Raw genomic sequence first — 56362 nt, 5'->3', positions numbered from 1 at the left:
CGGCGAGCATCCGCACGACGCGTTCCAGCGCGTCGGACGGGAGCTCGGATCGGTCGAGCGCGGCTGCGACGTCATCGACGGTTACGCTTCCGCGCTCCCTTCCCTTCGCGACGAGGTCCGCCACCTGGTCTACGGATGGCGGTCCACTTGACAGCACCGATGCACCCACGGGAGACAGTCTGCAGTATTGGTTCCATAAAATGGCAGACCCATTTTTGGCACTGAAGGTAAGGCCGTCACCCTTACGGAATTGAGATCCCTTCAATGTTTAGCCGGAGTTTGATCAGGAAAGTAAAGCCAATTACGCGTTACGGATTGCGTGCCCGGTGTCCCCCCAGGCCGGGCACCGTGGTCTGCCTGCCCGGACACCTCCGGGCGATTCCCACTCAACCACCCGGATTTACCGTGGTAAAAGGATCTTTCAACTTCCGGCGGCGCGATCACGCAGGACGCGGCGCTGCTGCTCCAAGGCGACCAGCTCGCCGAACAGCCGGTTGTACTCCTGCTGCTCGTCGACCGGATTGAGCCGCTGGATGCGCGACTTCACCTGAGCGATGGCGCGGTCGACCGCGGTGGCCTCGATGGCGGCCAGCATGGCGGCGGCGTAGCGCTCCTCGGCGTGGGAGTCGGCCTGGATCGCCTCCACCGCGAACCGGGTGACCAGCGCGCGGGCGCCCTCGGCGTGGGCGTGCTCCACCAGCCGGTCGACCCACGCGCGCCCGCCGGGCCCGGCCGCGGCCAGCCCGCCCGCCGCCACGATGACCTGGTGCAGCGCCAGGTGGTCGGGAGCGGTGAACGCCTGCTGGTCGAGCGCGTCGAAACGCGGCCCCAGCAGCGCGGGCCGCTGCACCGCCAGCTTGAGCAGCTCGGCCTCCACCCGCACGTGCGGGTCGACGGGCGCGGGCCTGGGGGCGCGCTGGGGGCGGCCCTGCTGCGTCTGGGCGGCGTCGGCGATGCGCTGGATGACGAACCGCTCGTCCATGAAGCCCAGCCACCGGTCGAGGTCGATCGCGTAGCGCTTGCGCAGCCCGGCGTCCTTGATCCCGGCCACGATGGGCGCCGCCGCGTCGAGCGCCGCGATCTTGCCCTCGTTGCTGCGCAGGTCGTAGCGGGAGATCGTGCTGCGGATGGCGAACTGGAACAGCGGCTCGCGCCCGGCGATCAGGTCGCGCACCGCCGCGTCGCCCTGCTTGATCCGCAGGTCGCACGGGTCGAGCCCGTCAGCCTGGACCGCCACGTACGTCTGGGTGACGAACTTCTGGTCGTCGGCGAACGCGCGCAGCGCCGCCTTCTGGCCCGCCGCGTCGCCGTCGAAGGTGAACACCACCTCGCCGCGGAACTCGGCCTGGTCGAGCAGGAACCGGCGCAGGATCTTGATGTGCTCCTCGCCGAACGAGGTGCCGCAGGTCGCCACCGCCGTCGGCACCCCGGCCAGATGGCAGGCCATCACGTCGGTGTAGCCCTCGACGATGACCGCCTGGGCGCGCTTGGAGATCTCGCGCTTGGCCAGGTCGAGGCCGTAGAGCACCTGGCTCTTCTTGTAGAGCGGCGAATCGGGGGTGTTGAGGTATTTGGGGCCGTCGTCGGCGTCGATCAGCTTGCGCGCGCCGAACCCGATCACGTCGCCGGTGGCGTCGCGGATCGGCCAGATCAGCCGCCCCCGGAACCGGTCGATCGGGCCGCGCCTGCCCTGCTTGGCCAGGCCGCCCTTGACGATCTCGTCGGCGCTGAAGCCGCGCGCCATCAGGTGGCGGGCCAGCGCCTCCCACTCGTTGGGCGCGTAGCCCACGCCGAACAGCTCGGCGTCGGCCCGCTCGAAGCCCCGCTCGGACAGGAACCGCCGCCCGGCGGCCGCGTCGGGGCCGAACAGCTTGTCGGCGTAGAACTCGGCGGCGACCTTGTGCGCCTCGATCAGCCGCGCTCGCTCCCCGTGGTCGCGGCGCGGCACATAGCCGCCCTGCTCGTACTGCAACTGGATGCCGGCGCGCTGCGCCAGCCGCTCGACGGCCTCGCCGAACGACAGGTGCTCGATCTTCTCGACGAACGTGATCACGTCGCCGCCCTCGGAGCAGCCGAAGCAGAAGAACATCCCGCGCTCGGGGGTGACGTTGAACGACGGGCTCTTCTCGTCGTGGAAGGGGCACAGGCCCTTGAGATTGCCCCCGCCGGCGTTGCGCAACTGGATGTGCTCGCCGATCACGTCGGCGATGGGGGAACGCTCGCGTACGAGCGCGATGTCGACATCACGGATCCGGCCAGCCACGCGGTGAGTCTATTCGGCTCCCCCGACAGACTCTCACCGACGGGCGACCCCACAGCGGGCACCTCCGGATGAACCTCCGGATGAGGGGACGGCATCCGTCACACTCTTCCCTCCGAGGGCAGACAGCATCCGATAGCGGAAAAGCTGTTATGGGAACGCCCCCCGTCGGCTACAAAGGTAAAGGCTGGGGTCGGATACGGTGACGCGGGTGGAGATCATGCGGAGCACACGGTGGGTGGCGGCGACGGCTGCCCTGCTCGCGGTCGCCGCGTGCAGCCCGGCGACCGGCGTCGCCGGGGTCAGCGCGCGGACGCCGGCCTCGCCCGGCACGTCCGGCGCGCCGAGCTCGCCGGGCACGGGCGGCTCGGCGGCCGTGACCGCGACGATCCCGCCGCCGACGCCCGAGCGGCAGGCGTCGGTGCGCGCCCCCGAGGGCGACGACCCGGTACGGGTGCCGCCGCCCAAGCTGTCGAAGTACACCTACACGTTCCCGGTCAGGGGCTGCCGGGTGAGCTACCAGCGCAGGCTCCTGGTGCTGCCCAAGACGACGATCTGGGCGGCCGAGGGGTGCGCGTTCGTGGCGCCGGTCGGCGGCGTCGTGGACGAGGTCAACACGCGCAACCGCTGGCTGCCGTCCACCGACGCGGGCGCGCACCGGGAGGGCCGCTTCGTCACGATCATCGGCGACGACGGCGTCCGCTACCTGGGCGGCCATCTCGACAGCGTCGCCGACGGGATCAGGCCGGGCGTCCGCGTCTCCGGCGGCCAGGTGCTGGGCACGGTGGGCAACTCGGGCAACGCCCGCACCACCGGGCCGAACCTCTACTTCGCGATCTCCTGGAAGACCGGGCCGTCGCTGTGGTGGGTGCGCCGGGGCATGGTCGAGCCGTGGGACTACCTGGACGCCTGGCTGTCGGGCAACCGCACGCTGTCGCCCCGGCAGGAGACGCTGGCGATGCGCGCCAGGCTGGGCGAGTCGCCGCGATGCACGGTCCTGTGTACGTCGAAGAAAACGCCGAAGACCACGAAGTCGCCCAAGCCGGACGACGACCCGTTCACGCTCAACCCGACGGGCAACCCGGCCACCATGCAGTGACGCGGGTCAGCGGCTGAGCCGCCGGTGCCAGCCGACGGCGGAGGTGTCGGTGAGCGAGGCGATCTGGTCGATGACGACCCTGACGCGGGCCTTGTCGTCGGGCGCCGCCAGGAAGGCGGGCCGGAAGGCGGGCTCCAGCGTGCCGGGGGCGCCTAGCGTGATCAGCGAGGCCAGCTCGGTGATCAGGTCGCGCTGCCTGGCCTGGGTGGCGTGGTGGTCGTCGGTGGTCATCACGTAGTGGGCGGTGATGCCCTTGAGCAGGGCGCACTCCAGCCGGGTGGTCTCCGGGACGAGCAGGTCGGCCCGGTGGCGGGGCCCGTACGCGCCGATGGTGGCGCTCTGCGCGGCGCGGCAGAAGCGGCCGATGAGGCCGCTGGTGAGGGCCTTGAGCCCGGCCAGGTCGGCGAACGTGGCCGCGAACCGGCGCGGCCACAGCGGCTCGGCCACCAGGGCGGCGAAGACCTCCTCCAGCTCGCCGAGGTCGGCGCCGGGCGCGTACCAGGTGCGGGTGATCTCGCACACCTGCCTGCGCTCGGCGGGCGAGCGGAGCGCCTCGGGGGTGACGTGGCCGGAGTGCAGCGCGTCCTCCAGGTCGTGCACCGAGTAGGCGACGTCGTCGGCCCAGTCCATGATCTGGGCCTCGAAGCTGACGCGGCCCTCGGGGGCGCCTTCCCTGATCCAGCGGAAGACGGGCAGGTCGTCGTCGTAGACGCCGAACTTGGCCGACCGGTCGCGGGTCCACGGGTATTTGACGGAGGCGTCGAGGGCGGCCCTGGTCAGGTTGAGCCCGGCGCTGGTGCCGTCGGCGGCGATCACCTTGGGCTCCAGGCGGGTGAGCAGGCGCAGGCTCTGCGCGTTGCCCTCGAACCCGCCGCAGCCCTCGGCCAGGGCGTTGAGCGCGACCTCGCCGTTGTGGCCGAACGGCGGGTGGCCCAGGTCGTGCGCGAGGCAGGCGGTCTCGACCAGGTCGGGGTCGACGCCGAGGGTGGCGCCCATCTCCCTGCCGACCTGGCCGCACTCCAGCGAGTGGGTCAGCCGGGTGCGCGGGACGTGCTGGCCGACGCCGAGCGTCTCGCCCGGCCCGACGACCTGGGTCTTGGCGGCCAGCCTGCGGAGCGCGGAGCTGTGCAGGATGCGGGCGCGGTCGCGCTCGAACGGGCTGCGCTCGGGGTTGCCGGGCGGCTCCGGGACCCATCGGGCCTGATCGTGCGTGTCGTAGGCGGCCATAAGTGCAGTGATTTTATCCAGATTCCGGACTCCGCTAGTGTCAAGCCTCGCGAGAACCCCCTTCCCCGGGAGCCCTCCCCTCATGACGACTGCGTTCCGGGCCGTGCTGGCCTTCACCCTGCTCGCCGGCTTCTACGTGCTGGTGGGCTCGGTCGTGACGGCGGCGCTGGTGTTCGACGTGCTGCTCGTCGTCGACTTCCACGCCAACGGGCTGCGCGCGGCGATCGTGCTGACGCTCGCCGCCGCCGCGCTCGTGCAGGCGCTGGTCATGGTAGGCCGGCGGCCGGGCGGTGAGGAGCCGGGCGTGGCGGTGTCGCGCGAGCACGAGCCGGTGCTGTGGCAGACGGTCGAGGACCTGGCGCGGCGGGTGCGCACCGCGCCGCCCGACGAGATCCGCCTGGTGCCGGAGGTGAACGCGGCCGTGGCGGAGGACACCCGCTTCCTCGGCCTGGTGGCGACGCGGCGGCGCATGTACGTCGGGCTGCCGCTGCTGCAGACGCTGACGGTCGACGAGATGCGCGCGGTGCTCGGGCACGAGCTGGGCCACTACAGCGGCTCCCACACCCGGCTGGGCGCGCCGGTCTACCGGGGGCGCGTCTCGCTCATCGCGACCGTGGGGCACCTGGGCCGCCATCCGATCATCCAGAAGGTGTTCGCCGCCTACGCCAAGCTCTACCTGCGCATCTCCCAGGCGGTCTCGCGCCGGCAGGAGCTGGAGGCCGACCAGCACGCGGTCGCGATCGGCGGCCGGCAGGCGATGGCGCAGGCGCTGCGCAAGATCCACCACACGGCGATCGCGTGGGACCTCTACACCGAGGGCTACCTGGCGCTGACGGGGGCGGGCGGGTGCCGGCCCGCGGCGGTGTTCGGCGGCTTCTACTCGCTGCTGAACGATCCGGCCAGGCAGGCCGAGCTGACGCGGCTGGGCGAGCGGCCTCAGGAGACGTCCCCGTACGACTCCCATCCGAGCCTGGCCGAGCGGCTGGCGGCGATCGAGCTGCTGCCGGAGCCCGAGCACGTGCCGGACCCGCGTTCGGCGCTGACGCTGCTGCGCGACGCCAACGTGGCCGCGCACGCCGTCGAGGAGTCGATGTGGACGCCGAAGGCGCTGGCGGAGCTGCGGCCGGCGTCGTGGGACGAGCTCGTCGCCGAGGGCATGTACGCGGTCCGCAACGCGGGCGCGCTGCACGACCTGGCGACGGCCGGCGGGCAGGTCATGGGGGCGAACCGGCCCTACCTGGACGCGGCGTTCGAGGCGATCGCGCGGGGCCGCCAGGCCGAGCTGGAGGAGCGGCTGCGCGCCTCCGGCTGGGAGTCCGAGGGGCCGGTGCTGGCCACCGTGCTGCGGCTGGCCCTGGAGGCGGTGCTCATCCAGCACGGCCAGGCTCGCTGGTCGCTGTCGTGGGCGGGCCCCGCCCGGCTCCTCTACGACGACGGCGAGGAGGCGGCGCTGGCCGAGTACGCGGCCCAGGTCGCCGCCAGCCCGGCCGCCGTCGCCGGGCTGCGCGCCTGGCTGGGCGACCAGGGCGTGCCCCACGACTACGTGCCGCCGGGCGCCGAGCAGCCGGCGCCCGTGGCGGCGGTATGAGGGCCCGCTAGCGCGAGTCGGAGTCGCTGCCGCTCAGCGCCGCGCGGCCCGCCTCCAGGCGGGCCACCGGGATGCGGAACGGCGAGCAGGAGACGTAGTCGAGCCCGGTGTCGTGGCAGAAGTGCACCGAGTCCGGGTCTCCCCCGTGCTCGCCGCAGATGCCGACCTTGAGCCCGGGCCGGGCCGCCCGCCCCTCCTGCACCGCCAGCGCCACCAGCCTGCCGACGCCGTCGCGGTCGAGCGTCTCGAACGGCGACACGCCGAAGATGCCCAGCTCCAGGTAGCGGGAGAAGAACGCGGCCTCCACGTCGTCGCGGGAGAACCCCCAGGTCATCTGGGTGAGGTCGTTGGTGCCGAAGGAGAAGAACTCGGCGGCCTCGGCCACCTGCCCGGCGGTGAGCGCGGCCCTCGGGGTCTCGACCATGGTGCCGATCAGGGCCTCCACGCCCGCCTCCGCGAGGATCGCTGCGGCCTCCTCACGGACGGCCTCCAGCTCCTGTACGGCGGCGACCAGCGGGATCATGATCTCCGGCCTGGCCCCCGGCACCTCGCGGGCCGCCTGGGCGATCGCCCGGACCTGCATGGCGAACAGCCCGGGGATGACCAGGCCGAGCCGTACGCCGCGCAGCCCGAGCATCGGGTTCTGCTCGTGCAGCCTCTTGACGGCGGCCAGCAGGGCGCGGTCCTTGTCCGTGGCCTGACCCGTGGCGTCCTTGACCGACAGCGCCACCATGTCGGGCAGGAACTCGTGCAGCGGCGGGTCGATGAGCCGGATCGTCACCGGCAGGCCGTCCATCGCCCGGAAGATCTCCGCGAAGTCGGCCTTCTGGAGCGGCTCCAGCGCGTCGAGCGCGGCCTTGCGCTCCTCGTCGCCGGAGGCGAGCACCAGGTCCTCCACGAGCTGCCTGCGCTCGCCCAGGAACATGTGCTCGGTGCGGCACAGCCCGACGCCCTCGGCGCCGAAGCGGCGGGCGCGGGCCGAGTCGTCCGGGGTGTCGGCGTTGGCCCGCACGCCGAGGCGGCGCACGGAGTCGGCGTGCCGCATGATCCGGTCGACGGCGCGGACGAGGTCGTCGTCGGACTGGTCCCCGCTGCCCGCCGAGCCCTCGAAGTACTCCACCACGGCCGAGTCGACGACGGGCACCTCGCCCAGGTAGACCTCGCCGCTGGTGCCGTCGATGGAGATCACGTCGCCCTCGGACACCACGACGCCGCCGGGGGCGGTGAAGCGGCGCTCGTCCACGGACACCTCCAGCTCCTCCGCGCCGCACACGCAGGTCTTGCCCATGCCGCGGGCCACCACGGCGGCGTGGGAGGTCTTGCCGCCGCGGCTGGTCAGGACGCCGCGGGCGGCGATCATGCCGGACAGGTCGTCGGGGTTGGTCTCGCGGCGGACCAGGATGACGTCCTCGCCCCGGGCGGCCAGCTCGACGGCGCGTTCGGAGGAGAAGACGGCCTGGCCGACGGCCGCGCCCGGCGAGGCGTTCATGCCTTTGGCGATCTTCTTCTTCTCGGCGCCGCCGTCGAAGCGCGGGAACATGAGCTGGGCGAGCTGGTCGCCGGTGACGCGGGTGACGGCCTCGTCCATCGTGATGAGGCCCTGGTCGACGAGCTGGGTGGCGATGCAGAACGCGGCGGCGGCGGTGCGCTTGCCGACCCGCGTCTGCAGCATCCACAGCTTGCCGCGCTCGATCGTGAACTCGATGTCGCACAGGTCCCGGTAGTGGTTCTCCAGCTTCTCCATGATCGCCAGCAGCTCGTCGTACGAGCGCTTGTCGAGGCGTTCGAGGTCCTGGAGCGGGATCGTGTTGCGGATGCCGGCGACCACGTCCTCGCCCTGGGCGTTCTGCAGGTAGTCGCCGTAGATGCCCTGTCTGCCGGTGCCCGGGTCGCGGGTGAACGCGACGCCCGTGCCGGAGTCGTCGCCGCAGTTGCCGAACACCATCGCCACGATGTTGACGGCGGTGCCGAGGTCGGCCGGGATGCGCTCCTGGCGGCGGTAGAGGATGGCGCGCGGCGCGTTCCAGGAGTCGAAGACGGCCATGACGGCCAGCCGCATCTGCTCGCGCGGGTCGGCCGGGAAGTCGCGGCCGGTCCGCTCGCGCACGATGCCCTTGTACGTCTCCACCAGGCCCTGGAGCTCGCCCGCGTTCAGGTCGGTGTCCTGGCGGTCGCCCTTGAGCGCGTCGAGCGCGTCCTCGAACAGCTCGCCGTCGATGCCGAGCACGGTCTTGCCGAACATCTGGATGAGCCGCCGGTAGGAGTCCCAGGCGAAGCGCTCGTTGCCGCCCGACTGCTTGGCCAGGCCGTGCACGGACTCGTCGTTGAGCCCGATGTTGAGCACCGTCTCCATCATGCCGGGCATCGAGAACTTGGCCCCGGAGCGGACGCTCACCAGCAGCGGGTCGTCGGCCTGGCCGAGCTTGCGGCCCATGCCGGCCTCCAGCGCGCTCAGGTGCGCGGCGACCTCGTCCTCCAGGCCGTCGGGCAGGGCGCCCTCGGCGAGGTAGTGGCGGCACGCCTCCGAGGTGATCGTGAACCCCGGAGGGACGGGCAGCCCCAGGTTGGTCATCTCGGCGAGGTTGGCTCCCTTGCCGCCGAGGAGATCTTTGAGATTCCTGTTGCCCTCGGTGAAGTCGTAAACGTACTTGGCCACCACAGCTCCAATCAACGCTTCTGTCCGGGACTCTACCGGCGAAATAGATGATGAAACTGCACCCTTAGGATAAACCACTGTTTTGCCTGGTCAACACCGAAACAGAGGTCTAATCCACTCAATATTCAGCAAGCTTCGACAATTGGTTTATACCAATGGTTCAAACCAATTCCGAAGAGGTTTCCGCGTGCCCGAGCGGATTGGGGGGCGCGGAACCACGCCCTTTACAACCCGGCCTGACTGGAGCAGCGTGACTGTTCAGCCCCGTCCCCGCGATCCCACGGTGACCGGCGGCTGGGATCCTCGGCCCCGTGCTTTCCACGACACGCCGACTGACGGCCGCCGTCTGCCTGGCGGGAGCGGTCGCCTGCGCAGCTACGACCCCCCAGTCCGGGGAGCTCTTCCACATGACCGTGCTGCGTCCCGGCGACTGCATCGCCGAGATCTACGGCGACCTGACGGCGACGCTCGTGCCGTGCGGGCTGCCGCACGCCGCCGAGTTCTCTTCCATGTACGTGCTCCCCGAAGGCCCGTGGCCCGGCGAGACCGAGGCGATGCGCAAGTCCAGGGCCTGGTGCGCCGACAAGATGCGGGTCCTCCCGGACAAGCGGCACCTCGTGGAGGCCACCGCCGTACTCCCGCTGGAGCACGAGTGGCCGCGCCACCGCACCGCCTACTGCATCGCCGTGCCGCGCAAGGGCGAGCTGGTCGGGCGGGTGCTCAAATGAGCGGGTCCGCCTCCGGCGCCGGGCCCGGCGCGCCGTCCCGCGCCGGCAGCCACAGCACGAACGTCGACCCCCGGCCCACCTGCGAGAACACCGCCACCCTGCCGCCGTGCGACTCCACGATCTGCCGGACGATCGCCAGGCCCAGGCCGGTGTGGCGGTCCCTGCGGCTCGCCTCGCCGCGCCAGAACCGGTCGAACACCCGGGCCTGGTCGGCCGCCTCCAGCCCGGGCCCGTCGTCGCGCACCGCCACCCACAGCCACCCGCCGTCCGCCCCGGAGCCCCGCCGCTCCCTCCCGTGGCCGGCCTCCCGCCCCCGTGCCGACGGGGGCCCGGCGGAGGTGGAAAGGGTTTCGGCGGCCGTCCACGGGGCGCCCCAGCGGCCGGCGGCGACGCGGACCCGGCCGCCCGGCGGGGAGAGGCGCACCGCGTTGGACAGCAGGTTGGCCACCGCGCGCCGCAGCGCGTCCTGGTCGCCGGTCATCTCCAGCCCCGGCGTCAGCTCGCGGGTGATGGTGAGCGAGCGGGCCGAGGCCAGCGCCGCGTACTCCTCGCACGCCTCCCCCGCCACCCGCGCCAGGTCCAGGTCCGTGTCGGCGAAGGCGGTGCCCTGCCGCCTGGCGCTGGCCAGCAGGTCCTCCACCAGCCGCGTCATCCGGGTCGTCGCCCGGTCCACGACGGCGACCGCGCGGGCCCGCTCCTCGTCGCTGGCCTCCGGCGACAGCAGGACGGCGTCCACGTTCGCCCGGATGATCGTCAACGGGCTGCGCAGCTCGTGGGAGGCGTCGTCGATGAGCTGCCGCTGCGCCCGGAACGCCTCCTCCAGCCGGTCGAGCATGGTGTCGATGGTGTCGGCGAGGTCCTTCAGCTCGTCGTTCGGGCCGCCGAGCGTGATCCGCCGGGTCAGGTCGGTCGCCTGGATCTCCTCGGTCGTCCGGGTGATGGACCGGACCGGCCGCAGCACCCGCCCCGACAGCATCCAGCCGATGCCGAGACTGGCCAGGAACAGCGCGCCGAGCGTGTAGAGGGAGTAGTCGCGCAGCGTGTCCATCGTCCGCACGTTGATCGCGTTCTCCACCTCCTCCATGAGGACCACTTCCCGCTTGCCGATGTACTCGCCGTTGCGGAACGCCTTGGCGACCTCGGTCGCGTACCCCCGCTGCTCGGTCGTGCGCGAGACGGCGAGGTAGATGCCGCCGAGCACCAGCGCCGCCAGCAGGAACAGCAGCCCGGAGTAGAGCACGGTGAGCCGGAACCGGATGGTGTGGATCATGTGGGCTCCTTGAGCCGGTATCCCCGGCTGATCACCGTCTCGATGAGCCCGTCCGCCTGGAGCTTGCGGCGCAGGTTGCCGACGGTCACCCGCACGGTGTTGGTGAACGGGTCGGCGTGCTCGTCCCAGACGTGTTCGAGCAGTTCCTCGCTGGAGACGACGTGGCCGGGCCGCGTCATCAGGTAGTGCAGCACCCCGTACTCCTTGGGGGTGAGCGCCAGCGCCCGGCCGCCCAGCGACACCTCCATCCTCGCCGTGTCGATCCGCAGCAGCCCGACTTCGAGGACGGAGGTGCCGCCGGTGTCCCTGCGGAGCAGCGCCCGGACCCTGGCCAGCAGTTCGGGGAAGGCGAACGGCTTGACCAGGTAGTCGTCGGCGCCCTCGTCGAGCCCGCGCACGCGGTCGTCCAGCCGGTCGCGGGCGGTGACCATGATGATGCGCACGTCGTTGCCCGCCGCCCGCGCCGCCCGGCACAGCTGGAAGCCGTCGCCGCCGGGCAGGTTGAGGTCGAGCAGCACCAGGTCGTAGCCGTTCACCTGGAGCTTCTCCTGCGCCGCCGGGGCGTCGAAGGCGACGTCCACGGCGTATCCGGCCCGGACCAGGCCCACGCGCAGCGCGTCGACCAGGTCCTCCTCGTCCTCGACCACCAGCAATCGCATGCCTGGACCCTAATTTCGGATGATGCGTTCCGCGATGGGCGCGGCGCGGTCGATCGGGATGGCGAAGCCGATGCCGATGTTGCCGCCGCCCCGGTCCGCCGCGATGGCCGTGTTCACGCCGACGACCTCGCCCCGGGCGTTGACGAGCGGGCCGCCGGAGTTGCCGGGGTTGATGGAGGCGTCCGTCTGCACGGCGGTGCGGGCCGAGCCGCCCAGCCTGACCTCGCGGTCCAGGGCGCTGACGATGCCGGCGGTGACGGTGCCGGACAGGCCGAGCGGCGAGCCGATGGCGAGCACCTGCTCGCCGACGGCCAGGGCGGCGGAGCGGCCGAGCGTCGCGGGCGGCAGCCCGGCGGCGCCGTCGACGCGCAGCACGGCCAGGTCCTCGTCGTCGTCGGCGCCGAGCACCCGGGCCGCCAGCCTGCGGCCGTCGCCGAGCACCACGGTCACCTCGCTCTCACCGCGTACGACGTGCGCGTTGGTGAGGACGTGGCCCCGGCCGTCCACCACGAACCCGGAGCCGCCGCCGCGCCGCAGCTCGATCGAGACGACGCTGGGGAGCACGCGGGCGGCGGTGGCGCTCATCCCGGCCAGGCTGCCCGCCGGGGCCGGGGCGGCCCTGGGCAGCGCGGCCGCGGCGGGCGGCTCGCTCCCGGCGAACACCGCCGCGCCGGCCAGACCGGCCGCGCCGCCGGTGACCGCCGCGACGAGCACGGCGGCGAGCAGCAGACGACCGCCCCGAGGCGGCGCGGCCGGCCCGGCCATCGCCCGCACGCCCGGCGTGACCGCCGGGGCCGGGCGGGTCAGGGGCGGGGTGACGAACTCCGGCCCGCTGGGCCGGCCGAGCCCGATCACGGCAGCCTCGCGAACCAGAGCATCGAGGCCCCGGCGGCCAGCAGCCCCAGGACCAGGGCCGCCGCCACGAACCACTGCCAGATCTCCTGCCGTTCGGTCCGGTAGCCGACCGACGTGCCGATGTCCTCGTAGACCGCCTGGAGCTCGTCGCCGCTGGCCGCCTCGTAGAAGCCGCCCCCGGCGGTCTCGGCCAGCTCCCGCAGGGCGGGGCCGTCCACCGGGACCGGCACCTGGCGGCCCTGCAGCTCGATGACGCCGCCCTGGGTGCCGTAGGCGATGGTGGTGACGGGCACGCCGCGCGCGGCCGCCTCCCGCGCGGCCTCGGCGACCGTCCTGCCGGTGGTGCTGGAGCCGTCCGACAGCAGCACGATGTGCGCGGGCGGCGCCTCCTCCTGGCTGTCGAGGGCGGCGATCGCCTCCAGCGACGACAGGACGGCCTCGCCGATGGCGGTGCCGGCGGACGTGGACAGCCGGTCGAGCGCGGTCAGCACCGCCTGCCTGTCGGTGGTGGGCGGGACCGCCACCGACGCGTCCGACGAGAACGCGACCAGGCCCAGGTTGAACCGCTCCGGCAGCCCGTCCACGAACTGCCGGGCCGCCTGCCGGGCGGCGGTGAACCGGTCCGGCGACACGTCGGTGGCCTCCATGGACGCGGACACGTCGAACGCCACCATGATCGTCGCGCGTTCCCTGGGCACCCGGACCTCGGCCGTCGGCCTGGCGAACCCGACGACCAGCAGCGCGAACACGCCGAGCAGCAGCGCGGCCGGCACGTGCCGCCGCCATCCGGGCCCGCGCGGGGCCACCTTGTCGAGCAGGTCCAGGTTGGTGAACCGGACGGCGTACGCGCTGCGCCTCGCCTGCGTCACCACGTACGCGACCGCGAGCAGGGCGACGGGCGCCAGGAGCAGCAGCCACATCGGCGAGAGCAGCGTCACCGGCCCCCACCCCCCGGTGACAGCGCCCCGGCGACACCGGGGGCGGCGGGCGCGGTGGGGCCAGTGGGGGCGGCGGGGGCGGTGGGGGCGTGGGCGAGGCGGCGGTGGGTGAGGATGTGACGGGCGAGGTCGCGGAGCCAGTCGCCGTCGGTGCGCAGCCGCAGGTGGGCGGCGCCGGCGCGGCGCAGGGCGGCCGCGATGGCAGCGCGCTGGGCGGCGGCGGCCTCGGCGTAGCGCAGCCGCAGCCGGGCGCCCGCCGTGGAGACCTCGCGCCGCCGCCCGGTCTCGGGGTCGACGAGCGTGAGGACGCCGACGTCCGGGAGCGTCAGCTCGCGCGGATCGAGCACCTCCACCGCGAGCGCCTGGTGGCGGACGGCGAGGCGGCGCAGCGCCGGCTCCCAGGCCGCCGGCTCGTCCAGGAAGTCCGACACCACCACGACGAGGCCACGCCGCCGCACCGCCTTCCCGAATCGCTCGATCGCCGCGCCGAGCGGCGGCGGGGCGGCGCCCGGCGGGGTGCGGGGCAGCGCGGACACGGCCCGCAGCACCGCCATCAGGTGCGCCCGCCCGGTCCTGGCGGGCAGGACGCGGACGCCGTCGCCGTGCAGCAGGTGGGCGCCCATCCGGTTGCCGGTCCGCTGGGTGAGGAAGCCGACCGCCGCCACGGCGGCCAGCGCGAGGTCGCGTTTCTCCATCGTGGCGGTGCCGAAGTCCATGCTGGCCGTGGCGTCGAGCAGCGTCCACACCTCCAGCTCGCGGTCGGCGACCTGCTCGCGCACGTGCGGCTCGGCGGTGCGCGCGGTGACGTTCCAGTCCATCCGCCGCACGTCGTCGCCGGGCCGGTACGGCCGGGCCTCGGCGAGCTCGCTGCCCGGCCCGGGGAACAGGCCCAGGTGCTCGCCCTGGAGCAGCCCGTCGAGCCGCCTGGTGATGACCAGCTCCAGCCTGCGCAGCGCGGGCTCGGCCGCCAGGTGGGCGGTCATGCGGCCGCGTCCTGCTGCGGGGCGATGACCGGGAGTGGCACCGCCGACAGGACCTGGTCCACGATCGACCTCGGCGGCACGTCGTCGGCCAGCGCGTCGAACGACAGCACCAGCCGGTGCGCCATCACGTCGGGCGCGAGGTCGCGGATGTCGTCGGGCAGCACGTACGAGCGGCCGCGCATGAGGGCGAGCGCCCGTCCGGCGGCGAGCAGGCCGAGCGTGGCGCGCGGGCCGGCCCCGAAGGCGAGGTGGCGGCCCAGGCCGGGCAGCCCGTAGCGGTCGGGGGCGCGGGTGGCGTGGACGAGGCGGACGGCGTACTCGGCGACGGCGTGGTGGACGAACACCTGGTCGGCGCGGCGTTGCAGCTCGGTGAGCCGGTCGGGGTCGAGCACGCGCTGGGGCACGGGCGGGTCGACGCTCATCCGGTAGGCGATCGCCAGCTCCTCCGACTCGCTGGGATAGCCGACGTCCACCTTGAGCAGGAAGCGGTCGCGCTGGGCCTCCGGCAGGTGGTAGACGCCTTCGGACTCGATCGGGTTCTGCGTGGCCAGCACCAGGAACGGCGTCGGCACCTGGTGGGTGGCGCCGCCGATGCTCACCTGCCGCTCGGCCATGATCTCCAGGAGCGCCGACTGGACCTTGGCGGGCGCCCGGTTGATCTCGTCGGCGAGCAGCAGGTTGACCATGACCGGGCCGAGCTCGATGTCGAACGTCTCGGTCGACGGCCGGTAGATGCGGGTGCCGACGATGTCGGACGGCACCAGGTCGGGCGTGAACTGGATGCGGGCGAACGTGCCGCCCACCACGGTGGCCAGGGTGTGGGCCGCCAGCGTCTTGGCGATGCCCGGCACCCCTTCGAGCAGGCAGTGCCCCCTGGCCAGGACCGCGACCAGCAGCCGTTCGACCATGTGGTCCTGGCCGACGATCACCCTCTTGACCTCGAACAGCGCCCGTTCCAGCAGTTCGGCGTCGGTCATGGCCTGACCTCGGGGCAGTCGTCCACGACGAGCCGGAGCTCCAGCGCGGACGGCTCCGGCCCGGCGTAGGCGGCGCCGCCCGTCAGGAGCAGCGCGCCGCCGGCCAGGAGAAGGGCGGCGATACGTGTGGTGCGTGGCATGGATCCCCTGTCCCTTTCATCGGGTTCAGGGCCATGTCATCAAGCGGGCGCGAAAACGTAGGTAACTGCGGCCTTTATGCGATTTTTCGGTGGGTTGGTCAGGCGTCGCGCCGCAGCACCACGAGCGCGACGTCGTCCTCCCGCGTCCCGAAGGCCGCCAGCATCCCGTCGCAGAACGCCTCCAGGTCGTCCCCGACGGTCTCGGCCAGCGCCCTGGCCCGCTCCAGGCAGTCGTCCAGCAGCGTGTGCCGGTCCTCCACCAGCCCGTCGGTGAACAGCATGACCGTCCCGCCGGGCGGCAGCACGAGGTGGTCGACCTTGTACTCCTCGTCGGCCACGCCCAGCATGAGGTTGCCCATGCCGTGGTAGCGGGCGTCGGGCCCGGCCATCAGCGGCGGGATGTGCCCGGCGTTGGCCAGCGCGATCTCGCCCGTCGCCGGGGTCAGCAGCATCAGGCAGACGGTCGCCGTCATGCCCGGGTGGTAGCGCCGCAGCACCTTGTTGAGCAGGTCCATCGACGCCGACAGGTTCACCTCGTCCATGACGGAGGCGCGCAGCGCGTGACGCAGCTCGGCCATGACCGTCGCGGCGTGCAGCGAGTGGCCCATCACGTCGCCGACCGCCACGAGCATCCGCTCGCCCAGGCTCAGCACCTCGTAGAAGTCGCCGCCCACCTCGAGCCCGCCGCCGGCGGGCTCGTAGCGCAGGCCCAGCGTCACCCCGGCCACGTCCGGGACGTACGGGGGCAGCAGGCTGCGCTGCAGCATGATCGAGATCGCGTGCTCCTCGGTGTAGGCGCGCCGCGCGTCGACGGCCAGGGCCAGCTCCTGGGCGAGCTGGCGCAGCAGGTTGACCTCGTCGGCGTCCAGCTCCGGGTCGGCCTCGACGCCGAGGAAGATCGGCGGCCGGCCCTTCCTGGTCCGGCAGAGGACCCCGGTGACCGGCATGTCGATCTCGGAGTCCGGCACGAGCTCGCGCCACCGCTCGGGCGGCAGGGTGATCACCTCGGCGCCCGTCGCCGGGCCGAGCGCGATCGCGGTCAGGCGCTCCAGCAGGCTGGGGGCGACGCCCTTGCCGGCCGCCGCCTCGCCAGGGCGCGCCCGGTAGCGGCGCAGCCGCCCGTCGGCGGGCAGCGCCAGCGCGCCGGAGAAGCGGCCCATGATCTCGGCGGTGCCCGCCACCGCCACCGACAGCAGCCGCTCGAAGGAGTCGGCCCGGTTGATGCGCAGCGTCGTCTCGGCCAGCCTGGCCAGGCGCCAGGCCATCACCTCGGCCTGCCGCCGCGCCCGCGAGTAGCGCAGCGTGGCCACGACGGTCGCGGTGAACTCGTCCGGCTCGATGGGCTCCGACAGGTACGCGTCCGCGCCCCGCTCCAGCCCCTCGGCCCGGTCGGTCACCGAGACGGCGTGGGCCGACACCTGGATGACCGGGATCGAGGCGGTCGCCGGGTCGGCCTTGATGCGCTCGCACACCGCGTAGCCGTCGAGGCCGGGCAGCCGCACGTCCAGCACCACCAGGTCGACGCCGCCCCGGGCGAGCACCTCCAGGGCCTCCTCCCCGGTGCCGGCCTCGACGACCTGGTGGCCGGCCCGGCGCAGCCAGCTCGACAGGATGTAGCGCTTGGTGGGCGTGTCGTCCACCACGAGGACCGTCGCGGGCGGCTCAGCCACGGCTCGTCCCCGTTGCCTCGCGCACCGCGCGCAGCAGGTCCTCGCGGCGCAGCCGGTCCTTGGACAGCACCGGATGGCCCGCCACGGCCCTGCCCGGCGCCACGGTCACGACCACCACCGGTACCTCCCGCAGCTCCTCGTCCTCCGCCATGCGCTGGAGCAGCGCGTTGCCGTCGAGGCGCGGCATCAGCATGTCCAGCACGACGACGCCGGGCCGCCGCTCCTTCATCACGCCCAGCGCCTCGACGCCGTCGCCGGCCTCGTCCACGTGGACGGCGAAGCCGTGCAGCATCCTGCGGGCCAGGGCGCGGAACGCCTCGTCGTCGTCGGCGATCAGCAGCCGCTCGACCTCGGGCACCAGGTGGTGGCGCGGCAGCCGGACGGTGACCGTCGTCCCCTCGCCCGCCGCGCTCGCCAGCTCCAGGCTCCCGTCCAGCGCCTCCACCAGCCTGCGCGCGTACGGCAGGCCGATGCCGGTGCCCCTGGCCGTGGCCTGGAGGGGGCCCGGCACCTGGTAGAACTCCTCGAAGACGCGCTCCAGATCCTCCTGCGAGATGCCGATGCCGGTGTCGGCCACGGTGACGACCACCTCGTCGGCGGCCTCGTCGAGCTCCGCCCGCAGCCGCACCTCGCCGCTCCGGGTGAACTTCAGCGCGTTCGACAGCAGGTTGCGCAGCACCCGCGTGAGCATGACCGCGTCGGTGTAGATCTCGGCCGCCTCGGGGGCGACCGAGGTGCGCAGCTCCACCTCGCCGGTCGGCTGCATCGTGACCCGGAGCTGCTCCACGAGCCTGGCCAGGTCGCACAGGCCGAGCTCGGGCTGCAGCCGCCCCGATTCGGCCTTGGCCATGTCGAGCAGCTCGCCCACCAGCGCCAGCAGCGTCTCGGCCGAGCCGCCGATGAGCCGGATCTGGTGCGCCTGCTCCTCGGTGAGCGGCTCGCCGCCGGGGCCGACGAGCAGCCGGACCAGGCCGATGACCGAGTTGAGCGGGGTGCGCAGCTCGTGGCTGAGCGTGGTCCAGAACCGGTTCCTGGCCTCCGACGCCTCGCGGAGCTGGGTGGACTTCTCGTCGAGCTCGGCGTAGAGGGCGACGACGCCGCGGTTGGTCTCCTCCAGCTCGCTGGAGAGCTGGTTGTACAGCGCCAGGACGCCGGTGTTGGTCTCCTGCAGCTCGGTGTTGAGCCGCCGCACGTCCTCCAGGGCCGTGGCCAGCTCCTCGTTCTGCGCCCGCAGTTCCTCCAGCGCGGTGACCGGGGTCAAGCCTGCCAGGCTGTCGCGGATGCGCTCGGCGGGCGGGCCCTGGCGGCGCGGGGGCAGCCGCTTGACGATCGTGACCGGCCCGCCGGGCGTGGCGGTGACCTCGTCCACCAGGCGCCGGGCGAGCGCCAGGCCCTCCGATGAGCACAGCGCGTCGGGGGCGCGCTCGACGGTGATGAGCAGCCGATCGCTCTCCAGCGAGAACACGACCAGGGCGCCGGTGCCGGCCGTCTCCCGGCCGACCTCGCTGAGCGCGGTCGCCACGCGAACCTGGTCCTGCGTCTCCAGCCCGGACAGCCGCGCCACCGCGCGGCCGAGGCGGCGCAGCGAGAAGACGTCCTGGTCGCCGGTCAGCCGGAGCCGGGCCACCTCGGTCCCGCTCATGGCCGCGGCCTCACGATCACCACGCAGGCGTCGTCGCGGCGGCTGCCCGCCTCGCGCAGCAGCCCGGCCGCGATCACGGCCGGGGAGCAGGTGAACAGGCCCGGGACCGCGCCGGCGGACCAGCGCTCGGTCAGCCCGTCGGAGTGCAGCACCACGCTGGCATGCTCGCCCAGCTCGTACTCGTACTGGCGCAGCGTCCCGCCCTGATGACCGGCGATGCCCGGCACGGAGATCATGCCCTGGCGGCCGTCGGCGCGGGAGATCCAGCCGGAGACGTTGCCGAGCCCGGCGTAGCTGACGGCGGTGGAGGTGACGCGCGCCACCGCGACCGCGCCGCCCCGGGTGGAGTTCAGGCCGCGGTGGACGCGGGCGAGGATCTCGCGCGGCTCGTCGCGGGACGAGCGCAGGAACAGCGCCACCGCCTCGCGGGAGGCCTGCGCGGCGGCCGGGCCGTGCCCCAGCCCGTCGCACACCAGTACGGTCGTCACCGGCCCGTCGGTGACGATCGCGTACGAGTCGCCCGACACGCTCTCCTCGCCGATGGGCCGCACCAGGCCGCTGGCCGGCGGGAGGGTGTCCAGCTCCGCCCGGCCGAACTGGACGGCGAGCACGGTGCCCTTGCCCGGCAGCGAGTGGACGTCGTAGCGGGAGGCGATGCGGGCGATCGCGCCCAGGCCGATGCCGAGCGTGCCGGACGTGGAGTAGCCGTCACGCAGAGCGCGCGCCACGTCGGGCATGCCCGGCCCCCGGTCCAGCGTGATCAGCTCGACGACGTCCGGGGCGCCCGGGCAGAGCCGGACTAGCGCCATCCCCTGCTCGGCGTGCTTGACCAGGTTGGAGACGGCCTCGGTGGCCGCCACCGCGACCTGGCCGGTGCGCTCGTCGCCGAAACCGGCGGCCAGGGCGAGCCCGGTGGCGAGCCGGCGCACCGCGCCGACCGCGCTGGGCTCCTCGGCGCGTATCCAGGTGTCGTCGCCGAACTGCCTGATGCCGTCCACTGATCCAGCCACCTATCTGGCCCACTTCGTCACGGTCACCGTCGTCCCCTTCCCAGGGGCCGAGGTCAGCTCGAACTCGTCGACCAGCCGCCGGGAGCCGCCCAGGCCAAGGCCCAGGCCGCTGCCGGTGGTCCAGCCGTCGGTGAGCGCCTGCTCCACGTCCGGGATGCCGGGGCCCTCGTCGACGAAGGACAACCTGAGGCCCCGGCGCAGGCCGTTGTCGACGATCTCGACGCTGGCCCGGCCTCCTCCGGCGTAGACGAGCGCGTTGCGGGCGAGCTCGCTGGCCGCTGTGACGACCTTGGTCTGATCGACGAGGGAGAGCCCGACGTCCACGGCCAGGGTCCGGACCCGCTGGCGCACGGCCACGACGTCGGCGTTGCTCGTGATCGGCAGCTCGTGACCGCCTCCGGTCATCGTGACGTGCTCCGGGTGTGCTCCAGCAACGCGACGCCCTTCTCCAGGTCGAGGGCGGTGCGCACGCCGCCCAGGGACAGGCCGAGCTCGACCAGCGTGATGGCCACCGCCGGGCGCATGCCGACGACCACGGTCTCGGCGTCGAGCATCCGCGACATGGCGGCGATCGTGGCCAGCATGCGGCCGATGAACGAGTCGACGATCTCCACGGCGGTGATGTCGATGATGACGCCGCGCGCCCCGGTGGAGACCACCCTGTCGGCCAGGTCCTCCTGGAGGGCCAGCACGCTCTGGTCCTCCAGGTCCACCTGGATGGAGATGATGAGGATGTCGCCCAGCTTGAGAATGGGGACGCGCTCCATCAGACCTCCTCGGTCCGCACCGCGATGCGGGTGCGGCGGGGGGTGCTGATCTCGGTGCCGCTGCGGCTGAGCGCGTAGGCGAGGGCGTCGGCGAGCGAGGCCTTGGTGACGATGTCGCCGAACTCGATGCCGAGCGTGACGATGGTGTGCGCGATCTGCGGGCGGATGCCGGAGATGACGCATTCGGCGCCCATCAGGCGGGCGGCGAAGACGGTCTTGAGCAGGTGCTGGGCGACCTGGGTGTCGACGGCGGGGACGCCGGTGATGTCGATCACGGCGTGCTCGGAGCCGGTCTCGACCAGCGTCTGCAGCAGCTTCTCCATCACGACCTGGGTCCTGGCCGAGTCCAGGGTGCCGATCAGGGGCACCGCGACGATGCCCTCCCACAGCTTGACGACGGGCGTCGACAGCTCCAGGAGCTGTTCCGCCTGGTCCAGGATGATCGTCTCGCGGGCGGTGGCGTACACCTCGAACGTGTAGAGGCCGAGGTCGTCGATCAGCCGCGAGAACCAGATGAAGCCGCGCAGGGCGTCGGCGGAGCCGTCGCTCTCGACGGCCTCGTAGACGGCCTCCTTGAGGCCGTAGACCGCGCGCGCGGTGTCGGAGGGGGTGTGGCCCTGCCGGGCGCGCTCGCGCGACAGCTCGGCGAGCAGGCCGCGGACGTCGGTCAGGTCGTCACGGCCCTCGCCGATGGCGAGGCGCAGCGCCTGGTAGATGTCCCGCAGCTCCTCGCCGGACGTCTTGGCCAGGGCTGTCCAGCGCTGCAGCACCCGCTCTTCCTCAGTGGTGAGCAGGTCGTGGATGCGTTGCCTGCTGGCATCAGCGTGAGCGGTCAACGGTGACCTCCGGAGCAGATCGGGACAGGGGCAGTCCATGAATGCTACAAGCGAGAGATGTGGTGTTACGTCCAGGTATGCGAGGATCGGCGCGAACGGAACGCGAAAGGGCCGCACCGGAGTGCGGCCCTTTCGGTGAACGAGCGGTGCGTCAGTCGTTGAGGTGCTGGCGCAGGTAGGAGTCGACCTGGTCGAGGGCGATGCGCTCCTGGCTCATGGAGTCGCGCTCGCGCACGGTGACCGCCTGGTCGTCCAGGGTGTCGAAGTCGATCGTGATGCAGAACGGCGTGCCGATCTCGTCCTGGCGGCGGTAGCGGCGGCCGATCGCGCCCGCATCGTCGAACTCGACGTTCCACCGGCGGCGGAGCTGGGCGGCCAGGTCACGCGCCTTCGGCGACAGGTCGGCGTTGCGCGACAGCGGCAGCACCGCGGCCTTGACCGGGGCCAGGCGGTGGTCCAGGCGCATGACCGTGCGCTTCTCCATCACGCCCTTGGCGTTGGGCGCCTCGTCCTCGGTGTAGGCGTCGAGCAGGAACGTCAGCGTGGCCCGGTCGACGCCGGCGGCCGGCTCGATCACGTACGGGACGTAACGCTCGCCGGTGTCCTGCTCGAAGAAGCTGAGGTCGACGCCCGAAGCCTTGGAGTGGGCGGTCAGGTCGAAGTCGGTGCGGTTGGCGATGCCCTCCAGCTCACCCCACTCCGAGCCGGTGAAGTTGAAGCGGTACTCGACGTCCACGGTCCGCTTGGAGTAGTGGGACAGCTTCTCCTTGGGGTGCTCGTAGAGCCGGAGGTTGTCCTTGTTGATGCCCAGGTCGGAGTACCAGCGGAAGCGCTCGTCGATCCAGTACTGGTGCCATTCCTCGTCGGTGCCGGGCTTGACGAAGAACTCCATCTCCATCTGCTCGAACTCGCGCGTGCGGAAGATGAAGTTGCCCGGCGTGATCTCGTTGCGGAACGACTTGCCGATCTGGCCGATGCCGAACGGGATCTTGCGGCGGGCCGACTGCTGCACGTTCTGGTAGTTGATGAAGATGCCCTGGGCGGTCTCGGGCCGCAGGTAGGCCAGGCCGGACTCGTCCTCGACCGGGCCGAGGAAGGTCTTGAGCAGGCCGCTGAACTGCCGGGGCGCGGTGAAGGAGCCCTTGTTGCCGCAGTTGGGGCAGGTGATGTCGGCCAGGCCCCCGGCGGGCTCCTTGCCGTTCTTCTCCTCGTACGCCTCGAGCAGGTGGTCGGCGCGGAAGCGCTTGTGGCAGGACTGGCACTCGGTCAGCGGGTCGGTGAAGGTCTCGACGTGGCCGCTGGCCTGCCACACCTCGGGGGCGAGGATGACGCAGGAGTCGAGGCCGACGACGTCCTCGCGGGCCTGGACCATCGACAGCCACCACTGCCGCTTGACGTTGTTCTTCAGCTCGACGCCCAGCGGACCGTAGTCCCATGACGCGCGCAGTCCGCCGTAGATCTCGCTCGACGGGTAGACGAGCCCGCGGCGCTTGGCGAGGCTGACGATGGTGTCCATGACGTCGGTGCGTCGTGCCATGTTGGTCGGTTCTCTTTCCGGCTGGAGGTCGGCGAGGGAATTCTCAGTGGACTCTCAGTGAGGTCCCAGCTTAGGGGACGGGGCCGCGGCCCCGTGCGCGAGTGACGTTACGCGCCTTCGAGGAGGTAGACGTCCTCGAAGGCACTGGGTTCGTTGACCATGAGCGTCATGAGGGGATACATCGCCATCCGGGCGGCGGACAGCGCCCGGCGGTAGAACCCGGCGCCCTCCCATTCGCTGATCACGGCCCACAGGTTGGGCTCGTCGACGGACCGCGCCAGCCGGCCCCGGACGTAGCCGGGCTGTTCGGCGAGCAGGTCGAGGATGGCTTGGCCCTGCTTGGCGAAGTCTTGGGACTGGGACTCTGGAACGGTGTAGCGGATCACGGCGAGCACGCCCCCAGGATGTCAGACGGCGCGGAGCCTCCGGGCCGATTCGCGCGGCGCTAGGCTCGGCACCGTGGGCACAGACGACGACCGCCGCAGACACCCGCTCGCCCAGCCGCGTCCCGGGGCCAAGCGCCCGCTGCCGCCCGGCGAGCAGTTCTTCACGCCGGGGGCGACGGGCCTGCGCAAGTCGGTGGAGGAGCGCAGCGCCACGCCGATGGCGTTCCTGTTCACGCAGGTGCCCCGGTGGGTGACACCCGCGGTGATGGTGGTCCTGCTGCTGGCCGGGTTCGCGGTCACCAACTGGCTGGGGGGCGTGGCGGTGCTGCCCGTCCTCGTCTTCATCGGCTGGCTGGCCTACCTGTCGTGGCCGTCCCTGGGGGTGGGCGGGAAGCTGCTGCGGGTGGCGATGCTGACGTTCCTGGTGCTGCTGGCGGCGACCAGGTTCGGGGCGTTCTAGCCGGTCCGGTCGCCGGCGTCACGGCAGCAGCGTGTAGTGCGGGAAGTTGCCGGGCAGGCGCTCGCCCTCGGGGCCCTGGGTGGCGGCCCGGACGAGCAGCTCGCCGCCGACGAACGCGCCGCGCCAGGAGGCGCCGAGCCCGCCGAACAGCTCCTCCCGGTCGCCCCGGGAGCGCGGCCGGTTGTGGCCGACCTTGAAGGCCCGCACGTCGCGGGCGAGCCTGCCGTACGTGTCCTCCTCGTCGCAGGACAGGGTGGCGACCAGGGCTCCGTTGCTGGCGTTCATCGCGGCCAGCAGCTCGGCCTCGGTGTCCACCAGCACGATCGTGTCGACGGGGCCGAACGGCTCGGCGTGGAAGAGGGGCGAGGAGCGGGGCGGGCTGAGCAACGCCACCGGCGCGAAATACGCCGAAATATCCTGCCCTGGCAGGAAATGTCCGTCAGCCAGCGACGCCCGGTGCACCGGCACCCCGCCCCGTGCCACCGCCTCGTCCACCTGGTCGGCCAGCTCCTTGGCCTTCGAGGCGTTGATCAGCGGCCCGAAGTCCAGCTCCGGCAGCGGATCGCCGGGCTCGGCCACGGCCAGCGGATGCCCGAACCGCAGCGACCCGACCGCCGCCAGGTACGCCCGCAGGAACTCGGGGAACAGCGACCGCTGCACCACGAACCTCGGATAGGCGGTGCACCGCTGCTTGCCGTAGTCGAAGGAGGCCCGGATCTGCCGGGTGAGCGCGTCCCAGCCGGAGAACTCCCACACGCCCCAGCAGTTGAGCCCCTCCTGCTCCAGCACGTGCCGCCGCTCCGGGTCGGCCAGCGAGGTCGCCACGCTGGCGCCCGCGTCGCGCCCGCCGACGAACGACACGCAGCCGAGCGAGCGCCCGGCCACCAGCACCGGTGACAGCTCCGCCCCTCCCCCGCTGACCAGCGTGAAGGGCAGCCCCTCCCGCACGGCCAGCGCGCAGGCGAGCGTGAGGCAGCACAGCCCGCCGTCGGTCGGCGTCTTGGCGATCACCGCGTTGCCGGCCAGCGCCTGCACGAGCATCGCGTGCATGAGCACGCTCATCGGGTAGTTCCAGCTCGCGATGTTGCTCACCGGGCCGGGCAGCGGCGCCCGCCCGGCGACCATGCGGTCGATCTCCTCCAGATACCAGCGCACCCCGTCCAGGCACCGGTCCACGTCGGCGCGGGCGGTCTTCCACGGCTTGCCGATCTCCCACACGAGCATCAGGGCCAGCAGGTCGCGGTGCTCGGCCATGGCTTCCACGGCCGCCGCCACCCGGGCCCTGCGCTCGGCGAGCGGCAGGTGCCGCCACTGCCGGTGCTCGTCGACGGCGCCCGCCACGGCCCGGCCCGCGCCCGCCCGGTCCAGCCGGGGCGGCCCGGCGATGGCGGTGCCGTCCAGCGGCGAGAAGACGGGCGCGGGCCGCCCGTCACGCTGCCAGAACCCGCCCCAGTGGTTGAGCACCCGGTCCTCGTGGAACGCCTCGGGCGCCACCGCGTGACCGCGTGCGTAGGTGTCCTGCCAGGCCGTACCCGGTTTGAGCAGCATGGCGCCTCCTCAGTCGGACCAGTCGACGGCGATGAGCTCGGGCAGCGGCTCGAACTCCTTGATCTCCTTCAGCGACGGCCCCATCGCGGCGTTGGCCTCGCGCTCGACCATCACCTCCACCAGCACCGGGAGCCGTTCGCGGGCGGCCTCGGCGCTCGCCCAGGCCAGCGCGTCGCGGAGGTCGCCCGGCTCCTCCACCCGGCGCGCCGGGCAGCCGAACGCCTCCATGGCCTTCACGTGGTCGATCCCGCCCTCGCCGTAGTGCAGGTCCACGGCGAAGTTCATCTCGTACGGGATCTCCGCCTGCCTGATGAGGCCCAGGTACTCGTTGTTGATCATCACGATGACGAACGGGATGCGGTACTGGGCGGCGACCGCGACCTCCTCCATGAGGAACTGGAAGGAGTAGTCGCCGACCACCACCACGACCTGCCGTTCGGGGTGGGCGCACTTGACGCCCATCGCGGCCGGCACCTCCCAGCCCAGCGGCCCGGCCTGGCCGCAGACCAGGTAGCGGCGCGGCAGGTAGGTCGTCTGGAACTGGCCGGACCAGATCTGGTAGAGCCCGATCGCGGTGACGAACGTGGTGTCGCGGCCGTAGAACTCATTGAGCTCCCTGAAGACCCTGGGCGGCTTGATCGGCACGTCGTCGAAGTCGTCGCGGCGGGCCATCGTGGCGCGCAGCTCGCCGACCCGGCGCGGCCAGGCGCCCGGCTCGCGCGCCTCGCCCCGGCCGCGCGCCTCGTCGAGCAGCGCGGACAGCGCCGGCCTGGCGTGGCTCACGATGCCGAGGTCGGGCTCGAAGACCCGGCCGAGCTGGGTGGGCTCGATGTCCACGTGGATGAACGTGCGCCGGCCCCGGTAGACGTCCAGGTCGCCGGTGTGGCGGTCGCCGAACCGCGCGCCGACCGCCAGCACGAGGTCGCTCTCCAGGAACGCCGCGTTGCCCCACCGGGTCTGCGTCTGGATGCCGGCCATCCCGGCGAACAGCGGGTGGTCCTCCGGGAAGGCGCCCTTGCCCATGAGCGTGACCTGGACCGGCACCTGGAGGTGCTCGGCCAGCGCCAGCAGCTCCTCCGCCGCGTCGGCGATGATCACGCCGCCGCCCGCCAGGATGAGCGGCCTCCTGGCCTCGCCGATGAGGTCGACCGCCCGGCGCACCGCGCGGGGTAAGGGCCGCGGCACCTCGACGGGCAGTGGCGCGTCCACCGTCCTGTCGTACAGGCAGGTGCCGCGCTGCACGTCGATCGGCAGGTCGATGAGCACCGGCCCGGGCCTTCCGGAACGGGCGATCCGGAACGCCTCCCGGAACACCCACGGCGCCTGGGCGGGCTCCTTGAGCTGCACCGCCCATTTGGTGACGGGCCGGGCGACCTCCACGATGTCGACCGCCTGGAACGCCTCCTGGTGCAGCTTGGCGGTGGCCGCCTGCCCGGTGACGCAGATCATCGGGATCGAGTCGGCCATCGCGGTGTAGAGGCCGGTGATCATGTTGGTGCCGGCGGGGCCGGAGGTGCCGATGCAGACGCCGACGTTCCCGGTGACGCGCGCCCAGCCGTCGGCGGCGTGCGTGCCGCCCTCCTCGTGGCGGACCGTGATGTGCCGGATCGAGCTGTGCTGGAGCGCCGCGTACAGCGGCAGGATGGCCGCGCCCGGGATGCCGAAGACCGTGTCGACGCCCTCCGACTCCAGCACCGCGACCACGGCCTCCATGCAGGGGACTCGTGTCATGAATTGAGCCTTTCGATCACTTTGAGCAGCGCGGAGTGGTCGAGCGAGCCGTGGCCCTGCGCCCTGGCCGCCGCGACGAGCTGGGCGACCTGGCCGGTGAGCGGCAGGCTGACCCCGGCCTCGCGGGCCGCGGCGATCGCGATGCCCATGTCCTTGTGGTGCAGGTCGATGCGGAAGCCCGGGGCGAACTGCCGCCTGATCATCGTGTGCCGCTTGAGGTCGAGGACGCGCGAGCCGGCCAGGCCGCCGGCGAGCACGTCCAGCCCGGCGACGGGGTCGACGCCGGACGCCTCCAGCAGCACGATCGCCTCGGCGACCAGCCCGTAGATCCCCCCGACGACGAGCTGGTTGGCCGCCTTGACGGTCTGCCCCGCGCCGGCCGGGCCGACGTGCACGATCGTGGTGCCGAGCGCGCCGAGCACCGGCCGGGCCGCCTCCACGTCCTCGGCCGCGCCGCCCACCATGATCGACAGGGTGCCGTCGATCGCGCCGCGCTCGCCGCCGCTGACCGGCGCGTCCAGCGCCCGCACGCCCCTGGCCGCCGCCAGCCCGGCGACCCAGCGGGAGGTCTCGGGCCGGATCGTGCTCATGTCGAGGTAGAGCAGGCCGGGCGAGGCGTGCTCGACGACGTCCGGCGCCACCTGCTCGACCTGCGGCGAGTCGGGCAGCATGGTGATCACCACGGCCGCGCCGGTCACCGCCTCGGCCACGCTGGAGGCGCCCTTGCCGCCCCGCGCGACCAGCTCGTCCACCCGCTCCGCGCTGACGTCGTAGCCGGTCACGGCGTGCCCGGCGGCGACCAGGTTGGCGGCCATCGGGCTGCCCATGATCCCCAAGCCGACGAACGCGATCGTCATCCCTGCCTCCAAGCGAACGCACCCGGCCCCTCGTGCCGGTACTCCAGGCCGACGTGCCCCCGGTAGCCGGCCTCCGCCAGCCGCGCGAGGATCTCCGGGTACGGCATCCGCCCGCTCCCGGGCCGCCCCCGGCCGGGGTCGTCGGCGATCTGCACGTGACCGAACCTCGCCGCGTGCCCGCCGACGAGCGCGAGCACGTCCTCACCCATGCGGTGCAGGTGGTAGAGGTCGGCCAGGAAGGCCACGTTCTCGCGGCCCACCTCGCCGATCAGGTCGAACGCCTCCTGGGACGACGTGATCGGGTAGTGCGGGTTCTCGTGGGAGTTGAGAGCCTCGACCACGACGGTCGCGCCGATCTCCCCCGCCGCGTCGGCGGCCCTCCTCAGGTTCTCCACCGCCAGCGCGCGGTCCGTGCCGGGACCGTTGCCGTACAGGGCGTTGAGCACCCCGCACCCGAGCTCGCCGGCGAACGCGACCGCCACCGGGATGTTCGCCCGGAAGCGTGCGGAGCCGTCGGGCCGCGCCAGCAGGCCGCGCTCGCCGGCGGCCATGTCGCCGGCGTCGAAGTTGAGCCCCGACAGCCGCACGCCGGCGTCCTCGACGGCGGCGCGCAGCGCGGCCAGGTCCGCGGGGTCCGGCTCGGGCGTGGCGAACGGCCACCACAGCTCGACCGCGTCGAACCCGGCCTTGGCCGCCGCCGCGGGCCGCTCCAGCAGCGGCAGGTCCGTCAGCAGGATGGACAGGTTGACCGCGAACCTCATGCCGCCGCCCTGCCGAGCGCCGACCGCATGAGCCTGGCCGTCTCCGACGGCGTCCGCCCGACCCGCACGCCGACCGCCTCCAGCGCCTCCTTCTTGGCCTGGGCGGTGCCCGACGAGCCCGACACGATCGCGCCCGCGTGCCCCATCGTCCTGCCCTCGGGGGCGGTGAACCCGGCCACGTAGGCGACGACGGGCTTGGTGACGTGCGCGGCGATGTACGCGGCGGCCCGCTCCTCGGCGTCGCCGCCGATCTCGCCGATCATCACGATCGCGTCGGTGCCCGGGTCGTCCTGGAACTCCTGGAGGCAGTCGATGTGCGTGGTGCCGATCACCGGGTCGCCGCCGATGCCCACGGCGGTCGAGAACCCCAGGTCGCGCAGCTCGTACATGAGCTGGTACGTGAGCGTGCCCGACTTGGAGACCAGGCCGATCCGCCCCGAGGAGGTGATGTCGGCGGGGATGATCCCGGCGGAGGACTGGCCGGGACTGATCAGACCGGGGCAGTTCGGGCCGATGATCCTGGTCCGTCCCGCCGCCGCGGCGCGCAGCCGGATCGCGTCGCGTACGGGCACGCCCTCGGTGATGACCACGCACAGCGGCACCGCCGCCGAGACCGCCTCCTCCACGGCCGCGAGCGTGAAGCGCGGCGGCACGAACACCACCGACACGTCGGCGCCGGTCTCGGCCACGGCGTCGGCCACCGAGCCGAAGACCGGCACCGCGCGCTCGCCGAAGTCGACCGAGCGGCCGCCCTTGCCGGGGGTCACCCCGGCCACCACCTCGGTCCCGGCGGCCAGCATGCGGGCGGTGTGCCTGCTGCCCTCCGCGCCGGTCATGCCCTGGACCAGCACCCGGCTGTCCTTGGTCAGGAAGATCGCCATCACGCACCTGCCGCGAGTCTGGCCGCCATCTCGGCGGCGCCGTCCATGGTGGAGACCTGGCGGACCACCGGGTGCCGGGCGTCGCTCAGGATGCGCCGGCCCACCTCGGCGTTGTTGCCGTCCAGGCGTACGACGATGGGCCTGCTGTGGCCGCGTTCGCCGAGCAGTTCGAGCGCGGTGACGATGCCGTTGGCCACCGCGTCGCAGGCGGTGATGCCGCCGAAGACGTTGACCAGCACCGACCGGACGTCCGGGTCCGCCAGGATGATCTCCAGGCCGTCGGCCATGACCTGGGCGGACGCGCCGCCGCCGATGTCCAGGAAGTTCGCCGGATCGGCGCCCGCGCCCGCGACCACGTCGAGCGTGCTCATCACCAGCCCGGCGCCGTTGCCGATGACGCCGACGCTGCCGTCGAGCTTGACGTAGTTGAGGCCCTTGGCCCTGGCCCGGTCCTCCAGGCTGCCGGTGCGCTCCCCGGCCGGCCGCTCGTGGCGGAAGGCGGCGTTGTCGTCCAGGGTGACCTTGCCGTCGAGGGCGACGATCTGCTGGCCGGTGGTGCAGATGAGCGGGTTCACCTCGACGAGCAGGGCGTCCTCCTCGGCCATCACGGTCCACAGCCGCTCCAGGACCGGGGCCGCGGCCTGCGGCAGGCCCGCCTTGGCGGCCAGCAGCCGCGCCGTGCCGGCGTCCACGCCGGTCACCGGGTCGATCGGCAGCCGCACGATCGCGCCGGGGTCCGTCGCGGCCAGCTCCTCGATCTCCATGCCGCCCTGGGCGGACACCATGGCCAGGAAGCCGCCCTCGGCCCGGTCGACCAGGAAGGCCGCGTAGTACTCCTCGAAGGGCACGGTCGCGGCCTCGACCAGCACCCGTTTCGCGATATGTCCCTTGATGTCCATGCCGAGGACGCGGGCCGCCTCCTCCTCGGCCGCGGCCGGGCCCGCCGCCGCCCTGATGCCGCCCGCCTTGCCCCTGCCACCGGTCTTCACCTGGGCCTTGACCACGACGGGGGCGCCCAGCTCTGCCGCGATCGCGCGGGCCTGCCCAGGCGTTTCCGCGACCCTGCCCGGCGGGACCGGGATCCCGTGGCGCCCGAAGAGCTCCTTCGCCTGGTACTCGTACAGGTCCATTCGAGCCTCCTTTGTAGACGGTATACCGTATGGAATATCCGCCGTCTAGGTCTCGACAGAGGGCCGGTTACTGGATATTCCATACGGTATGGAGAATGCAGAAGTTGTCCGGGACTGGCGCGGGCGCTCCTACCTCGTCGGACCGGTCCCCGCCGACCGCACCCGCATGTTCCGGCTCGCCCTCGTGGCCATGGCCGCCATCAGCCCGCTGCAGTACGGCTTCGCCGCGCTGCTCGCCCGGGACGGCGCCGGGCTGCTGCTCCTGGCCGCCTGTCTCGTCTTCCAGGCCGCCGGGGCGCTCCCCGCCCTCCACCTCGTCCGCCGCGGCCGACTCCCGGTCCGCACCGCGCTCGCCGCGGGCGCCGCGCTGACCGCCACCGGCCTCCTCACCCTCGCCCTGACCTTCCCCGCCCCCACTACCGCCGCGGGGGGTGCGGGGCCGGCGGTGGCGTTGCTCGGGTACGCGGTGCTCGGGGGGCTCGGGGCGGGGGCCGTCTACGGCGTGTGCAGCGAGGTGGTCTCGGCCTGGTACCCCGACCGGGCCGCCTCCCGGGTGAGCCTGGTGACGGGGGCGTTCGGGTACGGGACGGTCCCGCTGCTGGTGTGGGCCGGGATCGCCCCGGCGACGACCCCGTGGGCCTTCGGGGCGGCGGCGCTCGCGGCGGCCGTGGCCATCGGCGTCGCGGCCCGGCGCCTGCGGCTGCCGCCGCGCCACTGGTGGCCCGCGGCCGTCGACCCCCGCGCGCACGCCCTGGACGCGGCCATCCTGCGCCGCACGCCCGGCGCGGTCCGCCAGTTCGGCCTGGCCCAGGCCCTGCGCACCCGGGCGCTCCCCGCGCTGGCCGCCATCCTCGCCTGCGCGGGCGCGGTGTCCGTCCTCGACGTGATCGTGGTCGCCGCCACCGGCTCCTGGGGCGCGCTGGCCGTGCTGGTGGCGCTGAACGGCGCGGGCCGGGCGGCCGCGATGCGCGCCTCGGAGGCCCTGGGCCGCCGGCGCGTCCTCGCCGCCGTGCTCGCGATCCTGGCCGCGGGCCAGCTCCTCCTCCTGGCCGCCCTCCACACCCCCGCGCCCGGCCCCGCAGCGGCTGTGGCACCGGCGGGCGGCCCGCTGCTGTGGCTCGGCGCGATCACCGCCGGGCTGGGCGGCGGCGCGTTCTATCCGCTGGTGGCGAGCCTCGTACGGGAGTTCTTCGGCGTCGAGAAGGTCGGCGAGATCCAGGCCGTCGTCTACAGCGCCAAGGCCGTGGCGGGCATCCTGGCCGCCTGCCTCGCGCTGGGGGCTCTGACCGCGCCGGGCCCGGCCCTGCTGGCCGCCGCCGCCCTCGCCGCCCTCCCGGCGCTGGCCACGCTCAGGTTGCGCACGCCGGGGCTCCCCGCGACCATCCCGCTGTGAATGCGGGGCGAAACGCTGTGTGAAACGCTGTGATGTAGCTCTCTGTGATGAGACTCACGGCGAGCCGTGCATCCTGCGCAGTATGCTGTAGGCAGTCGACCAAAACCATTTTGTTGCGCAGTCTCTGGAGTCGTCATGTTGCTGTCGGATCAGGCCGGTCAGGCGGCGGCCACCAAGATTCCCCGTCCTGCCACGCTCAGGGAGAGCGTGATCGAGGCCATTCAGGAGCTCATCGTCTCCGGCCAGCTCAAGCCCGGCCAGCACCTGGTCGAGAGCGAGCTGGCCGCCCTGCTCGGGGTGTCGCGGCAGCCGGTGCGCGAGGCGCTGCAGCAGCTCAGCGGCGAGGGCTGGGTCGACCTGCACCCCGGGCAGGGCGCGTTCGTGCACGTGCCGACGGTGGAGGAGGCCGACCAGCTCCTGGCGGTGCGCGCGCTGCTGGAGACGGAGTCGGCGCGGCTCGCGGCGCAGCACGCCGGCGAGGAGGGGGTGCGGCGGCTGCGTGCGCTGTGCGAGCGCGGCATGGCCGCCGTGCGTTCCGACGACGTCGACGGCGCCGTCGCCACCAACTCGGAGCTGCACGCGCTGGTGACGGCGCTGTCGGGCAACAAGGTGCTGGAGGAGCTGGCCAGCCAGGTGGCCCGGCGGGTGCGGTGGTATCACACGCCGGTGGCCCGCCAGCGGGGCATGGCCTCGTGGGAGGAGCACCGGTCGCTGATCGACGCGATCGAGGCCGGTGACGCCGACCGGGCCGCGTCGATCATGCGGGAGCACACCGGTCACACCCGCGCCTCGTACATGGAGCAGCGCGAGAACGAGCCGGTGGAGCCCGCGCCCAAGCCGGTGCGCCGCCGCCGCCCTCGCACGACCCCGGCGACGAACTAGCCGCCGCGGCCGGCACCCCGCCTTTCCGCCCGGAGACGGTCCGGGCGGCGGATTCCGCTTGCCCGGGGCCGTCCCGGGCAGCACATGGAGCAGAAACTGGGAGGTGTTCGAACGATGAAGAAGACGCTTGTCCGCTTCCTCCTTGGTGATCCCCTGGGTCAGGCCGCCGACGGCCGGGCCCTGGGCATCGGGCTGAGCGCGGCGCTCAGGAAGCACTACTCCGCCGACGACGCGGAGCTGCACCTGCGGGAGTGGGCCGCGGAGCACGACGTGCGCAAGAGCCCCAAGAGCTGAGCCGCACACCGGGGGACGGACGCCCCCGGCGCGCGGCGTGGTCAGCGCTCCACCGGTTCGGCGACCTCCTTCCGGGCGTCGCGCGACGACTTGACCAGGCTCAGCACCGTGGTGACCGCCAGGGTGCCGAGGATGACCCCGAGCGACACCAGGATCGGGATCTCCGGAGCCCACGACACGCCGTCGTGGTGCAGCGCCTCCAGGATGAGCTTGACGCCGATGAAGGCGAGCACCACCGACAGGCCCTTGCTCAGGTAGACGAGCCGGTCGAGCAGGCCGCCGATGAGGAAGAACAGCTGCCGCAGCCCCATGAGGGCGAAGGCGTTGGCGGTGAAGACGAGATACGGCTCCTTGGTGAGCCCGAAGATGGCCGGGATCGAGTCGAGCGCGAACAGCAGGTCGGTGGTGCCGATGGCGACCATGACGATCAGCATCGGCGTCACCATCCTGCGGCCCAGGTGCACGGTGAGGCGGGCGCCGTGGTAGGTGTCGGTGGTGGGCAGCACCCTGCGGACCGTGCGCAGGGCGAGGTTCTCGGAGAACTCGGCCTCGTCCTCCTCGTGCCCGACGAGCTTCCACGCGGTGTAGACGAGGAAGGCGCCGAAGACGTAGAAGAGCCAGTCGAACCTCGACACCGCCTCGGCGCCGGCGGCGATGAAGGCGCCCCGCATGAGCAGGGCCAGCACGATGCCGATGAGCAGCACCTTCTGGCGATACTGGCGGGGCACCTGGAAGCGGCTCATGATCAGCAGGAAGACGAACAGGTTGTCGACGCTGAGCGAGTACTCGGTGATCCAGCCGGCGAAGAACTCGCCGCCGTGGCCGGGGCCCGACACGACCAGCAGCCCGATCCCGAACAGGACGGCCAGGCCGACGTAGAACGACACCCAGCCCACGCACTCCTTGAAGGTGGGTTCGCGCGGGTTGCGTGCGACGAGGTAGAAGTCCAGCGCCAGGACGAGGGCGAAGCCGCCTATCGTGGCGAGCCACACCCAGGTGGGCAGGTTCATCGGCGGGCTCCCTTCCGCGCGCGCAGCGCCTCGGCGTGATGGACGTAGAGGCCGAGCAGCGCTTCGGCCTGCGGGTTGGCGGGGGCGACGCGGAGGAGCCAGTGCGGCATGAGCCGCTCGTGGATCCAGACGAAGCCGATGGCGAAGCCGAGCGAGACCATCGCCTGGTAGAGCAGGAAGCCTCCGGCCCCGCCGGCCAGACCACCGGTCCCGGCGACGCTCTCCTGGACGAGCCTGGACAGCGGGAAGGCCGCCATCCAGTACAGCCCGCACGGTCCGAAGGTGCCGGGCCGGAAGACGCCCCGGCCGAGCAGGACCCCGTACAGGCCGCCGAAGAGGCCGAGGGGCAGCGCGAGCATGAGGGCCGACAGGGCGGCCAGGCCGGTGGGGACCCCGGCGAACAGGGTCAGCCCACCGGCCATGGCGCCGGCGACGGCTCCGATCGACGCCCCTGGCAGGGCGAGTTCGAGGCTGTGCCGATCGATCATCAGCCCACGACCACGCCGAAGGCGAACAGGCTGTAGAACAGCATGCCGAGGTAGAAGACCGCGCCACACCCGATGATCACGTTCGACCACCACCTCGGCCTGATCGGCTTGGGCAGCATGCGGTTGTTGACCAGCAGCAGCGTCACGCAGTAGGCGCCCATCGCGAACGTCGACAGGAACGCCAGCGTGTCCAGGATCCCGGCCGGTCCGTCAGCGGGGCCGAACAGCAGGATCAGGATGCCGAAGATGATCACACCCCAGAGGAAGCCCGCGTACAGGTGTGACATGCGCAGCTTCTTCGCGCCCTTCACGAAGTTGTAGGTCATGTCGGCCTGGCCGCGGGAGAAGGAGTCGAACAGCCCGAGGGTGGCGTTGAGGCCGATCAGCGCGATGAACCCGAGGAAGATCACGCCGAGCACGGAGCTGCCCGCCGAGGAGACGGCGTCGGCCATCGCGGTGAGCGCGACCTCCCGCTCCTCGTTCTGGATGACGTCGCGGACGCCGGGGTTCTGCCGGACGGCCGCCTGGGCGATCACCGTGAAGGAGACCGTGACGAGCATGGTGATGCCCCAGAAGAGCAGTAAGGCGTCGAAGGTCACCCAGCGGCGCCAGCCCTTCCACTTGGCCATCTCGGCCGGGTCCTCGGTGTCGAACATGAAGCCGCGCGAGGGCATGGCCTCTTCCTCGCCGGCGTGCCGCAGCCCGTGGACCTTGGGGATGTGCGCGCCCATGCCGGCGCCGGAGGCCCGCAGGTGCAGCGTGTACCACATCTGCTGCATGCCGGACGGCCCGGCGAAGGCGCAGGCGCCGACGATGACGGGGAACCAGGCGGCCGTCATGGCCTCGGCCGGCAGGTAGCCGAAGGCGAACATGCCGGTGATCGTGGTGACGACGTCGTTCCAGGAGCCGACCATCGCGGCGACCACCGCGGTGCCGATCACGAGCGCGCCGATGAGCAGCGACAGCACGTTCTCCAGCAGGTTGTAGATGACCTTGGCGAAGCTGAAGATCACCCCGACCAGGATGAGCCCGGCGACGGCGGTGACCATCCAGGGGATGCCGGAGATCTGTTCCAGCGCCGCCGCCCCGGCGGACAGGTGCCCCGGCCAGATGTAGACGGCCATGGCGACGATGAAGAAGAACCACATGAGCGGCTTGAAGACGCGGGCGGCGCCGGAGAAGATGCTCTCCCCCGTCGCCATCGCGTAGCGGGCCATCTCCAGCATGACCACGGCCTGGAGGGTCACGCCGATCAGGAACAGCCACCTGATCTCCGGCCCGAACAGCAGCACGAGCCGGGGCCACATGTACGACTCGCCCATCCCCACGCCGAGGGCCACGAGGAAGACGGTGGGCCCGAGGATGTGCACCGAGGGAGGCGCGTCGGGGAGTTTCCTGATGGGCATCGGCTCCAGCCGGCCCGCTTTCCATACTCGTTCGTCCTCGACCGGCGGCGCAGACGTCGCCGGGGGTTTTGATGTGTCCACCTACGGACCTCCTGGGGGGATTTGTTGGTTCTCCTGCGCTGCCCCGAATGCGCCCCCTCGCCTGGCTCTGCTGCGGCTCGGCTCTTAGCCCAGCAGTCCGGCTGCCCTGGCCCAGCGGTACTTCGCGCCGAGCACCGCCACGGGCTTCTCGGTCGTGTACGGGTACGCGACCACTCCGTGCTCGAACAGGTACTCGCTGGCCTCCTCGACCTCGGTGTCCCCGGCCAGTGACGCGACGACCGGCTTGACGTTGCCCTTCGCGCGCTCCTCGGCGACCACGCGGGCGACGAGTTCGGCGAAGACCATCGGCGGCGTGACGATCGTGTGCCAGTAGCCCAGGACCAGCGCGTGGATCCGGTCGTCGGCGAGGCCGAGGCGGACCGTGTTCTCGTAGGTCGAGGGCGGCTCGCCGCCGGTGATGTCGATGGGGTTGCCCGCCGCGCCGAACGGGGGGATGTAGGCGCGGAAGGCCTCGTCCAGGTCGGGCGGGATGTCCATGAGCGTCAGGCCCGCGTCGACGCAGGCGTCCGACAGCAGCACGCCGGAGCCGCCCGCCCCGGTGATGATGACGACGTTCTCGCCCCGGGGCGTCGGCATGATCGGCAGCGATCTGGCGTACTCGAGCATGTCGTTGAGCCCGGGGGCGCGCACGACGCCGGCCTGCCGCAGGATGTCGTCGTAGACCTTGTCGTCGCCGGCGAGCGCGCCGGTGTGGGAGCCGGCGGCGCGGGCGCCCATCGCGGTGCGGCCAGCCTTGAGGACGATGACGGGCTTCTCCTTGACGACGCGGCGGGCGGCCTCGACGAAGCCGCGCCCGTCCTTGAGGTCCTCCAGGTGCATGGCGACGGCGCGGGTGTTGTCGTCCTGCTCGAAGAAGGTGAGCAGGTCGTCCTCGTCCACGTCGGCCTTGTTGCCGACGCCGACGATCGCCGACACGCCCATCTTGGTGGTGCGGCTGAAGCCGAGGATGGCCATGCCGATGCCGCCGCTCTGCGAGGTGAGGGCGACGCCGCCGCGCACGTCGTAGGGGGTGCAGAAGGTCGCGCAGAGGTTCTCGGGCGTGTAGTAGTAGCCGTAGATGTTGGGGCCGAGCATGCGCACGCCGTGCCTGCGGGCGATCTCGACGATCTCGCGCTGGCCCTCGACGTTGCCCGTCTCGGCGAACCCCGACGGGATCATGATGGCGCCGCCGACGCCCTTGCGCCCGGCCTCCTCCAGCGCGGCGGGCACGAACTTGGCGGGGATGGCGAACACGGCCACGTCCACGTCGTGCGGCACGTCGGAGATGCTCTTGTACGCGGGCAGCCCCATGATGTCGTCGGCCTTGGGGTTGATCGGGAAGATCTGGCCCCGGTAGCCGCCGTTGATGAGGTTGCGCATGACGGAGTTGCCGATCTTGCCGGTCTCGGCGGAGGCGCCGATGACGGCGACGGAGCGCGGCTTGAAGATCCGCGTCATCTGCTCCAGGATGCGCTCGCGGGGCAGCCGGCTGACCTCGGCGGGGGCCTCGCCGATGAGGATGCGCACGTCGGCGGCCACGGCGCCGCGGGCGTCGGCGAAGACGGGGTTGAGGTCGATCTCGGTGATCTCGGGGAAGTCGCTCACCAGCCTGCCGACGCGTTCGATCAGTGCCGCCAGGGCCTCCCGGTTCGCGGGCTCGGCACCACGGGCACCTTTCAGCACGTCCGCCGCTTTGATGTCGTCGAGCATCCCCAGGGCTTCTTCCGCCGAAACCGGGGCAAGCCGGAAAGTAACATCCTTGAGCACCTCAACCAGGACACCTCCCAGCCCGAACGCGATCACCTTGCCGAACGTCGGGTCGGTGACCGCGCCGACGATGACCTCGTGACCGCCGCCGACGAGCTGCTGCACCTGGACGCCGTCGACGCGGGCGCCCGGGTTGTGGGCCAGGGCGTTGGCCATGACGGTCTCGAAGCCGTCGCGTACCTCCTCGGCGGTCCTGAGGCCGACCAGCACGCCGCCCGCGTCGGTCTTGTGCAGGATGTCCGGCGAGACGATCTTCAGCACGACCGGGAGGCCGATGTCCTCCGCGATCGACACGGCCTCGGCCGCCGAGGTGGCCAGCCCTTCGCCCGGGGTGGCGATGCCGTACGCCTCGCAGATCCCGCGCCCCTCCGGGGCGGTCAGGGCCGTGCGGCCTTCGGCGAGCGCCTTGTCCAGGATGTCCCTGACTGCACTCACTAGATGACTCCGTTCGTCTTCAGCTCGGCCAGCTCCTCGGGGCTCACGCCGAGGGGGCCGTAGATCTCCTGGTTGTGCTCGCCCAGCAGCGGCGGCGTCCTGACGTCGACCGGCGAGTCCGACAGCTGGAGCGGGCTGCCGACGGTCACGAACTCGCCGCGTTCGGGATGGTCGACCGCGACGACGATGCCCTCCTCGCGCAGGCTCTCGTCCTCCACCAGCTCCCTGGTCGACAGGATCGGGCCGCACGGGATGTTCTCGGCGTTCAGCCGGTCCAGCACCGACCACTTGTCGTGCCGGATCGTCCACTCCTCGATGAGCTGGAACATCTTGTCCAGCTTCGGCAGCCGCGCCTCCGGCGTCGCCCACTCGGGGTCGTCGGCCAGCTCGGGGCGGCCGATGATGGCCGACAGCGGCTTCCAGCCGACCGGCTGCACGATCACGTAGATGTAGTCGTTCGGGCCGCCCGGCGCGCAGCGCACCGCCCAGCCGGGCTGGCCGCCGCCGCTGGCGTTGCCGGAGCGCGGCACCTCGTCGCCGAACGTCCTGTTCGGGTACTCGCGCAGCGGGCCGTGCGCCAGCCGCTGCTGGTCGCGCAGCTTGACCCGGCACAGGTTGAGCACCGCGTGCTGCATGGCGACCTGCACCCGCTGGCCGCGCCCGGTGCGCTCGCGCTGGTAGAGGGCCGCCAGGATGCCGGCCACCGCGTGGATGCCGGTGCCCGAGTCGCCGATCTGCGCGCCCGTGGCCAGCGGCGGGCCCTCCTCGAAGCCGGTCGTCGACATCGAGCCGCCCATCGCCTGGGCGATCACCTCGTACGCCTTGAACTTGGCGTAGCGGCCGGCGCCGAAGCCCTTGATCGAGGCGTAGACGAGGCGCGGGTTGAGCTCCTGGAGCCGGTCCCAGGTGAAGCCCATGCGGTCGACCGCGCCGGGGCCGAAGTTCTCCACCAGCACGTCGGCGCCCTTCACCAGCTCGGTGAACAGCTCCTTGCCGCGCTCGCTCTTCATGTTGAGCGTGATGCTGCGCTTGTTGCAGTTGAGCATCGTGAAGTAGAGGCTGTCGACGTCCGGCAGGTCGCGGAGCTGCTGCCGGGTGATGTCGCCGGCCGGCGACTCCAGCTTGACCACGTCGGCCCCCAGCCAGGCGAGCAACTGGGTGGCGGACGGGCCGGACTGGACGTGGGTCATGTCGAGGACGCGGACACCTTCGAGTGCCTTCATGTCGGGACCTGCCCTACTTGTACATGGTCTGGTTCATGGTGCCGGGCGCGTACACGTCGGGATCGACCCAGACGTTGATCAGCGACGGCTTGCCGGACTCGCGGGCCCGCTCCAGCGCGGGGCGGATCTCGGCCGGGTCGCGGACCTCCTCGCCGTAGCCGCCGAGCAGCTCGGCGAACTCGCCGTAGCGGATGTCGCCCAGCGTGTTGCCGACGCGGGCGCGGTCCTCGCCGTACTTGGCGGCCTGGCCGTAGCGGATCTGGTTCATCGAGGAGTTGTTGCCGATGACGCCGATGAACGGCAGGTCGAAGCGGACCATCGTCTCGAAGTCCCAGCCGGTGAGGCTGAAGGCGCCGTCGCCGAACAGGCACAGCACCTCCTTGTCGCGCCTGGCCTGCTTGGCGGCCATCGCGAACGCCATGCCGACGCCCAGCGTGCCGAGCGGGCCCGGGTCCATCCAGTGGCCGGGCGACTTGGGCTGGACGACCTGGCCGGAGAAGGTGACGATGTCGCCGCCGTCGCCGATGTAGATGGTGTCCTCGGTGAGGAACTCGTTGATCTCGTGGACCAGCCGGTACGGGTCGATCGGCTGGGCGGCGGAGAGCTGGCGCGGCAGCCGCTTGTCGTAGGCCGCGGCCTCGACCGCGCGCAGCTCCTCGATCCATTCCTTGCGCCTGGCCGCCGAGTCGGAGACCCGGCCGCTGGCCGCCTGCGCCGTGGCGGCCAGGATGAGCCCGGCGTCGCCGACGATGCCCAGGTCGATGTCCCGGTTCTTGCCGACGGTGCGGTAGTCGAGGTCGATCTGCACCACCGTCGCCGTCGGCGACAGCCGCTTGCCGTAGCCCATCCGGAAGTCGAACGGCGTCCCGACGATGATGATCAGGTCGGCCTCGGTGAAGGCGTAGCGGCGGCTGAGCTGGAAGTGGTGCGGGTCGCCGGGCGGCAGCGTGCCCCGGGCCGAGCCGTTCATGTAGGCGGGCACGTTGAGCTGGCGGACGAAGTCGATCGCCGCGTCCGTGGCCCGGCAGGTCCATACCTGGCTGCCGAGCAGGATGCACGGCTTGTCCGCGTGGGCCAGCAGGTCGGCCAGCTTCTCGACGGCCTCCGGGTCACCGGCCTGGCGGGTGGAGGCCCGGTAGTTCTTCGGGATGCGCGCCTTCTCCAGCGGCACCTTCGCGTCCAGCACGTCGCGCGGGATCTCCAGGAACGACGGGCCCGGCGCGCCGTGGTAGCACTCGCGGAAGGCCATCGACACGATGTCGGCCACCCGTTCCGTGCTCGGCACCGTCGCGGCGAACTTGGTGATCGGCGTCATCATGTCGACGTGCGGGAGGTCCTGCAGCGAGCCCATCTTGTGCTGGCTCAGCGCCCCCTGCCCGCCGATCAGCAACATCGGGCTCTCGGCGCGGAACGCGTTGGCCACGCCGGTGACCGCGTCCGTCGTGCCGGGGCCGGCGGTGACCACCGCGCAGCCGGGCTTGCCGGTGATGCGCGCGTAGCCGTCGGCCGCGTGCGCGGCCACCTGCTCGTGGCGCACGTCGATGACCTCGATGCCCTCATCGACGCAGCCGTCGTAGATGTCGATGATGTGGCCGCCGCAGAGCGTGTAGATCACGTCCACGCCCTCGGCCTTGAGCGCCTTGGCCACCAGATGACCGCCAGAGATCGTTTCCGACATCGATGCGTCCCTTTCCCAGCGACTGTCTCCCGCATACTGCATACCGTATGAACGCAATGGTTACCCTGCCGTCACCGGCCTGTCTAGCCCCCCTCGGGCAACTCGATCAGCTCGACCGGCTCCCCGGACCACCCCGCGGGCACCACGGCCAGGGCATCCGCCATCGCCGCGCCCCACAGAGATCCCGGCCGGTCGTGCCCGATCGGCACCGCCCCGCGGCCCGACCGGCGCACCGGCACCAGCCGCGTGTCCCTCGGATGCGTCCGCACCGTCCCCGCCAGCGCGCTCACCTCCGTACGCTCCTCCAGGCCGGACATCGCGCGCAGCATCGGCGCCAGCAGCGTCACCGCCGCCGCCAGCGCCGCGAACGGGTTCCCCGGCAGGCCGACGACCCACGTCCCGTGCGGCGTCCGCGCCAGCAACTGCGGGTGGCCGGGGCGTACCGCGACCCCGTCCACCAGCACCTCCGCGCCGAGGTCGGCGAGCACCCCGCGCAGGTGGTCGGCGGGCCCCTTCGAGGACGCCCCGCACCCGACCACGACCTCGGCGGGGACGGCGGGGGCCAGGGCGTCGCGCAGCGGGCCGGGGCCGTCGGGGAGGCGGACGCTCTCCGTGAGCCGGCCGCCCGCCCACGCCACCAGGCCCGGCAGGAAGGGGCCGATGGCGTCGCGGACCCGGCCCGGAGCAGGCAGACCGTGGCCGACGACCTCGTCACCGGTCACCAGGACCCGCACCCGGGGCCTGGGGCGGACCCGGAGCGTGTCATGGCCGAGCGCCGCGGCGAGCCCGAGCACCACGGGGCTCACCAGCGCGCCGGCCCCCAGCACGACGGCGCCCTCGGCGACGTCCTCGCCGCGCCGACGCACGTGGCGGCCGTCCTCCGCGTCGCCGCCGACCCACAGCGCGCCTCCCGATCCGCGCGCCCCGCCTGAGGGGCGGACGGACTGCTCGTACGGCAGGACCGCCGACGTGCCGGCCGGGACCGGGGCGCCGGTGGCGATCTCGACCGCCTCCCCCAGCGACAGCGCCCCGGCGTACGGCGCGCCGCCCGCGAGGACGTGGGCCACGACGCGCCAGGGCGGCGGCCCGCAGACCGCGTAGCCGTCCATGGCGGCCACGTCCACGCCGGGGACGGGCACCAGGGCCCGCAGCGGATCGGCGAGGCGGCGGCCGGCGGCGTCGGCGAGCGGCACCGGGACGGGATCGAGCGGACGGGCGCATCCGGCGGCCAGGTCTCTGGCGGCGGCCCAGGACAGGGCCTCCAGCACGGGTTCGTCACGGAGAACGGTCATGAAGCGGCTCCCTTGACCCCAAATTTTCCATACTGTATACCGAATGCACTGCGGGTCGCATCCACCGGCCCGCGGTGGGCCGGGGGGCCGGACATACGATCCGACGCGAGAACGGAGCGCAGCATGAAGGTCGCTGTTCTTGGCGCCGGCGCCATCGGCGCGTACGTGGGCGCCGCCCTCCACAGGGCGGGAGTCGAGGTGCACCTCATCGCCAGAGGTGAGCACCTGGACGCCATACGCAGATCCGGTGTGCGGGTGCTCAGCCCGAGGGGCGACTTCGTCGCCCGTCCCCACGCCACCGACGACCCCCACCAGGTCGGCCCGGTGGACCACGTCTTCCTGGGCCTCAAGGCGAACAGCTACGCCGCCGCGGGCCCCATGATCAAGCCACTGCTGCACGAGGCCACGAGCATCATCGCCGCGCAGAACGGCATCCCCTGGTGGTACTTCCACGGACTCAAGGGCCCGTACGAGGGCTACCGCATCCAGAGCGTCGACCCGGGAGGGGCGGTCAGCGCGGCGCTGCCCCTGGAACGGGCCATCGGCTGCGTCGTCTACGCCGCGACCGAGATCGAGGAGCCGGGCGTCATCCGGCACCTGGAGGGCACCCGGTTCTCCATCGGCGAGCCCGACGGCACGCTGACGCGCCGGTGCGCCGCGTTCAGCGACGCGGCGGTGGCCGGCGGGCTCAAGTGCCCGGTCGAGCGGGACCTGCGGCGCGACGTGTGGATCAAGCTGATGGGCAACATCGCCTTCAACCCGATCAGCGCGCTGGCCCGGGCGACCATGGCCGGGATCTGCCGCCACGACGGCACCAGGGAGCTGGTGCGGGCCATGATGCGCGAGACCGTGGAGGTGGCGGCCAACGTCGGCTGCGATCCCGGGATCTCCATCGAGCGCAGGCTGCGCGGGGCCGAGAAGGCGGGCGAGCACAAGACGTCCACGCTCCAGGACCTGGAGAAGGGCAAGCCGCTGGAGCTGGACGTGCTGCTCGCGGCGGTGGTCGAGCTGGCCGACCTGACCGGCGCGCAGGTGCCGACGCTGCGCGCGATCCACGCGGTGAGCGACCTCCTGGCGGAGAACCTTGTCCGAGCGGTCTAGCGAGGCATACCGTAGATTGTATACAGAATGGAGGGATCATGAGCTATGACCGCCTGACCCGTCCACTGGTGCGCGAGGACGGCGTGCTGCGCGAGGCCACCTGGGAAGAGGCGCTGACCCGCGCCGCCGAGGGGTTCCGGCGCAACGTCGACAAACACGGCCCCGACAGCTTCGCCATGCTGTCGTGCGCCCGTTCCACCAACGAGATGAACTACGTCGGGCAGAAGTTCACCCGCGTGGTGATCGGCACCAACAACGTGGACTCCTGCAACCGCACCTGCCACGCGCCCAGCGTGGCGGGGCTCTCGGCCGTGTTCGGCAGTGGTGGCGGCACCTCCTCCTACCAGGAGGTCGAGGACACCGACGTGATCGTGATGTGGGGCTCCGCGGCGCGGAACGCCCACCCGATCTTCTTCCAGCACGTGCTGAAAGGCATCCACAACGGGGCCCGGATGTTCGCCGTGGACCCGCGCCGCACCGGCACCGCCCAGTGGGCCGACCTGTGGCTGGGGCTGAACGTGGGCACCGACATCCCGCTCGCCCACGCCATCGCCCGCGAGATCATCCACGCCGGGCTGCAGAACCAGGAGTTCATCGACCGCGCCACGACCGGCTACGAGGAGTTCCGCGCGTGCGTCGAGCCGTGGACGCTGAGCGCCGCCGAGCAGGTCACCGGCGTGCCCGCGCACGCCATCCGCGAGCTGGCGCACGCCTACGCCCGCGCCGACCGCGCCCAGCTGTGCTGGACCCTCGGCATCACCGAGCACCACAACGCCACCGACAACGTCCGGGCGCTGATCAACCTGGCCCTGCTGACCGGCCACGTCGGCCGCTACGGCTCGGGCCTGTCGCCGCTGCGCGGCCAGAACAACGTGCAGGGCGGCGGCGACATGGGCGCCATCCCCAACCGGCTGCCCGGCTTCCAGGACCTCCTCGACCCGGCGATCAGGCGGAAGTTCGAGACGGCCTGGGGCGTCGGCATCCAGCCGCGCTACGGCCACAACCTGACCCAGATGCTGGAGGCGATGGCCGAGGGCGAGGTCACCACCTGCTACCTCATCGGCGAGAACCCGGTGCAGTCCGAGGCCGACTCGCTGGCCTGCATCAAGCGCCTGTCCATGCTCGACCACCTCGTCGTGCAGGACATCTTCCTCACCAAGACCGCCCAGATGGCCGACGTGGTGCTGCCCGCCAGCGCCGCGTGGTGCGAGGCCGACGGCACGTTCACCAACAGCGAGCGGCGGGTGCAGCGGGTGCGCAAGGCCCTCGACCCGCCGGGCGAGGCGCGCGACGACATCTGGATCATGTGCGAGCTGGCCCGCCGCCTGGGCCACGACTGGCACTACGACGGCGCCGAGGAGGTCTGGAACGAGCTGCGCGCCCTGTCCCCCGACCACAGCGGCATGACCTACCGGCGGCTGGAGGAGCTGCACGGCATCCAGTGGCCGTGCCCGTCGGAGGACGCCATCGAGCCGCCCTACCTGCACGGGCGGCTGTGGGAGAGCGACCCGGTCAAGCGGGGCACGCCCGCGCCGTTCGCGGTGCTGCGCCACTCGCCGCCGGTCGACCTGCTGGACGAGGAGTACCCGCTCCGGCTGACGACCGGGCGGCGGCTGGACTCGTACAACACCGGCGTGCAGTCGTCGGGGTTCGCCTCGCCGCTGCGGCGGGGCGAGACGGTCGAGATGTCGCCGGAGGACGCCGAGCGGCTGGAGCTGGTCGCCGGTGAAGAGGTGCGGATCAGCTCGCGGCGCGGCTCGGTGGTCGCGCCGGTGTTCATCGACCCCGGCCTGCGGCCCGGGCTGGTGTTCATGACGTTCCACTTCCCGGACGAGGTGGACACCAACGCCCTGACCATCGAGGCCACCTGCCCCATCGCGGGCACGGCCGAGTTCAAGGCGGCAGCCGTACGCGTCGAGAAGCTCGTCAAGGCCGGGTGAACAGATGGATCTGAGGTTCCGTGACGCGCAGCCGTCCGCCGAGGAGCGCGCCGCCGTCGACGCGCTGCTCGGCCCGCCGGCCACCGGCTGGGAGGGCGGCGCCAGGACGGAGGCGGAGCTGCGTTACGCGGCTCGCCCCGAACCGGCCCGCGACCTGCTGCTGCCCGCCCTGCACGCGGTCAACGACCGGGTCGGGTGGATCAGCGAGGGCGCGCTGGACTACATCTGCCGCCGCCTCACCGTCCCGCCCGCCGAGGCGTACGGGGTGGCGTCGTTCTACTCTCTGCTGTCGCTGAAGCCGCGTCCGGCGCGGGTGCTGCACCTCTGCACCGACCTGGCCTGCCAGGCGCGCGGCGCCGAGGACGTGCGCAAGCGCGTCGAGGCGCGGCTCGGCCCGGCGGGCTCCTCCTGGCAGCCCAGCCCGTGCCTGGGCCTGTGCGAGCGCGCCCCGGCCGCCCTGGCGATCGAGGCCGGCGAGACCCCGTCCACCCAGGTGTACGGGCCGGTTCAGGGGGACGAGGTCACCGTGCCGCACGGCTCCAACGGCCACGGGCCGGCCGGCTGGGAGCCGCCCGCCGAGGCGGCCGTGCCCCAGGCCGGGCGCGACGGCCTGGTGCTGCTGAAACGGATCGGCGTGGTCGACCCGGCCGGCCTGGACGCCTACCGGGCCACCGGGGGCTACGCGGCGCTGCGGCGGGCCTTCCAGCTCGGCCCGGCGGGCGTGATCCGGGAGGTGCTGGAGTCCGGCCTGGTCGGCAGGGGTGGCGCGGCCTTCCCGACGGGCCGGAAGTGGGACGCCACCGCCCGCCAGCCGGACCACCCGCACTACCTGGTGTGCAACGCCGACGAGAGCGAGCCGGGCACCTTCAAGGACCGCGTGATCATGGAGGGCGACCCGTACGCGCTCGTCGAGGCCATGACGATCGCCGCCTACGCCACCGGCTGCGCCAAGGGCTACCTCTACGTCCGGGGCGAGTACCCGCGGGCGGTGCGGCGGCTGGAGCACGCGATGGCCACGGCGCGCTCGCGCGGCCTGCTCGGCGCGGACATCCTGGGCCAGGGCTTCTCCTTCGACATCGAGCTGCGCCGGGGCGCGGGCGCGTACATCTGCGGCGAGGAGACCGCGATCTTCAACTCGATCGAGGGCTTCCGCGGCGAGCCGCGCAGCAAGCCGCCGTTCCCGGTGGAGAAGGGCCTGTTCGGCAAGCCGACCGTGGTCAACAACGTGGAGACGCTGGTCAACGTGCTGCCGATCCTGGAGCACGGCGCCCAGGCGTACGCGGCGGTCGGCACCGAGGGCTCGACCGGCACCAAGCTGTTCTGCGTGTCGGGCAGCGTGGACCGGCCCGGCATCTACGAGCTGCCGTTCGGCGCGACGCTGCGCGAGCTGCTCGACCTGGCCAGGCCCGCCGGGACGCTCAAGGCGGTGCTGCTCGGCGGCGCGGCCGGGGCGTTCGTGACGGACCTGGACGTGCCGCTCACGTTCGAGGGCACCCGGGCGGCGGGCGCCACGCTCGGCTCCGGCGTCGTCCTCGTGCTGGACGACACCGTCGATCTCAAACACATCCTGCTGCGCATCGCCGAGTTCTTCAGGGACGAGTCGTGCGGCCAGTGCGTGCCCTGCCGCGTGGGCACCGTACGGCAGGAGGAGGCCCTGCACCGGCTGTCGGAGCGCGTGGACGAGAGCGACCTGCTCCTGCTGCGCGAGGTCGGGCGGACCATGCGGGACGCCTCGATCTGCGGCCTCGGACAGACCGCATGGAACGCGGTGGAATCGGCCATCGACCGCTTGGGGGTATACAAGTGATCCCGCTCCAGCCGCCCCGGCGGCTCGTCGACGTGCAGATCGACGGCGAGACCGTCCGGGTGCCCGAGGGCTCGACGATCCTGGACGCCTGCCAGGCGGCGGGCAAGGACGTCCCGACGCTCTGCTACGGCGACACGCTCACCCCCAAGAACGCCTGCCGGGTGTGCGTCGTCGAGGTCGAGGGGTCGCGCACCCTGGCCCCGGCCTGCTCCAGGAAGGTCGAGGCCGGCATGACCGTCGGCACCGACACCGAGCGCGCCCGCCACAGCCGCAAGGTGGTGCTGGAGCTGCTCGGCTCGTCGGTGGACCTGTCGACCACCCCGCGGGCGGCCGGCTGGATCGAGGAGTACGGCGCCGAGCCCGGCAGGTTCGGCGACGACGCGGCCACGGTCGAGCAGCCCGCCAAGGTCGACAACGAGCTCTACGTGCGCGACTACAGCAAGTGCATCATGTGCTACAAGTGCGTCGACGCCTGCGGCGACCAGTGGCAGAACTCCTTCGCCATCGCCGTGGCCGGCCGCGGCTTCGACTCGCACATCTCCACCGAGTTCGACGCCCCGCTCACCGACTCGGCCTGTGTTTACTGCGGCAACTGCGTCGAGGTGTGCCCGACCGGGGCGCTGTCGTTCAAGTCGGAGTTCGACATGCGCGCCGCCGGGACCTGGGACGAGTCGCGGCAGACGCAGACCACGACGATCTGCAGCTACTGCGGCGTCGGCTGCAACCTGACGCTGCACGTACAGGACAACAAGATCGTGAAGGTCAGCTCGCCGCACGACAACCCCGTCACCAAGGGCAACCTCTGCGTCAAGGGCCGCTTCGGGTACGGGTATGTCTAGGGTCGCCGTCAAGCGCCGCATCCTGCGCATCAGGGACTCCGCCCCGACGCGCAGGGTCGACTCGCTGGCCGCCGAGGAGCCCCTGGAGATCCGCCTCGACGGCACGCCGCTGACCGTCACCATGCGGACGCCGGGCGACGACTTCGACCTGGCCGCCGGGTTCCTGGTCAGCGAGGGCGCGGTCGCCTCGGCCGGCGACATCGCGACCATCCGCTACTGCGCGGGGGCCCTGGCCGACGGGCGGAACACGTACAACGTCCTGGACGTGCGGCTCGCGCCGGGCGTCGAGGCGCCCGCGCCGCGCAACTTCTACACGACCTCCTCCTGCGGCGTCTGCGGCAAGGCGTCGCTGGAGGCGGTGCGCACGGTCGCCCGCTGGTCCGCGCACGACGACCCCGTCGAGCTCGGCCAGGCGACGGTGGCGGCCCTGCCCGGCCGGCTGCGCGCGGCCCAGCGGGTCTTCGACCGGACGGGCGGGCTGCACGCGGCCGGCCTGTTCACGGCCGAGGGCGAGGCCTTGTGCGTGCGCGAGGACGTGGGGCGGCACAACGCCGTGGACAAGCTGCTCGGCTGGGCGCTGCGGCAGGGCCTGCTGCCGCTGCGCTCGACCGTGCTCATGGTCTCCGGCCGGGCCTCCTTCGAGCTGGTGCAGAAGGCGGTCATGGGGGGCATCCCGGTGCTCGCCGCGGTGTCCGCGCCCTCCTCGCTCGCGGCCGAGCTGGCCGAGGAGGAGGGGCTGACGCTGATCGGGTTCCTGCGCGGGGACTCGATGAACGTCTACGCGGGCGAGCGGCGGCTGGACATCACCCCGGGCGCCGGCAACGGCTCTGCCGGCGCGCGAACACCGGGGTGATGAGGGGATGCCGTCCGGCGCCGCCTGGCCCCCAGCACGCCGTTCGGCATCCCTACCAAGGTCGACTTTGACAACCATTTTCATTTTGCAGCATACTGACTCACATGATGTCAGGACATTCCCGCCTGCGTGCCGCCGGGCTCCTCGCGGGCGCCACGCTGCTCACGACCACCGCCTGCGGAGCCGGATCCGGCGCGACACCTGAGGCCGCCGACGGCAAGCCCCAGGTCCTCGCCGCGTTCTATCCGTTGCAGTGGCTCAGCGAGCAGATCGCGGGCCCCGACGCCCAGGTGGCCGTCCTGACCGCGCCCGGCGTCGAGCCGCACGACCTGGAGCTCGGCGCCCAGCAGATGGCCCAGCTCGAGGACGCCACGCTCACCGTCTACATCAAGGGCGTCCAGCCCGCCGTGGACGACGCGGTCGACCCCGAGCGCTCCTTCGACGCCGCCACCGCCGTGGCCACGCTCCCGGCCGGCGGGCACGCCGAGGAGGGCCACGCCGGGGAGGAGGGCCACGGCGAGGAGAGTCACGCCGAAGAAGGCCATGCCGAGGAGACTCACGCTGAGGAGGGCCACGACCACGGGGTCGCCTACGACCCGCACCTGTGGCTCGACCCGTCCCGCCTGGCCACCGTCGCCGGCAAGCTCGGCGAGCGCCTGGCCGCCGCCGACCCGGCCCACGCGCAGGGCTTCAAGGACCGCGCCGCCACCGCCGCCGCCTCGCTCACCGCGCTCGACAAGGAGCTCGCCACCGGCCTGACCACCTGCGCGACGCGCACCATGGTGACCGCGCACGAGGCGTTCGGCTACCTGGCCGACCGGTATAAGCTCAAGCAGGTCGGCATCACCCTCGACCCCGAGACCGAGCCCTCGCCCGCCCGCATCGACGAGGTGGCCAAGCTCGCCAAGGCGGAGAAGGTGACGACCATCTTCACCGAGGCCCTGGTCAGCCCCAAGGTCGCCGAGGTGCTCGCCGCCGAGGTGGGCGCGAAGACGGCCGTGCTCGACCCGCTGGAGAGCAAGCCCTCGGGCGACTACCTGTCGGCCATGCGGGGCAACCTCAAGACCCTGCAGTCGGCGTTGGGATGCACACCTTGACCGAGACCGCCTTCGAGATGCGCGACGGGCGGGTGACGCTCGACCGGCGGCCCATCCTGCGCGGCATCGACCTCACCGTCAGCCCCGGCGAGGTCGTCGCCGTCATGGGCGCCAACGGCTCAGGCAAGTCCACCCTGGTCCGCGCGCTGCTCGGCCTCACGCCGCTGTCCGGCGGACAGACCCTGATGTACGGCACGCCGCCCGCCAGGTTCCGCGACTGGTGGCGCATCGGCTACGTGCCGCAGCGGCTCTCCGTCGGCGGCGGCGTGCCCGCGACCGTCGGCGAGGTCGTCACCTCGGGCCGCATCGCCCGGCAGAGCAGGCTGCGCCGCACCAGCGCCGCCGACCGGGCGGCCGTGGCGAGCGCCCTGGAGGCCGTCCGCTTGTCCGACCGGGCGCACGACCCCGTCCAGGCGCTCTCCGGCGGGCAGCAGCAGCGGGTGCTCATCGCCCGCGCCCTGGCCGGCGAGCCCGACACGTACGTGATGGACGAGCCCACCGCGGGCGTCGACGCCGCCACCCAGCAGCTCCTGGCCGACACGCTGGCCAGGCTGGTGGCAGGCGGCAAGACCATCGTGCTCGTCGCGCACGAGCTCGGCCCGCTGGAGCCGCTCATCACCCGCGGCGTCGTCGTGCGCGAAGGCCTCGTCGCGCACGACGGCCCGCCGCCCCGGCCCGAAGGCGACTGCGCCAGGCCGGGACACGAGCACGTCCACCCGCACGCCGCCGAAGCCACGGCGGGGCCGCTGCGGGGCTGGCAGGGAGAAGCATGATCGAGTTGCTCGACAGGCAGTTCTTCCAGCTCGCGCTGCTCGCGGCGCTGCTGGTCGGCCTCTGCGCGCCCGCCGTGGGCACGTTCATCGTGCAGCGCAGGCTCGCGCTGCTCGGCGACGGCATCGGGCACGTGGCGCTGACCGGCGTCGCGCTCGGGTTCCTGACCGGCACCGCGCCGGTGCTCACCGCCGTCCTCGTCGCGGTGGCCGGCGCCGTCGCCATCGAGCTGGTCAGGGCGCGCGGGCGCACCAGCGGCGACGTGGCCCTGGCCCTGATGTTCTACGGTGGCATCGCGGGCGGCGTGCTGCTCATGGGCATCGCGCCCGGCGGCAGCAACTCCAAGCTCAACTCCTACCTGTTCGGCGCCATCGCCAGCGTCACCGAGCAGGACATCTGGATCATCGGCGCGCTGGCCGTCGCCGTCCTCGCCGTCGTCGCGATCTTCGGCAGGGAGCTGTTCGTGCTCTGCCAGGACGAGGAGATGGCCCGCGCCAGCGGCCTGCCGGTGCGCTTCCTCAGCCTGCTCATCGCCGTCACCGCCGCGCTCACCGTCGTCATCGCCATGCGCGTGGTCGGCCTGCTGCTCGTCAGCGCGCTCATGGTCATCCCGGTGGCCACCAGCCAGCAGCTCACCCGCGGCTTCCGCACCACGATGCTGCTCGCCATGCTGTTCGGCGTCATCGCCGCCGTGGGCGGGCTGCTCGCCTCCACCGCCTCCACCCGGGTGCCGCCCGGGGCCTCGATCGTGCTTCTTGCCCTGGCCGGCTTCGTCCTGGCCCTGGGTGTGGGTAAATTCGTACGCCGAGGCCGATCCCAGGAGTCGACAGTGACCGAGCCAAGCACGCGTGCCGAGGAGGTCGTATGACCACGAGACGCGACGCCGTGCACGACACCCTTCGCCAGAGCGAGGGCTTCCGCAGCGCGCAGGACGTCTACGCCGAGATGCGCCAGCACGGCGCCAAGATCGGCCTGACCACCGTCTACCGCGCCCTCCAGGCGCTGGCCGACGGCGGCCACGTCGACGTGCTGCGCACCGACGACGGCGAGTCGGTCTACCGGGCGTGCGAGACCGGCGAGCACCACCACCACCTGGTCTGCCGCCGCTGCGGCCGGACCGTCGAGGTGGCCGGGCCCGCCGTCGAACGCTGGGCCGAGACCGTCGGCACCGAGCACGGGTTCACCGAGATCACTCACACGGTCGAGGTGTTCGGCACCTGCTCGTCCTGCTCGCGCACGCCGCGCCCGGCCTGACCCCGCCGCGACCCGTACAGGACGCCCAGCACCACCACCGCGCAGCCGGCGAGCTGGAGCGGCGACGGCCGCTCGCCGAGCGCGACCGCCGACAGCGCCACCGTCGTCACGGGCTGCACCAGCAGGAGCAGCGCGGTCAGCACGGCCGGCTGCCGGGGCAGCGAATAGGTGATCAGCGACCAGCCGAGCACCTGCGGCCCCAGCGCGAGCAGCAGCAGCCAGCCGTGCGCCGGCCACTCCGGCACGAAGCTCGCCCCGCCGAACAGCGGGCTCAGCGCCGCGATCGCCACCGTCGCCACCACGGTCGCGTGCGCCAGCGGCCCGGCCGCGCGGCCCGAACCGGCCTTCATCAGCAGCAGGAACGCCGCGTACGCGATCGACGTGGCCACGCCGGTCACCACCCCGAGCGCCGGGTCGGCGCCGTACGCCCCGCTGTCGAACACCCCCGAGATCAGCACCACGCCGCCGAACACCACCGGCGTGGCGATCATCAGCGGCGTCGACGGCCGCTCCCGGAACAGCGCCCACGCGGCGAACGCCACGATGAACACCTGAAGGTTGCCCAGCACGGTCGCCAGCCCCGCGCCCACGTAGTCGATCGTGTGATGCCAGAACAGCAGGTCGAACGCGAACATGAGCCCCGCCACCCACGCCAGGTAGAGCGGCTTGCCGGTCAGCGGCCCGAGCCTGCGCCGCTCCAGCCAGGCCAGCACCAGCATGGGCGGCACCGCGTACGCGCACCGGAACAGCGCCGAGGTCGCGGGCGAGACGCCCGACAGCCGGACGAGCGGGGCGGAGGTCGAGATGATCAGTGCTCCGGCGATCGCGATCAGCACGAAACGACGATGTGCACTCACCGAAACCCCCGACCCCCCGTGGGAGAGATACGCTGCGACCACGCTAGAACCGGCCCGGACAGGAGTCAATATGCCGTTTGGCCATGACATGGTGCATGCGCTGGCCACCGTCGTCGAGCTGATCAACACCTCGCCCTCCACAGGAGGGGACGACGGTCTGGCGACCCTGGCCGAGCTGCAATCCTTCGTCGACTCGCGCCAGGTGAGCGGCATCAGCACCCTCACTCCGCGCGACCTCGGACAGGTACGCATCGTACGGGAGGCGTTCCACCGCGTCTTCGTCGCCCCCGACCAGCCCACCGCCGTGCGCACCCTCAACTCGCTGCTGTCCGAGACCCGCATCACCCCACGGCTCACCGAGCACGACGGGCACCCGCTGCACGTCCACTACTTCGCGCCCGACGCCACCCTCGCCGAGCACCTGGCCGCCGACTGCGGCGTCGCCCTCGCCCACCTGCTCGTCGAGGGCGAATGGGAACGGCTGCGCACCTGCTCCGCGCCCGACTGCGAGCACGTCTTCGTCGACGAGTCGCGCAACCGGTCGCGCGTCTACTGCGACAGCCGCACCTGCGGGAACCGGATGCACGTCGCCGCCTACCGAGCCCGCCGCCGAGGCTGACCCCCTGTCGGGCCTGCCGTCCTCCCCCAGCGCGCCGCCCCAGGGAGGCAACCGGCGCGGGGAGCCGGGCACGGCCGCTAGGAGGCCGCCAGGATGCGCTGGAGGGTGCGGGCGCCGAGGCGGCTCATCGGCGGGTTGCTGTCGACGTAGTACCAGACCAGGCCCATCGCCTGCTGGAAGGCCCACGCCCTGCCGCGTTCCCATTCGAGGTCGGTGCAGCCGAGGTCGTCGCGGAGCGCCTGGCGCGGCCCGGCCTCCAGCAGGTGCCAGGCGCTCACCAGGTCCAGCGCCGGGTCGGCCGGGGCGAAGCCGCCGACGTCGAGGATGCCGGCGAGCCGGCCGCCGGACACGAGCACGTTGCCGGGGATCAGGTCGCAGTGGTTCATCACGTCGGCGCCCTCGCGGGGCAGGATCCGCAGCTCGGCCCAGAGGCGGCGCAGCCGGGGGACGTCGAGGAGGTGTTCGCTGTGGGTGAAGCAGGTCTCCATCCACGCGTCGTGGTCCTTCAGGTCGCCGCCCCGGCCGGAGCCGCTGAAGGTGCGGCCACGGGTGTCGAGGGCGCGCAGGTCGTGGACGAGGGCCGCCAGGTCGTGGGCGAAGGCGACCGATTCGCCCGGGTCCGCGTCCGTGGCCACGACGCCGGGCAGCCACGTCTGCACCGACCACGGGAGCGGGTAGCCCGCCCCGGGCTCGCCGAGCGCGACCGGCTCGGGGGTGCGGAACCGCGTACGCCCGGCCAGCTCGCCCGCCGCCCGCGCCTCCTTCTGGAGCCAGGCCCGCGTCGAGTCGACGTCGCGGGGCTCCAGGGGGAAGCGGGCGGCCAGCCCGTCGCCGATGCGGAAGATGGCGTTGACCGTGCCGTGGGCGGCGACGCCCGTGACCGGCAGGTCCCGCCACTGCGGGAACTGTTCGGCCACGAGCGCGCGGACCGTCTCGGGCGTGACTGTCAGCTGACCTGCGTGCATCTCCACGCGGATTAGCGTTCCGTGCCCGCGCCCGGGACCGCAACCGGGTTTCCGGCCGCGCTGGGACGGACGCCCGTACGGCTCCCGTCAGGGGCGGACGAGGCCGGCCACGGCCTCCGTTACGTGGCCGACCTCGTCCTCGGTGTTGTAGTAGTGCGGCGACAGGCGCAGGGCCCACTCCACGTCCTTGTCGCCGAAGTCGTACTGGGCCAGCTCGCGGAAGCTGAGCGCCGAGTTGACGCCGCGCGCGTCCAGCGCCGCCTTGAACGGCCGCGCCTGCCATCCCTCGATCGCGAACGTGACCAGCGCCCCCAGCGCCGGGCCCCGGTCCAGGACGCGTACGCCGGGGATGGCGGCCAGGCCCTCGCGCAGCAGCGCCGCCAGGGCCGGGGTGCGGCGGGCGATGGCGTCCATGCCGACCCGGCGGGCGTACGCGACGGCCGCCGCCGAGCCGAGGACCGTGGCGTACGGGAACTCCCAGTCCTCGAACCTGGCCGCGCTCTCCACCGGCTCGTAGCGGTCGGGAGCGACCCAGCGGGCCCCGTACATGTCGATGAACAGCGGCTCGTAGCCGGCGCGCAGCACGCGGTCGGACACGTACAGGAAGCCGGAGCCGCGCGGGCCGCGCAGGAACTTGCGGCAGGTGGCGGTGAGCAGGTCGCAGCCGATCTCCGCCACGTCCACGGGGTGCTGGCCGACCGACTGGCAGGCGTCGACCAGGTAGAGCAGGTCCAGTTCGCGGCAGTGCGCGCCGATCTCGGCGACCGGCTGGACGAGGCCGGAGTTGGTGGGAATGTGGGTGGCGCTGACGAGCCGGGGGCGGTGCTCGCGCATGAGGGCGGCCATCGCGGGCACGTCCACGCCGCCCTCGGGCGTGTCGGGGGCGTGCACGACGCGGACGCCGTGCCGCTTGCGCAGCGACAGGAAGGCGATCTGGTTGGAGATGAAGTCGTTGCGGGTGGTCAGGATGACGTCGCCGGGTTCGAAGGGGATCGCCGACAGCGCGGTGGCGTAGGCGTGGGTGGCGCTGGTGGCGAAGGCGATGTTGCCGGGGCCGGCGTTGATCAGCGCGGCGATCTCGGTGTAGAAGCCGCGCACCTGCTCGGCGCGGGCGGCCGACGCCTCGTAGCCGCCGATGGCCGCCTCCAGGCGGAGGTGGTCGAGCATGGCGTCCAGCACCGGCGTGGCCAGCAGCCCGCAGCCCGCGTTGTTGAAGTGGACGACCTGCTCGCAGCCCGGCGTGTCGGCCCGCAGGGCCAGAAGCGTTTCCGGGCTCAACTCAGAAGCGTTACCATGTCCTCTCATGTCCGAGAGTAGCACTTCTGAGATGGTGGCAGCTCTCCGGAAGCTGATCGCCGGGCTCGCCCCCGGTGACCGCCTGCCCAGCAGCCGCGAGCTGACCGTCCGCCACCACGTCGGCCCGGCCACCGTGTCCCGCGCGATCGCCCGGCTCGCCGCCGAGGGCGCGGTGGTGACCCGGCCGGGCAGTGGCACGTTCGTGGCCGCCCGCCCCGCGGACCAGGGCGGCGGGGCCGACACCTCCTGGCAGTCGGTGGCGCTCGCCGGGCGCGACGCCTCCGCCGAGCCGCCGGTCCCGCTGCCGGACGGCGCCGTCGCCCTGTCGGGCGGCTACCCGCACGAGTCGCTGCAGCCCACGCGGGCGCTGGCCGCCGCGCTCGCCCGCGCCGCCCGCCGTCCCGGCGCCTGGCGCCGC

53 protein-coding genes (1 of these 53 cut by a window edge) are annotated in these 56362 nt (G+C 72.6%); 18 read left to right on the top strand and 35 right to left on the bottom strand.

Annotated features, from left to right (window positions below; translation table 11 throughout):
• Both rpoD and dnaG read right to left on the bottom strand, forming a co-directional pair.
• Nucleotides 1-124: the start of an RNA polymerase sigma factor RpoD gene (gene rpoD, locus KME80_RS28985; protein ID WP_308125969.1), read on the bottom strand. The gene continues 980 nt to the left of window position 1, outside the view; the window shows 124 of its 1104 coding nt (coding positions 1-124); the start codon lies at nucleotides 122-124; the stop codon falls past the left edge of the window.
• Between the two features lie 297 nt (nucleotides 125-421).
• Nucleotides 422-2263, bottom strand: coding sequence for a DNA primase (dnaG, locus tag KME80_RS28980; protein WP_219509548.1), 1842 nt, complete (start codon nucleotides 2261-2263; stop codon nucleotides 422-424).
• A gap of 217 nt (nucleotides 2264-2480) precedes the next feature.
• Here dnaG and KME80_RS28975 point away from each other — a divergent pair, with 217 nt between their 5' ends.
• Nucleotides 2481-3359: a M23 family metallopeptidase gene (locus KME80_RS28975; RefSeq protein WP_219509547.1), complete on the top strand. Its 879-nt coding sequence runs from the start codon at nucleotides 2481-2483 to the stop codon at nucleotides 3357-3359.
• 6 nt (nucleotides 3360-3365) lie between these two features.
• On the opposite strand, the gene KME80_RS28970 is transcribed toward KME80_RS28975, so the two are convergent.
• Nucleotides 3366-4586 carry a deoxyguanosinetriphosphate triphosphohydrolase gene (locus tag KME80_RS28970; protein ID WP_219509546.1) on the bottom strand — a complete coding sequence of 407 codons (1221 nt, stop codon included), beginning with the start codon at nucleotides 4584-4586 and terminating at the stop codon, nucleotides 3366-3368.
• 82 nt (nucleotides 4587-4668) lie between these two features.
• Here KME80_RS28970 and KME80_RS28965 point away from each other — a divergent pair, with 82 nt between their 5' ends.
• A complete protein-coding gene (locus KME80_RS28965; RefSeq protein ID WP_219509545.1) occupies nucleotides 4669-6174 on the top strand; it encodes a M48 family metallopeptidase in 1506 nt (501 codons plus the stop codon).
• Nucleotides 6175-6181: 7 nt separating this feature from the next.
• On the opposite strand, the gene ppdK is transcribed toward KME80_RS28965, so the two are convergent.
• Nucleotides 6182-8830, bottom strand: coding sequence for a pyruvate, phosphate dikinase (gene ppdK, locus KME80_RS28960; protein ID WP_219509544.1), 2649 nt, complete (start codon nucleotides 8828-8830; stop codon nucleotides 6182-6184).
• 407 nt (nucleotides 8831-9237) lie between these two features.
• Here ppdK and KME80_RS28955 point away from each other — a divergent pair, with 407 nt between their 5' ends.
• A complete protein-coding gene (locus KME80_RS28955) occupies nucleotides 9238-9558 on the top strand; it encodes a hypothetical protein (RefSeq protein WP_219509543.1) in 321 nt (106 codons plus the stop codon).
• Here KME80_RS28955 and KME80_RS28950 read toward each other — a convergent pair.
• From KME80_RS28950 to KME80_RS28880, 15 genes are all read right to left on the bottom strand, one after another.
• On the bottom strand, nucleotides 9551-10828 hold the full coding sequence (locus KME80_RS28950; protein WP_219509542.1) for a sensor histidine kinase: 1278 nt from the start codon (nucleotides 10826-10828) through the stop codon (nucleotides 9551-9553). The two genes, KME80_RS28955 and KME80_RS28950, sit on opposite strands and share 8 nt — an antisense overlap.
• A complete protein-coding gene (locus KME80_RS28945) occupies nucleotides 10825-11487 on the bottom strand; it encodes a response regulator transcription factor (RefSeq protein ID WP_219509541.1) in 663 nt (220 codons plus the stop codon). The genes KME80_RS28950 and KME80_RS28945 overlap by 4 nt, the downstream gene beginning before the upstream one ends.
• Before the next feature lie 9 nt (nucleotides 11488-11496).
• Nucleotides 11497-12342: a S1C family serine protease gene (locus KME80_RS28940; protein WP_219509540.1), complete on the bottom strand. Its 846-nt coding sequence runs from the start codon at nucleotides 12340-12342 to the stop codon at nucleotides 11497-11499.
• Entirely contained in the window at nucleotides 12339-13280 is a 942-nt protein-coding gene (locus tag KME80_RS28935) for a VWA domain-containing protein (protein ID WP_219509539.1), read from the bottom strand. Before KME80_RS28935 ends, KME80_RS28940 begins: the two co-directional genes overlap by 4 nt.
• A complete protein-coding gene (locus KME80_RS28930; protein ID WP_219509538.1) occupies nucleotides 13277-14263 on the bottom strand; it encodes a DUF58 domain-containing protein in 987 nt (328 codons plus the stop codon). The genes KME80_RS28935 and KME80_RS28930 overlap by 4 nt, the downstream gene beginning before the upstream one ends.
• The gene (locus KME80_RS28925; RefSeq protein WP_219509537.1) at nucleotides 14260-15240 is read right to left on the bottom strand and encodes an AAA family ATPase; all 981 of its coding nucleotides are present in this window, start codon (nucleotides 15238-15240) and stop codon (nucleotides 14260-14262) included. The genes KME80_RS28930 and KME80_RS28925 overlap by 4 nt, the downstream gene beginning before the upstream one ends.
• Nucleotides 15237-15380 carry a hypothetical protein gene (locus KME80_RS28920; protein WP_219509536.1) on the bottom strand — a complete coding sequence of 48 codons (144 nt, stop codon included), beginning with the start codon at nucleotides 15378-15380 and terminating at the stop codon, nucleotides 15237-15239. The genes KME80_RS28925 and KME80_RS28920 overlap by 4 nt, the downstream gene beginning before the upstream one ends.
• A gap of 98 nt (nucleotides 15381-15478) precedes the next feature.
• Nucleotides 15479-17050, bottom strand: coding sequence for a fused response regulator/phosphatase (locus tag KME80_RS52890; RefSeq protein ID WP_219509535.1), 1572 nt, complete (start codon nucleotides 17048-17050; stop codon nucleotides 15479-15481).
• Entirely contained in the window at nucleotides 17043-18692 is a 1650-nt protein-coding gene (locus KME80_RS28910; protein WP_219509534.1) for an ATP-binding protein, read from the bottom strand. Before KME80_RS28910 ends, KME80_RS52890 begins: the two co-directional genes overlap by 8 nt.
• On the bottom strand, nucleotides 18689-19690 hold the full coding sequence (locus KME80_RS52885; RefSeq protein WP_219509533.1) for an ATP-binding protein: 1002 nt from the start codon (nucleotides 19688-19690) through the stop codon (nucleotides 18689-18691). Before KME80_RS52885 ends, KME80_RS28910 begins: the two co-directional genes overlap by 4 nt.
• Before the next feature lie 12 nt (nucleotides 19691-19702).
• Nucleotides 19703-20107 carry an anti-sigma regulatory factor gene (locus tag KME80_RS28900; protein WP_219509532.1) on the bottom strand — a complete coding sequence of 135 codons (405 nt, stop codon included), beginning with the start codon at nucleotides 20105-20107 and terminating at the stop codon, nucleotides 19703-19705.
• Nucleotides 20104-20469, bottom strand: a complete 366-nt coding sequence (locus KME80_RS28895; RefSeq protein ID WP_219509531.1) for an STAS domain-containing protein — start codon at nucleotides 20467-20469, stop codon at nucleotides 20104-20106. Before KME80_RS28895 ends, KME80_RS28900 begins: the two co-directional genes overlap by 4 nt.
• Nucleotides 20469-21305: an STAS domain-containing protein gene (locus KME80_RS28890; protein ID WP_246645943.1), complete on the bottom strand. Its 837-nt coding sequence runs from the start codon at nucleotides 21303-21305 to the stop codon at nucleotides 20469-20471. The genes KME80_RS28895 and KME80_RS28890 overlap by 1 nt, the downstream gene beginning before the upstream one ends.
• A 151-nt stretch (nucleotides 21306-21456) precedes the next feature.
• Nucleotides 21457-22842 (bottom strand): glycine--tRNA ligase, encoded by a 1386-nt coding sequence (locus tag KME80_RS28885; RefSeq protein ID WP_219509529.1) that lies wholly within the window; start codon nucleotides 22840-22842, stop codon nucleotides 21457-21459.
• 107 nt (nucleotides 22843-22949) lie between these two features.
• Nucleotides 22950-23237 carry an antibiotic biosynthesis monooxygenase family protein gene (locus tag KME80_RS28880; protein ID WP_219509528.1) on the bottom strand — a complete coding sequence of 96 codons (288 nt, stop codon included), beginning with the start codon at nucleotides 23235-23237 and terminating at the stop codon, nucleotides 22950-22952.
• Nucleotides 23238-23301: 64 nt separating this feature from the next.
• Here KME80_RS28880 and KME80_RS28875 point away from each other — a divergent pair, with 64 nt between their 5' ends.
• A complete protein-coding gene (locus tag KME80_RS28875; protein WP_219509527.1) occupies nucleotides 23302-23688 on the top strand; it encodes a DUF6703 family protein in 387 nt (128 codons plus the stop codon).
• Between the two features lie 18 nt (nucleotides 23689-23706).
• Here KME80_RS28875 and KME80_RS28870 read toward each other — a convergent pair whose 3' ends face one another.
• Genes KME80_RS28870 through sucC form a run of 6 tightly spaced genes read right to left on the bottom strand, consistent with a single transcriptional unit; the run spans nucleotide 23707 to nucleotide 30596 of the window.
• A complete protein-coding gene (locus KME80_RS28870; protein WP_219509526.1) occupies nucleotides 23707-25236 on the bottom strand; it encodes an aldehyde dehydrogenase family protein in 1530 nt (509 codons plus the stop codon).
• A 9-nt stretch (nucleotides 25237-25245) separates the two neighbouring features.
• The gene (gene gcl / locus KME80_RS28865) at nucleotides 25246-26967 is read right to left on the bottom strand and encodes a glyoxylate carboligase (protein WP_219509525.1); all 1722 of its coding nucleotides are present in this window, start codon (nucleotides 26965-26967) and stop codon (nucleotides 25246-25248) included.
• On the bottom strand, nucleotides 26964-27824 hold the full coding sequence (locus tag KME80_RS28860; RefSeq protein WP_219509524.1) for an NAD(P)-dependent oxidoreductase: 861 nt from the start codon (nucleotides 27822-27824) through the stop codon (nucleotides 26964-26966). The genes gcl and KME80_RS28860 overlap by 4 nt, the downstream gene beginning before the upstream one ends.
• A complete protein-coding gene (locus tag KME80_RS28855; protein ID WP_219509523.1) occupies nucleotides 27821-28585 on the bottom strand; it encodes a hydroxypyruvate isomerase family protein in 765 nt (254 codons plus the stop codon). Before KME80_RS28855 ends, KME80_RS28860 begins: the two co-directional genes overlap by 4 nt.
• Nucleotides 28582-29466, bottom strand: coding sequence for a succinate--CoA ligase subunit alpha (gene sucD / locus KME80_RS28850; RefSeq protein ID WP_219509522.1), 885 nt, complete (start codon nucleotides 29464-29466; stop codon nucleotides 28582-28584). Before sucD ends, KME80_RS28855 begins: the two co-directional genes overlap by 4 nt.
• Nucleotides 29466-30596: an ADP-forming succinate--CoA ligase subunit beta gene (gene sucC, locus KME80_RS28845; RefSeq protein ID WP_219509521.1), complete on the bottom strand. Its 1131-nt coding sequence runs from the start codon at nucleotides 30594-30596 to the stop codon at nucleotides 29466-29468. Before sucC ends, sucD begins: the two co-directional genes overlap by 1 nt.
• Nucleotides 30597-30684: 88 nt before the next feature.
• Here sucC and KME80_RS28840 point away from each other — a divergent pair, with 88 nt between their 5' ends.
• The 3 genes from KME80_RS28840 to KME80_RS28830 all read left to right on the top strand — a co-directional run bounded on the left by KME80_RS28840 (nucleotide 30685) and on the right by KME80_RS28830 (nucleotide 33165).
• Nucleotides 30685-31989 carry an MFS transporter gene (locus KME80_RS28840; RefSeq protein WP_219509520.1) on the top strand — a complete coding sequence of 435 codons (1305 nt, stop codon included), beginning with the start codon at nucleotides 30685-30687 and terminating at the stop codon, nucleotides 31987-31989.
• A gap of 135 nt (nucleotides 31990-32124) precedes the next feature.
• Complete coding sequence (locus tag KME80_RS28835) at nucleotides 32125-32871, top strand: GntR family transcriptional regulator (RefSeq protein WP_219509519.1); 747 nt, start codon at nucleotides 32125-32127, stop codon at nucleotides 32869-32871.
• 114 nt (nucleotides 32872-32985) lie between these two features.
• The gene (locus tag KME80_RS28830) at nucleotides 32986-33165 is read left to right on the top strand and encodes a hypothetical protein (protein WP_219509518.1); all 180 of its coding nucleotides are present in this window, start codon (nucleotides 32986-32988) and stop codon (nucleotides 33163-33165) included.
• A 41-nt stretch (nucleotides 33166-33206) separates the two neighbouring features.
• On the opposite strand, the gene KME80_RS28825 is transcribed toward KME80_RS28830, so the two are convergent.
• The 7 genes from KME80_RS28825 to KME80_RS28795 all read right to left on the bottom strand — a co-directional run bounded on the left by KME80_RS28825 (nucleotide 33207) and on the right by KME80_RS28795 (nucleotide 42545).
• Complete coding sequence (locus KME80_RS28825; RefSeq protein WP_219509517.1) at nucleotides 33207-34175, bottom strand: TerC family protein; 969 nt, start codon at nucleotides 34173-34175, stop codon at nucleotides 33207-33209.
• Complete coding sequence (locus KME80_RS28820; protein ID WP_219509516.1) at nucleotides 34172-34663, bottom strand: hypothetical protein; 492 nt, start codon at nucleotides 34661-34663, stop codon at nucleotides 34172-34174. The genes KME80_RS28825 and KME80_RS28820 overlap by 4 nt, the downstream gene beginning before the upstream one ends.
• Complete coding sequence (locus tag KME80_RS28815; protein WP_246645942.1) at nucleotides 34663-36069, bottom strand: Nramp family divalent metal transporter; 1407 nt, start codon at nucleotides 36067-36069, stop codon at nucleotides 34663-34665. Before KME80_RS28815 ends, KME80_RS28820 begins: the two co-directional genes overlap by 1 nt.
• Before the next feature lie 165 nt (nucleotides 36070-36234).
• Nucleotides 36235-38352, bottom strand: coding sequence for an acetate--CoA ligase family protein (locus tag KME80_RS28810; protein WP_219509514.1), 2118 nt, complete (start codon nucleotides 38350-38352; stop codon nucleotides 36235-36237).
• The gene (gene frc, locus KME80_RS28805; RefSeq protein ID WP_219509513.1) at nucleotides 38352-39575 is read right to left on the bottom strand and encodes a formyl-CoA transferase; all 1224 of its coding nucleotides are present in this window, start codon (nucleotides 39573-39575) and stop codon (nucleotides 38352-38354) included. The genes KME80_RS28810 and frc overlap by 1 nt, the downstream gene beginning before the upstream one ends.
• Before the next feature lie 13 nt (nucleotides 39576-39588).
• The gene (locus KME80_RS28800; protein WP_219509512.1) at nucleotides 39589-41253 is read right to left on the bottom strand and encodes a thiamine pyrophosphate-binding protein; all 1665 of its coding nucleotides are present in this window, start codon (nucleotides 41251-41253) and stop codon (nucleotides 39589-39591) included.
• A gap of 83 nt (nucleotides 41254-41336) precedes the next feature.
• Nucleotides 41337-42545, bottom strand: a complete 1209-nt coding sequence (locus KME80_RS28795) for a molybdopterin molybdotransferase MoeA (protein ID WP_219509511.1) — start codon at nucleotides 42543-42545, stop codon at nucleotides 41337-41339.
• Between the two features lie 123 nt (nucleotides 42546-42668).
• On the opposite strand from KME80_RS28795, the gene KME80_RS28790 reads away from it, so the two are divergent.
• The 9 genes from KME80_RS28790 (at nucleotide 42669) to KME80_RS28750 (ending at nucleotide 52207) form a co-directional block, all read left to right on the top strand.
• Nucleotides 42669-43646: a 2-dehydropantoate 2-reductase gene (locus KME80_RS28790; RefSeq protein ID WP_219509510.1), complete on the top strand. Its 978-nt coding sequence runs from the start codon at nucleotides 42669-42671 to the stop codon at nucleotides 43644-43646.
• A gap of 38 nt (nucleotides 43647-43684) precedes the next feature.
• Nucleotides 43685-45586 carry a molybdopterin oxidoreductase family protein gene (locus KME80_RS28785; protein WP_219509509.1) on the top strand — a complete coding sequence of 634 codons (1902 nt, stop codon included), beginning with the start codon at nucleotides 43685-43687 and terminating at the stop codon, nucleotides 45584-45586.
• Between the two features lie 4 nt (nucleotides 45587-45590).
• On the top strand, nucleotides 45591-47393 hold the full coding sequence (locus tag KME80_RS28780) for an NAD(P)H-dependent oxidoreductase subunit E (protein WP_219509508.1): 1803 nt from the start codon (nucleotides 45591-45593) through the stop codon (nucleotides 47391-47393).
• On the top strand, nucleotides 47393-48232 hold the full coding sequence (locus tag KME80_RS28775) for a 2Fe-2S iron-sulfur cluster-binding protein (protein WP_308125970.1): 840 nt from the start codon (nucleotides 47393-47395) through the stop codon (nucleotides 48230-48232). Before KME80_RS28780 ends, KME80_RS28775 begins: the two co-directional genes overlap by 1 nt.
• The gene (gene fdhD, locus KME80_RS28770) at nucleotides 48225-49085 is read left to right on the top strand and encodes a formate dehydrogenase accessory sulfurtransferase FdhD (protein ID WP_219509506.1); all 861 of its coding nucleotides are present in this window, start codon (nucleotides 48225-48227) and stop codon (nucleotides 49083-49085) included. The genes KME80_RS28775 and fdhD overlap by 8 nt, the downstream gene beginning before the upstream one ends.
• 104 nt (nucleotides 49086-49189) lie before the next feature.
• Nucleotides 49190-50182: a metal ABC transporter substrate-binding protein gene (locus tag KME80_RS28765; RefSeq protein ID WP_219509505.1), complete on the top strand. Its 993-nt coding sequence runs from the start codon at nucleotides 49190-49192 to the stop codon at nucleotides 50180-50182.
• Complete coding sequence (locus KME80_RS28760) at nucleotides 50170-50955, top strand: metal ABC transporter ATP-binding protein (RefSeq protein WP_219509504.1); 786 nt, start codon at nucleotides 50170-50172, stop codon at nucleotides 50953-50955. The genes KME80_RS28765 and KME80_RS28760 overlap by 13 nt, the downstream gene beginning before the upstream one ends.
• A complete protein-coding gene (locus tag KME80_RS28755; RefSeq protein WP_219509503.1) occupies nucleotides 50952-51821 on the top strand; it encodes a metal ABC transporter permease in 870 nt (289 codons plus the stop codon). The genes KME80_RS28760 and KME80_RS28755 overlap by 4 nt, the downstream gene beginning before the upstream one ends.
• On the top strand, nucleotides 51818-52207 hold the full coding sequence (locus KME80_RS28750) for a Fur family transcriptional regulator (protein ID WP_219509502.1): 390 nt from the start codon (nucleotides 51818-51820) through the stop codon (nucleotides 52205-52207). Before KME80_RS28755 ends, KME80_RS28750 begins: the two co-directional genes overlap by 4 nt.
• Here KME80_RS28750 and KME80_RS28745 read toward each other — a convergent pair.
• Nucleotides 52147-53043 carry a DMT family transporter gene (locus KME80_RS28745; RefSeq protein ID WP_308125968.1) on the bottom strand — a complete coding sequence of 299 codons (897 nt, stop codon included), beginning with the start codon at nucleotides 53041-53043 and terminating at the stop codon, nucleotides 52147-52149. The two genes, KME80_RS28750 and KME80_RS28745, sit on opposite strands and share 61 nt — an antisense overlap.
• Nucleotides 53044-53134: 91 nt before the next feature.
• Here KME80_RS28745 and KME80_RS28740 point away from each other — a divergent pair, with 91 nt between their 5' ends.
• Nucleotides 53135-53683 carry a CGNR zinc finger domain-containing protein gene (locus KME80_RS28740; protein WP_219509500.1) on the top strand — a complete coding sequence of 183 codons (549 nt, stop codon included), beginning with the start codon at nucleotides 53135-53137 and terminating at the stop codon, nucleotides 53681-53683.
• 77 nt (nucleotides 53684-53760) lie between these two features.
• Here KME80_RS28740 and KME80_RS28735 read toward each other — a convergent pair whose 3' ends face one another.
• Complete coding sequence (locus KME80_RS28735; RefSeq protein WP_246645945.1) at nucleotides 53761-54648, bottom strand: aminoglycoside phosphotransferase family protein; 888 nt, start codon at nucleotides 54646-54648, stop codon at nucleotides 53761-53763.
• 87 nt (nucleotides 54649-54735) lie between these two features.
• A complete protein-coding gene (locus KME80_RS28730; protein ID WP_246645940.1) occupies nucleotides 54736-55926 on the bottom strand; it encodes an aminotransferase class V-fold PLP-dependent enzyme in 1191 nt (396 codons plus the stop codon).
• Nucleotides 55927-55975: 49 nt separating this feature from the next.
• Between KME80_RS28730 and KME80_RS28725 the strand changes: the two genes are divergently transcribed.
• Nucleotides 55976-56362, top strand: a 387-nt coding sequence (locus KME80_RS28725) for a GntR family transcriptional regulator (protein WP_246645939.1), incomplete at its 3' end; no start/stop codon positions are given.

It is taken from the genome of Nonomuraea ceibae, from assembly GCF_019396325.1.
GTDB lineage: Bacteria > Actinomycetota > Actinomycetes > Streptosporangiales > Streptosporangiaceae > Nonomuraea > Nonomuraea ceibae.
The sequence above is the reverse complement of the archived record's forward strand: the minus strand, read 5'-3'. Positions and strand labels throughout refer to the sequence as shown.

Coding starts and splice junctions, on each gene's coding strand:
- KME80_RS28885 (WP_219509529.1), bottom strand. CDS start 22,842: ATGGCACGACGCACCGACGTCATGGACACCATCGTCAGCCTCGCCAAG.
- KME80_RS28920 (WP_219509536.1), bottom strand. CDS start 15,380: ATGCCACGCACCACACGTATCGCCGCCCTTCTCCTGGCCGGCGGCGCG.
- KME80_RS28855 (WP_219509523.1), bottom strand. CDS start 28,585: ATGAGGTTCGCGGTCAACCTGTCCATCCTGCTGACGGACCTGCCGCTG.
- fdhD (WP_219509506.1), top strand. CDS start 48,225: ATGTCTAGGGTCGCCGTCAAGCGCCGCATCCTGCGCATCAGGGACTCC.
- KME80_RS28835 (WP_219509519.1), top strand. CDS start 32,125: ATGTTGCTGTCGGATCAGGCCGGTCAGGCGGCGGCCACCAAGATTCCC.
- KME80_RS28925 (WP_219509537.1), bottom strand. CDS start 15,240: ATGACCGACGCCGAACTGCTGGAACGGGCGCTGTTCGAGGTCAAGAGG.
- KME80_RS28945 (WP_219509541.1), bottom strand. CDS start 11,487: ATGCGATTGCTGGTGGTCGAGGACGAGGAGGACCTGGTCGACGCGCTG.
- sucD (WP_219509522.1), bottom strand. CDS start 29,466: ATGGCGATCTTCCTGACCAAGGACAGCCGGGTGCTGGTCCAGGGCATG.
- KME80_RS28895 (WP_219509531.1), bottom strand. CDS start 20,469: ATGGAGCGCGTCCCCATTCTCAAGCTGGGCGACATCCTCATCATCTCC.
- KME80_RS28870 (WP_219509526.1), bottom strand. CDS start 25,236: ATGCTGCTCAAACCGGGTACGGCCTGGCAGGACACCTACGCACGCGGT.
- KME80_RS28760 (WP_219509504.1), top strand. CDS start 50,170: ATGCACACCTTGACCGAGACCGCCTTCGAGATGCGCGACGGGCGGGTG.
- KME80_RS28750 (WP_219509502.1), top strand. CDS start 51,818: ATGACCACGAGACGCGACGCCGTGCACGACACCCTTCGCCAGAGCGAG.
- KME80_RS28815 (WP_246645942.1), bottom strand. CDS start 36,069: ATGCCCATCAGGAAACTCCCCGACGCGCCTCCCTCGGTGCACATCCTC.
- KME80_RS28975 (WP_219509547.1), top strand. CDS start 2,481: ATGCGGAGCACACGGTGGGTGGCGGCGACGGCTGCCCTGCTCGCGGTC.
- KME80_RS28840 (WP_219509520.1), top strand. CDS start 30,685: ATGGAGAATGCAGAAGTTGTCCGGGACTGGCGCGGGCGCTCCTACCTC.
- KME80_RS28930 (WP_219509538.1), bottom strand. CDS start 14,263: ATGACCGCCCACCTGGCGGCCGAGCCCGCGCTGCGCAGGCTGGAGCTG.
- KME80_RS28780 (WP_219509508.1), top strand. CDS start 45,591: ATGGATCTGAGGTTCCGTGACGCGCAGCCGTCCGCCGAGGAGCGCGCC.
- KME80_RS28790 (WP_219509510.1), top strand. CDS start 42,669: ATGAAGGTCGCTGTTCTTGGCGCCGGCGCCATCGGCGCGTACGTGGGC.
- KME80_RS28800 (WP_219509512.1), bottom strand. CDS start 41,253: ATGTCGGAAACGATCTCTGGCGGTCATCTGGTGGCCAAGGCGCTCAAG.
- KME80_RS28740 (WP_219509500.1), top strand. CDS start 53,135: ATGCCGTTTGGCCATGACATGGTGCATGCGCTGGCCACCGTCGTCGAG.
- KME80_RS28785 (WP_219509509.1), top strand. CDS start 43,685: ATGAGCTATGACCGCCTGACCCGTCCACTGGTGCGCGAGGACGGCGTG.
- KME80_RS28970 (WP_219509546.1), bottom strand. CDS start 4,586: ATGGCCGCCTACGACACGCACGATCAGGCCCGATGGGTCCCGGAGCCG.
- KME80_RS28860 (WP_219509524.1), bottom strand. CDS start 27,824: ATGACGATCGCGTTCGTCGGCTTGGGGATCATGGGCAGCCCGATGGCC.
- KME80_RS28950 (WP_219509542.1), bottom strand. CDS start 10,828: ATGATCCACACCATCCGGTTCCGGCTCACCGTGCTCTACTCCGGGCTG.
- KME80_RS28765 (WP_219509505.1), top strand. CDS start 49,190: ATGATGTCAGGACATTCCCGCCTGCGTGCCGCCGGGCTCCTCGCGGGC.
- KME80_RS28735 (WP_246645945.1), bottom strand. CDS start 54,648: ATGCACGCAGGTCAGCTGACAGTCACGCCCGAGACGGTCCGCGCGCTC.
- KME80_RS28900 (WP_219509532.1), bottom strand. CDS start 20,107: ATGACCGGAGGCGGTCACGAGCTGCCGATCACGAGCAACGCCGACGTC.
- KME80_RS28825 (WP_219509517.1), bottom strand. CDS start 34,175: ATGAACCTGCCCACCTGGGTGTGGCTCGCCACGATAGGCGGCTTCGCC.
- KME80_RS28955 (WP_219509543.1), top strand. CDS start 9,238: ATGACCGTGCTGCGTCCCGGCGACTGCATCGCCGAGATCTACGGCGAC.
- KME80_RS28795 (WP_219509511.1), bottom strand. CDS start 42,545: ATGACCGTTCTCCGTGACGAACCCGTGCTGGAGGCCCTGTCCTGGGCC.
- sucC (WP_219509521.1), bottom strand. CDS start 30,596: ATGGACCTGTACGAGTACCAGGCGAAGGAGCTCTTCGGGCGCCACGGG.
- KME80_RS28755 (WP_219509503.1), top strand. CDS start 50,952: ATGATCGAGTTGCTCGACAGGCAGTTCTTCCAGCTCGCGCTGCTCGCG.
- KME80_RS28910 (WP_219509534.1), bottom strand. CDS start 18,692: ATGAGCGGGACCGAGGTGGCCCGGCTCCGGCTGACCGGCGACCAGGAC.
- KME80_RS28830 (WP_219509518.1), top strand. CDS start 32,986: ATGAAGAAGACGCTTGTCCGCTTCCTCCTTGGTGATCCCCTGGGTCAG.
- KME80_RS28965 (WP_219509545.1), top strand. CDS start 4,669: ATGACGACTGCGTTCCGGGCCGTGCTGGCCTTCACCCTGCTCGCCGGC.
- KME80_RS28820 (WP_219509516.1), bottom strand. CDS start 34,663: ATGATCGATCGGCACAGCCTCGAACTCGCCCTGCCAGGGGCGTCGATC.
- gcl (WP_219509525.1), bottom strand. CDS start 26,967: ATGACACGAGTCCCCTGCATGGAGGCCGTGGTCGCGGTGCTGGAGTCG.
- frc (WP_219509513.1), bottom strand. CDS start 39,575: ATGAAGGCACTCGAAGGTGTCCGCGTCCTCGACATGACCCACGTCCAG.